36 protein-coding genes, 1 rRNA gene and 1 pseudogene (1 of these 38 cut by a window edge) are annotated in these 41,158 nt (G+C 36.7%); 16 read left to right on the top strand and 22 right to left on the bottom strand.

Going from position 1 to position 41,158, the window contains the following annotated elements; genetic code table 11:
- Positions 1–169, bottom strand: a 16S ribosomal RNA gene (locus tag HMPREF9456_RS03570); the annotation flags it as partial.
- A gap of 554 nt (positions 170–723) precedes the next feature.
- A pseudogene (locus tag HMPREF9456_RS17535) lies at positions 724–844 on the bottom strand (acyltransferase family protein); the annotation flags it as partial.
- 106 nt (positions 845–950) lie between these two features.
- On the opposite strand from HMPREF9456_RS17535, the gene HMPREF9456_RS03565 reads away from it, so the two are divergent.
- Entirely contained in the window at positions 951–3,008 is a 2,058-nt protein-coding gene (locus HMPREF9456_RS03565) for an acetate--CoA ligase family protein (protein WP_006842091.1), read from the top strand.
- Positions 3,009–3,254: 246 nt separating this feature from the next.
- The gene (locus HMPREF9456_RS03560; RefSeq protein ID WP_006842090.1) at positions 3,255–4,565 is read left to right on the top strand and encodes a solute carrier family 23 protein; all 1,311 of its coding nucleotides are present in this window, start codon (positions 3,255–3,257) and stop codon (positions 4,563–4,565) included.
- Between the two features lie 196 nt (positions 4,566–4,761).
- On the opposite strand, the gene HMPREF9456_RS03555 is transcribed toward HMPREF9456_RS03560, so the two are convergent.
- From HMPREF9456_RS03555 to fbp, 15 genes are all read right to left on the bottom strand, one after another.
- A complete protein-coding gene (locus HMPREF9456_RS03555; RefSeq protein ID WP_006842089.1) occupies positions 4,762–7,233 on the bottom strand; it encodes a bifunctional UDP-N-acetylmuramoyl-tripeptide:D-alanyl-D-alanine ligase/alanine racemase in 2,472 nt (823 codons plus the stop codon).
- Positions 7,234–7,245: 12 nt separating this feature from the next.
- Entirely contained in the window at positions 7,246–8,226 is a 981-nt protein-coding gene (locus tag HMPREF9456_RS03550; protein ID WP_006842088.1) for a GSCFA domain-containing protein, read from the bottom strand.
- Between the two features lie 191 nt (positions 8,227–8,417).
- On the bottom strand, positions 8,418–9,968 hold the full coding sequence (gene ahpF, locus HMPREF9456_RS03545) for an alkyl hydroperoxide reductase subunit F (RefSeq protein WP_006842087.1): 1,551 nt from the start codon (positions 9,966–9,968) through the stop codon (positions 8,418–8,420).
- Positions 9,969–10,034: 66 nt separating this feature from the next.
- A complete protein-coding gene (gene ahpC, locus HMPREF9456_RS03540) occupies positions 10,035–10,601 on the bottom strand; it encodes an alkyl hydroperoxide reductase subunit C (protein WP_006842086.1) in 567 nt (188 codons plus the stop codon).
- 352 nt (positions 10,602–10,953) lie between these two features.
- Positions 10,954–11,532 (bottom strand): hypothetical protein, encoded by a 579-nt coding sequence (locus tag HMPREF9456_RS03535; protein WP_006842085.1) that lies wholly within the window; start codon positions 11,530–11,532, stop codon positions 10,954–10,956.
- A 775-nt stretch (positions 11,533–12,307) separates the two neighbouring features.
- Positions 12,308–14,926, bottom strand: coding sequence for a DEAD/DEAH box helicase (locus tag HMPREF9456_RS03530; protein ID WP_006842084.1), 2,619 nt, complete (start codon positions 14,924–14,926; stop codon positions 12,308–12,310).
- 3 nt (positions 14,927–14,929) lie between these two features.
- Positions 14,930–15,586, bottom strand: a complete 657-nt coding sequence (locus HMPREF9456_RS03525) for a DUF4276 family protein (RefSeq protein ID WP_006842083.1) — start codon at positions 15,584–15,586, stop codon at positions 14,930–14,932.
- Position 15,587: 1 nt separating this feature from the next.
- Positions 15,588–16,694, bottom strand: coding sequence for an AAA family ATPase (locus HMPREF9456_RS03520; RefSeq protein ID WP_006842082.1), 1,107 nt, complete (start codon positions 16,692–16,694; stop codon positions 15,588–15,590).
- 11 nt (positions 16,695–16,705) lie between these two features.
- Positions 16,706–18,271, bottom strand: coding sequence for a site-specific DNA-methyltransferase (locus HMPREF9456_RS03515; protein ID WP_006842081.1), 1,566 nt, complete (start codon positions 18,269–18,271; stop codon positions 16,706–16,708).
- A gap of 451 nt (positions 18,272–18,722) precedes the next feature.
- Positions 18,723–20,003 (bottom strand): tyrosine-type recombinase/integrase, encoded by a 1,281-nt coding sequence (locus HMPREF9456_RS03510; RefSeq protein ID WP_006842080.1) that lies wholly within the window; start codon positions 20,001–20,003, stop codon positions 18,723–18,725.
- 445 nt (positions 20,004–20,448) lie between these two features.
- Positions 20,449–21,648 carry an acetate kinase gene (locus tag HMPREF9456_RS03505; protein ID WP_006842079.1) on the bottom strand — a complete coding sequence of 400 codons (1,200 nt, stop codon included), beginning with the start codon at positions 21,646–21,648 and terminating at the stop codon, positions 20,449–20,451.
- A gap of 4 nt (positions 21,649–21,652) precedes the next feature.
- Positions 21,653–22,618, bottom strand: a complete 966-nt coding sequence (locus tag HMPREF9456_RS03500) for a 3-hydroxyacyl-CoA dehydrogenase family protein (protein WP_006842078.1) — start codon at positions 22,616–22,618, stop codon at positions 21,653–21,655.
- A gap of 109 nt (positions 22,619–22,727) precedes the next feature.
- Positions 22,728–23,738, bottom strand: a complete 1,011-nt coding sequence (gene pta, locus HMPREF9456_RS03495; RefSeq protein ID WP_006842077.1) for a phosphate acetyltransferase — start codon at positions 23,736–23,738, stop codon at positions 22,728–22,730.
- Between the two features lie 144 nt (positions 23,739–23,882).
- The gene (locus HMPREF9456_RS03490) at positions 23,883–24,431 is read right to left on the bottom strand and encodes a YcxB family protein (protein WP_006842076.1); all 549 of its coding nucleotides are present in this window, start codon (positions 24,429–24,431) and stop codon (positions 23,883–23,885) included.
- Positions 24,432–24,495: 64 nt separating this feature from the next.
- Positions 24,496–25,527 (bottom strand): class 1 fructose-bisphosphatase, encoded by a 1,032-nt coding sequence (gene fbp / locus HMPREF9456_RS03485; protein WP_006842075.1) that lies wholly within the window; start codon positions 25,525–25,527, stop codon positions 24,496–24,498.
- 114 nt (positions 25,528–25,641) lie between these two features.
- Between fbp and HMPREF9456_RS03480 the strand changes: the two genes are divergently transcribed.
- From HMPREF9456_RS03480 to HMPREF9456_RS03470, 3 genes are all read left to right on the top strand, one after another.
- Positions 25,642–26,016 carry a DMT family protein gene (locus HMPREF9456_RS03480; protein ID WP_006842074.1) on the top strand — a complete coding sequence of 125 codons (375 nt, stop codon included), beginning with the start codon at positions 25,642–25,644 and terminating at the stop codon, positions 26,014–26,016.
- Between the two features lie 244 nt (positions 26,017–26,260).
- Positions 26,261–26,722: a nucleoside-diphosphate kinase gene (ndk, locus tag HMPREF9456_RS03475; RefSeq protein WP_006842073.1), complete on the top strand. Its 462-nt coding sequence runs from the start codon at positions 26,261–26,263 to the stop codon at positions 26,720–26,722.
- A gap of 9 nt (positions 26,723–26,731) precedes the next feature.
- A complete protein-coding gene (locus HMPREF9456_RS03470; RefSeq protein WP_006842072.1) occupies positions 26,732–27,760 on the top strand; it encodes a peptidoglycan DD-metalloendopeptidase family protein in 1,029 nt (342 codons plus the stop codon).
- Positions 27,761–27,850: 90 nt separating this feature from the next.
- On the opposite strand, the gene ung is transcribed toward HMPREF9456_RS03470, so the two are convergent.
- Positions 27,851–28,513: a uracil-DNA glycosylase gene (gene ung, locus HMPREF9456_RS03465; protein WP_006842071.1), complete on the bottom strand. Its 663-nt coding sequence runs from the start codon at positions 28,511–28,513 to the stop codon at positions 27,851–27,853.
- A 371-nt stretch (positions 28,514–28,884) separates the two neighbouring features.
- Here ung and HMPREF9456_RS03460 point away from each other — a divergent pair, with 371 nt between their 5' ends.
- Entirely contained in the window at positions 28,885–30,180 is a 1,296-nt protein-coding gene (locus tag HMPREF9456_RS03460) for an MATE family efflux transporter (protein ID WP_006842070.1), read from the top strand.
- A gap of 33 nt (positions 30,181–30,213) precedes the next feature.
- On the top strand, positions 30,214–30,708 hold the full coding sequence (locus HMPREF9456_RS03455) for a flavodoxin (protein ID WP_006842069.1): 495 nt from the start codon (positions 30,214–30,216) through the stop codon (positions 30,706–30,708).
- Between the two features lie 70 nt (positions 30,709–30,778).
- Here the strand turns inward: HMPREF9456_RS03455 and HMPREF9456_RS03450 are convergent, their stop codons facing one another.
- Entirely contained in the window at positions 30,779–31,477 is a 699-nt protein-coding gene (locus tag HMPREF9456_RS03450; protein ID WP_006842068.1) for a YjjG family noncanonical pyrimidine nucleotidase, read from the bottom strand.
- 99 nt (positions 31,478–31,576) lie between these two features.
- On the opposite strand from HMPREF9456_RS03450, the gene HMPREF9456_RS03445 reads away from it, so the two are divergent.
- From HMPREF9456_RS03445 to proS, 3 genes are all read left to right on the top strand, one after another.
- On the top strand, positions 31,577–32,149 hold the full coding sequence (locus HMPREF9456_RS03445) for a Crp/Fnr family transcriptional regulator (RefSeq protein ID WP_006842067.1): 573 nt from the start codon (positions 31,577–31,579) through the stop codon (positions 32,147–32,149).
- Between the two features lie 76 nt (positions 32,150–32,225).
- On the top strand, positions 32,226–32,615 hold the full coding sequence (locus HMPREF9456_RS03440; protein ID WP_006842066.1) for a pyridoxamine 5'-phosphate oxidase family protein: 390 nt from the start codon (positions 32,226–32,228) through the stop codon (positions 32,613–32,615).
- A gap of 78 nt (positions 32,616–32,693) precedes the next feature.
- Positions 32,694–34,175 carry a proline--tRNA ligase gene (proS, locus tag HMPREF9456_RS03435; protein WP_006842065.1) on the top strand — a complete coding sequence of 494 codons (1,482 nt, stop codon included), beginning with the start codon at positions 32,694–32,696 and terminating at the stop codon, positions 34,173–34,175.
- A 78-nt stretch (positions 34,176–34,253) separates the two neighbouring features.
- On the opposite strand, the gene HMPREF9456_RS03430 is transcribed toward proS, so the two are convergent.
- A complete protein-coding gene (locus HMPREF9456_RS03430; protein WP_006842064.1) occupies positions 34,254–34,742 on the bottom strand; it encodes a DinB family protein in 489 nt (162 codons plus the stop codon).
- 349 nt (positions 34,743–35,091) lie between these two features.
- Between HMPREF9456_RS03430 and HMPREF9456_RS03425 the strand changes: the two genes are divergently transcribed.
- Both HMPREF9456_RS03425 and HMPREF9456_RS03420 read left to right on the top strand, forming a co-directional pair.
- Complete coding sequence (locus HMPREF9456_RS03425; RefSeq protein WP_006842063.1) at positions 35,092–35,541, top strand: DUF3836 domain-containing protein; 450 nt, start codon at positions 35,092–35,094, stop codon at positions 35,539–35,541.
- Between the two features lie 113 nt (positions 35,542–35,654).
- Positions 35,655–36,497, top strand: coding sequence for a patatin-like phospholipase family protein (locus HMPREF9456_RS03420; RefSeq protein ID WP_006842062.1), 843 nt, complete (start codon positions 35,655–35,657; stop codon positions 36,495–36,497).
- On the opposite strand, the gene pepE is transcribed toward HMPREF9456_RS03420, so the two are convergent.
- Both pepE and HMPREF9456_RS03410 read right to left on the bottom strand, forming a co-directional pair.
- The gene (gene pepE, locus HMPREF9456_RS03415) at positions 36,498–37,208 is read right to left on the bottom strand and encodes a dipeptidase PepE (RefSeq protein WP_006842061.1); all 711 of its coding nucleotides are present in this window, start codon (positions 37,206–37,208) and stop codon (positions 36,498–36,500) included. It lies immediately after the preceding gene.
- A gap of 132 nt (positions 37,209–37,340) precedes the next feature.
- Positions 37,341–38,372: an N-acetylmuramoyl-L-alanine amidase family protein gene (locus HMPREF9456_RS03410; RefSeq protein ID WP_006842060.1), complete on the bottom strand. Its 1,032-nt coding sequence runs from the start codon at positions 38,370–38,372 to the stop codon at positions 37,341–37,343.
- Positions 38,373–38,741: 369 nt separating this feature from the next.
- Here HMPREF9456_RS03410 and HMPREF9456_RS03405 point away from each other — a divergent pair, with 369 nt between their 5' ends.
- The 4 genes from HMPREF9456_RS03405 to HMPREF9456_RS03390 form a co-directional block, all read left to right on the top strand.
- Positions 38,742–39,680, top strand: coding sequence for an SPFH domain-containing protein (locus HMPREF9456_RS03405; protein ID WP_006842059.1), 939 nt, complete (start codon positions 38,742–38,744; stop codon positions 39,678–39,680).
- Positions 39,681–39,926 carry a hypothetical protein gene (locus HMPREF9456_RS03400; protein ID WP_006842058.1) on the top strand — a complete coding sequence of 82 codons (246 nt, stop codon included), beginning with the start codon at positions 39,681–39,683 and terminating at the stop codon, positions 39,924–39,926.
- A gap of 74 nt (positions 39,927–40,000) precedes the next feature.
- The gene (locus HMPREF9456_RS03395) at positions 40,001–40,915 is read left to right on the top strand and encodes a BRcat domain-containing protein (RefSeq protein ID WP_006842057.1); all 915 of its coding nucleotides are present in this window, start codon (positions 40,001–40,003) and stop codon (positions 40,913–40,915) included.
- Positions 40,916–40,943: 28 nt separating this feature from the next.
- Positions 40,944–41,158, top strand: partial view of a DUF6620 family protein gene (locus HMPREF9456_RS03390; RefSeq protein ID WP_006842056.1) — the start only. 802 nt of this gene lie beyond the right edge of the window; 215 of the gene's 1,017 nt are visible here — the first part of the coding sequence; it begins with the start codon at positions 40,944–40,946; its stop codon lies off the right edge, out of view.

Here is a 41,158-nt window from a genome sequence, read left to right as displayed (position 1 = left end):
GTCCGAATTTCTCCGGGTTATTCCCCTGATGTAGGTAGGTTGCATACGTGTTACTCACCCGTAGCGCCGGTCGCCATCAAAGTATTGCTACTCTATGCTGCCCCTCGACTTGCATGTGTTAGGCCTATCGCTAGCGTTCATCCTGAGCCAGGATCAAACTCTTCTTTGTATATTCTTTTTTTCTAAGTCTTTCGTGATCCTGTCCTGCTCTTTTTACTTATTAAGTAAATTGACGGTATAATATTTCTTAGCACCAAAGTGCTATTGTACTACACTCATATGTTGTCATTATTTCAAAGATCGTTTTCTAATCGCTTTTCCCTTTTTCACCGTCCGAGTCCCTAGCTCTAAATCTTGTCTGTTGCCAAAACTCGCTCTCGAAAACCCGCCGGCTCTATCGGTAAAGCGGGTGCAAAAGTAATAACCTTTTCCTTACACTCCAAATCTTTTACCAATTAATTTTAAAATATTTTTTGGCAGAACTACAAAGTTAATACCTATATACCTTATTTGCAAACTGTTGTTAAACATATTTTTCCTTGATGATTTTTTGAAGAAAAAACATCAAATGAAAGAGGAGAACGATCTAAGCCCACAAATCAAACAAATAGGAAAAAAGCGAAACGATCGGAAAAGCACCCACTAAAGAAAATACCAAACTACAAAAATCCGACTTAGCCGATAGAAATAAAAGAATAAATAAAAGGATTAAATGTTACTTTTTTATTTTAGAAATCGATTCCCTAAATATTTTCGAACCGGCGTATCATAAAATTTCAAACAGATATATAAAAGGGTAATGAACCATATATAAGGGATAAGAAATATCTCCTAAGAACCGACATGCGCGGTCTACTATAATAAAACATGTTTTATATTATAAAAATAGATTCCTTAGCTATGATATTATTTCATTATTTTTGTGCAAAATAACACTCAAAACCAGTTTTATGTCTTATAACCAATTAATAAACCCCAAAAGCATTGTCATAGTCGGCGCTTCTGATAACATTTTGAAACCGGGAGGGAGTGTTTTGCATAATATTATAAATGGAACATTCGAAAAAGAGCTATATATTGTAAATTCGAAAGGAGGCATAATACAAGGCATTAAAGCCTATACCAAAGTTGAAGATATCCCTCAAGCTGATCTTGCTATTATATCTATACCTGCCAACCAATGCATAGAGACTGTAGACTATTTGGCAAATAAAAAAGGAGTGAAAGCTTTTATTGTATTTTCGGCCGGATTTAGTGAAGAGTCTGAAGAGGGTGCTATCAGAGAAAAACAACTTATAGAAATCGTAAACAAAGCCGGAGCTATCATGATCGGCCCTAATTGTTCAGGTTTCTTTAATACGAATCATCAAAGCATTTTCACTCGTCCTATACCGAGCCTCGATACGAATGGAGTAGATATAATCTCCAGTTCGGGAGGAACAATTACTTATATCATAGAATCTGCCATGCGTATTGGACTGAGATTTAACTCAGCATGGTCAATTGGGAATGCCGCTCAGATAGGAATTGAAGATATATTGGAATATTTGGATAAAGAATTTGATCCGGAAACCAGTCCTAAAATAAAACTTCTCTATTTAGAAAAAATTAGTAACCCCGATAGGTTTCTTCTTCATTCGTCTTCCCTCATCAATAAGGGGTGTAAAATAGCTGCTATAAAATCGGGTAGCTCCACATCGGGCAGTCGTGCAGCATCTTCTCATACGGGAGCAATAGCGAGTTCCGACTCTGCCGTTGAAGCCCTGTTCAGAAAAGCGGGAATTATACGCTGCTACTCGCGCGAAGAACTTGCGAATGTTGCAGCAGTATTGACATTAAAGAAAATAAACGGACGAAATCTGGCTATAATTACTCAAGCAGGTGGTCCTGCCGTAATATTAACAGACGCTCTATCAAAAGGGAATATCGATGTTCCTGAATTGGATAAAGACTTGGCTGCCGAACTAAAGAAGCATCTCCTTCCGGGAGCCGCAGTATCTAATCCTATAGATATTATAGGAACAGGAACGGGTGAACACATGGCTACATGCATCGATTTTTGCGAAACATACTTTAAAGAAATAAATGGGATAGCCGTTATATACGGAAACCCCGGTGTAAGCAATGTGGCTGAGGCCTACAACATGCTGGATAAAAAAATAAAAACCAGCAAACTACCTATATACCCGATATTGCCATCGGTGATAGCAGCATCGGAAGAAATGGAGACCTTTGTAAAGAAAGGGCATGTCAATTTTACAGATGAGTATGCCTTAGCAAATGCCCTCTCTAAAGTTGTCTCCTGGACACCCCCATCGGTGGGCAAAATAGAAGATATATCTGTTGATATACCCCGCATAAGAACTATTATCAGCAACTCTGCTGACGGATATATAGATAGTGAAACGGTTAAGCAATTATTTGACGCCGCAGGTATTCCACAAGTACAAGAAATAGTGACAGCCAACAGAGATGAAGCTATCGTTTTTGCCGACAAAATCGGATACCCGATTGTAGCAAAGTGCGTAGGTCCTATTCATAAATCGGATGTAGGAGGTGTTGTATTAAATATACATTCGGCAAACCATTTATCAATCGAATTTGACCGTTTGATGAAAATCACCGATACCACAGCCGTCATGGTACAACCGATGCTATCGGGACAAGAACTCTTTATCGGGGCAAAATATGAACCTACATACGGTCACATTGTTTTGTGTGGACTGGGTGGAATTTTTGTAGAAATACTGAAAGACGTAGCATCGGGTCTTGCACCTTTAAGTTTTGATGAAGCTTCTTCGATGGTACAATCACTAAAAGCATATAAAATAATAAAGGGCACACGTGGACAAAAAGGCTTAAACGAAAAGTTATTTGTAGAAATCATTGTACGCTTATCGATCATGCTTCGGTTTGCTCCTGAAATAAAAGAAATGGACATCAACCCACTTTTGGCTAACGAAGAAAGAGTTATAGCCGTGGATGCAAGGATCAGAATAGAAAAATAGCATTGATTATTTATAGTGAAGAAGCAGTATCGGCAAAAGTATATCTTGGCTGGTATTGCTTTTTTTTGAAAAATCTTTTTATGAAGTATTTCATTATTTTTCAGAAATATACTACCTTTATTGCCGACAAAATCTATAGGTATGAAAACGAAGAATTTTGAATAAATAGTAAATATAAAATATAAAGCCGGACATTTCGTTCTCGGCTTTTTTTATGTGCAACAGACAAATATCAAACGCTCAAAAATGAAAGAAGAAAAGAAAATTGTTTTAGGTATTTCAGAAAAGCCTAAACCCGCCCAATGGCTATTATTGAGTATCCAACATCTATTTGCCATGTTCGGAGCAACCGTGCTTGTTCCTGCTCTCACAGGCATGAGTCCTGCAGTGGCTCTTATCTCGAGTGGTATCGGCACATTGGTATTTATAGCCATCACAAAAGGCAAAGTCCCTTCTTATCTGGGATCATCATTTGCTTTTATCAATCCCATTATAGCTGTGAAAGCTCTGGAACTCGATCCTTCGTCGGGTGTAGGTATGGGTAGTTTCCTTGTGGGTAGTTTCCTTGTGGGGGTTACCTATTCGGTAGTTGCACTGATTATAAACAGAGCCGGTACACAGTGGCTGATGAAGTTGCTTCCTCCGGTAGTCGTAGGACCTGTAATTATGGTCATCGGACTTGGACTTGCGGCTACAGCCGTTAACATGGCCACCAATAATCCTGCAGGAGATTATGACCTTACATATGTCCTCATCGGTTTAGTAACTCTTACCATAACAATTCTTACTGCCATTTTCACACGCGGATTCCTTAGTGTTATTCCTGTACTGGTAGGTATAATTGGCGGGTATGTATTTTCTATTATCTTAGGAGTTGTAGATGTGCAACACGTAATTGAAGCAAACTGGATAGAAATGCCGTCTTTCGCTATTCCATTTGTTCATTATACACCTTCTTTCACATGGAGAGTATTCTTAATGATGGTTCCTGTTGCTATAGTTCCTATCGCTGAGCATATCGGGCATCAGCTTGTTTTGAGTAAAGTGGTTAGCAAAGACCTGATCAAAGACCCGGGACTAGATCGTTCTATGCTCGGTGACGGGGTTGCCACTATGATAGCAGCTACATTAGGAGGACCGCCGAACACTACTTATGGAGAAAATATCGGAGTATTAGCGATAACTCGCGCTTTCAGTATCTATTTGTTTGTAGGTGCAGCAATCTTTGCTATTATGTTTGGTTTCTGTGGTAAGATATCCGCTTTACTATCTACTATACCTACTCCGGTAATGGGTGGTGTTTCCATCCTCTTGTTTGGTATAATAGCCTCCAGCGGGCTACGCATGCTTGTGGAAAACAAAGTAGACTTTAGCCGTAAGCGCAACCTTATTATATCTTCCGTTATCCTTGTTATTGGTATCGGGGGAGCAGCAATACATATCGGCAAAGTATTTTCGTTGGAAGGAATGGCGCTGGCTTCTATAATTGGGGTTGTACTTAATCAAGTATTGCCGGGCAAGCAGGTTGTAGATTTTGATGAAATGTTTAAAGAGTAATAAACAATTACATATATATAATAATAAAGGCTGCAAAATGCAGCCTCTATTATTATAAGTTATAAAAAGGGATTGTTGTCACATTCGCTCTTATCTTTTTTTGTTAAACCACAGAGTAAAAAGAGTAATATGGAGTTTTTTACAATGGAACAAATACATCATTATTTTTCATCAATTGCTATATGCTTAACGAAACTTATTCCTTGTAATAAATGTGTTTCACCCTACTAGAGATAGACGTTAGTACTTCGTAAGGGATTGTATTTATTTCTTTAGCCAAATCTACTACGGATGGGTTTTCTCCAAAGATGACTACCGAGTCTCCTTCTTTCACCTCTATTCCGGTAACATCGATCATTGATAGATCCATACAAATATTTCCAACGATAGGAACCATGTGTCCATTCACCAACACCTTACCAACCCCGTTGCCAAACTGACGACTAAGTCCGTCGGCATATCCAATACGGATAGTAGCTATTGTAGCATCTTTATCGAAATGGCCTTTACGTCCATAACCAACAGTTTCTCCGGCCTTGATATCTTTGATTTGTAGAATGGTGGTCTTCAAGGTACAAACGTTACGAAGTCCGTTCAAACCACTTGCACTTACTCCATAAAGACTTATACCCAGCCTCACCATATCCATTTGCTCGTTAGGGAAACGCTCTATCCCAGCCGAATTAAGGATATGTTTCATTACCTGATAGTGGCAGTTCTTCTCTATTTCTTTCGTTATTTTCTTAAAGGTTTTGATCTGATCAACTGTAAAATTATCAAAGTTCCAACTTTCACTTGCCGCTAAATGAGAGAAAACAGATTGGATACGCACTCCTGTTTGTGACTTAATGCGCTCCATCAATTCCGGAATATCTTCTTCTGTAAATCCCAACCGATGCATCCCTGTATCTATTTTGATATGTATCGGATAATTTGTAATTCCCTGCAATTTGGCTTCCTTTATAAAAGCATCCAATATTCTGAAGTTATACACTTCGGGTTCGAGAGCATACATCGCCAATTCTTCAAATCCCCCTACTTCCGAATTGAGAACAATAATAGGAACTTTTATACCTTGTTTTCTCAGGAACACACCTTCTTCGGCTACAGCTACAGCCAGGTAATCACACTTATGATACTGCAATGTTTTTGCTACCTCTGTTGCTCCTGTACCATAACCATCAGCCTTAACCATACATACCATTTTGGTTTTAGGATTCAGCCTTGATCTATAAAAGTTATAATTATGAACGATTGCATCTAAATCTATATCGAGCACTGTTTCGTGCGTTTTCACTTCCAACAGTTTATTTATACTCTCAAATGAGAAACTACGTGCCCCTTTGAGTAAAATAAACATATCATGAAAATCGCTCCATATATTCGAATGGATAAAGTCATTGGTCGTGTTGAAGAAATGCATTTCGTCATTCTTAAACAAATCCTTATATGTAGAGATTTCTTTACCGATGCCGATAAGTACATCTATTTTTTTATTCAACACCAGATTAGATGCCAAATAATACAGTTCTTTAGGGATTAACCCCGACTGTGGAATATCGGATATGATAAGCACCTTTCGCTTTTGGCTATCCGTTGCTCTTTGAGCCAGAAAGTCAAGAGCAATTCCCAAAGAGTTTATATCAGAATTGTATGTATCATTTATCAGTATTGTATTATTTTTCCCCTGGCGTACATCAAGACGCATTGCAACCGGCTCGAGATCAGCCATACGTTGATTAATATCGGGTAAGGGTAAGTGCAAATAAATGGCAGTAGCCAATACCTGAATCGCATTTTCGATAGCGGCATTATCAGCAAAAGGAATCGTAAACTGAGAGGCCATTCCCAAAATAGAATAATGAATGGTTGTAGAATTTCCTAGTTTTTCAACTTTCATTATATGCAATGGGCTTTTATTAGACCCTTTACGAGACCATGTCAGACGTTTATGAGAAAGGCAAGCTATCTCCATGCATTCGTCGACAAGCTCATTCTCTTCTTCACAAATAATGACATCACAATTTATAAAAAGTTCCAGCTTTTCGAGACATTTTTGTTTCATAGACTTGAACCCTTCCTGATGGGCTTGTCCGATATTGGTAAATATACCAATAGTAGGATTTATAATCGCCTCGAGCTTTGCCATCTCCTCAGGTTGAGATACCCCTGCCTCGAATACGCCCAATTGTGTATGGCTATTCATCTGCCAAACAGAAAGAGGAACACCTATTTGAGAATTATAGCTTCGTGGAGAATGCGTAATATTAAAATCATGATGAAGCACTTGGTAAAGCCATTCCTTCACCACCGTTTTGCCGTTACTACCTGTAATACCAATAACAGGCACATTAAACTGATTGCGATGATATGCAGCTAGACGTTGAAGAGCAAATAGCGTATGTACCACTACAAGAAAGTTTGCATCTTCATATTCTTCCCACTCGGGTTGTAAATCAGATACTACAAAATTGCGAACGCCCAGCTCATAAAGCTCGGAGATATACCGATGTCCATCATTATTCTTAGTCTTAAGGGCAAAGAATAATGTTTCGTCGGGGAAAAAGACCTGACGGCTGTCAGTAAGTAAAATACTAATAGCAGTTTCGTTCAGATCGGTTGGCATAGCATCAATTATCTTAGCTACTTGATGTATAGAATATTTCATTCTTCTTTTTAATTAAGATCTGTTTTCCAAATCCACAATTTCTTGTTCGCAACAAATGTATGGATATTTCTTATTGAAGGCTTTCAACTTTAACAAAGTTTGCCTTAAAAAATGCTTATAATCATCACTTTGGTTATTTATAGGCCTATGATTTAGAGCCTGATATATTTTCTGCCATTCTTTTATTATCGGAGGAGCTTCTTCATCAAAATATGTCTCTGACAATCGTTGCCAGATATATTTAATGGCTATCTGATTCGGATGAGTCATGTCTTCATCATAGAATCGATAATCACGTAATTCATCCAAAACAATTTCATAAGAAGGGAAGTAGTACAAACCTTCTACCATGCTACATATTTTATCTACAGCCAAAAGCAGAGTAGATTTGCTCAACTGATTATCGTGAGCTCCATCTTTGAGGTGACGAACAGGACTCACCGTGAACACTATTCGCAACGATGGATTTATTTTTCTCAAATCCTTTACCAAACCTTCCCACTCTGCTACAATATCTGTAACAGAAAGACGAAAACGTTCGAATTCCGTAGCAGGCAGTTTATGGCAATTCCCGACTACCATATTCTCTTTCAAAGACTGAAAGACATACGCTGTTCCAAATGTAACAAAAAGGACATCGGCCTTGCGAATATCCTTTGATGCATTCCTCAAACTGAGGTTTATCCCTTGCAGGCATTTACCCTTATCTACATCAGAAAAAGATCCATGGTGCCAAAAACTTTGATAAAGTCCTTTGTATTCAAAAATATCTTTCTCAGTAAACTTCTTTTCATCGATAAGCAGCCTCAAAGCCTGACTAATAGATAAAGGGTTGTAGAGAATCCCGAAAGGATTGAGATTTACATTGAATTTATTTTCCACAAACAGTTTACCCATATTCTCGGCAAAACAAGAGCCAAATATCACAATATGACTCTTATGAGATATCTTAAAGTCTGGTGTTGGAATTTCTATTTTTGTTCTGAAGTCCATATTTTATAAACACTACTAAACACAAGTAAAGGTAAAAAGATTGCATGGAATTATTCGAAACTTGAAGATAAAGTTTTATCGTATTTTTTAATTCATACATTTACAGACAAAAAAAATTACAAGTAACATATACCTGTAATTTTTCCTTCTTCAATATCTCGTCATGCAGACGAAAATACGCTATTCTTATATCAAATAACTCCCCGCATACGGTCTTCAAATGCCGAAAGAGAAGCCTTTGCACCTTCGCCCATTGCTATTATAATTTGCTTAAAAGGCACAGTTGTGACATCTCCGGCTGCATAAACACCGGGTATACTCGTACGGCAATGAGTATCGATGGCTATTTCTCCAAAACGATTTACATCGACCAGATCTTTAAAAACAGAACTGTTAGGAGCCAATCCGATTTGTACAAAAATGCCGTTTAGATTGACGATACGCTCTTCACCGGTAGTACGGTCTTTCACTTTTATTCCGGTAACCTTCTCGTCACCGATCACCTCTGTTGTCTGGGTATTCAGTATGATCTCTACATTAGGGAGGCTTCTTGCTTTTTCTTGTAAAATCTTATCAGCCTTAAGTTCTTCTGCATATTCAAATAGAGTTACTTTAGTACAAATACCCGCAAGATCTATTGCAGCCTCTACTCCCGAATTTCCTCCGCCTACAACAGCCACGTCTTTACCTTTATAAAATGGCCCATCGCAGTGAGGACAAAAAGCGACTCCTTTTCCTATATAATCCGATTCGCCGGGTACATTGAGTTTTCTCCAACTGGCGCCTGTAGCTATTATCACAGCGGTAGTAATTATCTTTTCTCCGCCTACAACGGATATTGATTTTTTACCATCAATCAACTCTACTTTCTCTACCTTTCGATGCTCGAGTATATCGACAGGATAATCCTGTAAGTGTACTTTGAGGTTGTTCGACAGCTCTTCACCTGTTGTCTTGGTAACAGAAATCAGATTTTCTATTCCTACTGTTTCCTTTACTTGTCCTCCTATGCGTTCAGCCAACAAGGCCACCTTTAAACCTTTACGAGCCGAATAAATAGATGCGGCAACTCCTGCGGGACCTCCGCCTATTACAGCTACATCATACTCTCTGACTGTTGGATTATTATCTGCCACCTCTCTACTACCATACTGATCTTCCAATTTGGATAACAATTCACCAAATTCACCACGACCTACATGAATCAACTTACCATCAGCAAATATAGCGGGAACCCCTTGCAGTTTAAGAGCATCAACCTCTTCCTGATTTATCGCTCCATCTACCATCTCGTGATATATTTCAGCGTTGAGAGTAGTCATAACATTAAGCGCCTGAACAATATCAGGACAATTGGTACACGTCAGTGATACATAAGTAGTAAGATGTATAGGCCCTCTAAGAGCTTTAACTCTGCTTACAACAAATTCGTCAGGGATGTTCTTCCCCTTGCCGTCACTATTCAGTATAGCCAATAATAAAGAGGTAAACTCATGTCCGTTAGGTATTCCCCTGAATTTAATACGTGTATCTTCTCCATTTTTCAATAAAGAGAACTCGAACCCTTCACCTTTATTAATCTGACAGGAAATATTATCGGAACAAGAAGCCACATCATCGAGAAGATCTACAAGTTCACGATAGGATTCATGCTGGTCGGAAGCAGTAATATTTAATGTATACTGATTTTTCAGTTCAGAGAATATCGAGCGTAATTGTTCTTTAAAAGATGAGTCTAACATGCATTTTATTTTTAATGAGGTTGATTTAAAAACCGGCTTTGTTAAGCCGGTCTGCAAATTTGAATATTAAATCTTACCAACCAGATCTATACTTGGTTTCAATGTTTCTTCGCCTTTTTTCCATTTAGCAGGACAAACTTCACCGTCGTGTGTTGCTACAAACTGAGCAGCTTCCACCTTGCGAAGCAATTCGTCTGCATTACGCCCGATTCCATTGTCATGAATTTCGGCAATCTTAACTTGTCCCTCTGGATTTAGAAGGAAAGTTCCTCTATAAGCCATTCCTTCTTCCTCGATCATGACGCCAAATGCACGGCTGAGTACTCCTACGGTATCAGCTAACATCGGATATTTGATCTTGCGAATACTTTCGGATGCATCATGCCAAGCTTTATGCACAAAATGTGAGTCTGTACTTACAGAATACACCTCTACACCCATTGCTCGCAGTTGATCATATTTGTCAGCCACATCAACAAGTTCTGTCGGGCAAACAAATGTAAAATCGGCAGGATAGAAAAAGAAGATTGCCCACTTCCCTTTTACGTCTTCATGTGTCACTGTCTTAAAAGCTCCATTGTGATAAGCTTGTACTTTAAACTCCGGTAATTGTAAATTAATAATAGGTTTCATGATAAATTTTATTTATACCTAAATTATACTTATGTTTTTTATCTATACACCGCAAAGATATATAGTTTTTATTTATACGCAAATATATTTCAATAGAATTTATCTATAACCCTATTCCTGTGCTTCCACTGGTAGAATATTGGAATTGATTGCACGACTGTGAGTATGGATTGAAGTACTTATAGTCTTTGTGTGGGTAAAATTAGAGGGGAGGGAAGAAAGAATTACTCAGAGTGTAAAACAAAAAGTTACACTCATAAAATAAATATAATAAATCTAACGCATTAAGGAATATACTCTGCCCATAAGAGATTATCGATAAATCAATCCTAAATTAGTTCTTAAGAATCTCCTAATTGCAATGAAAGGATAAAGGTAATACTCTATTTAATTTATGTAAAGTATAAGAATCGACACCCTTAAAGAAAAAAGCCTTATTATATTCATATATATTTTCATACATAGTCCCTAAATGATAACTAATCCATTCTCCTCTTAAATTGGTTGCTCCCAGAAACTCTGTAATATAATCCCTATTGCTCCCTCCATAAAAGACAATCACTTCTTGATTATTTATCTCATCAAATCCTACATCAACGATATAATAGCGTAGCATTATCAATGTATCAACCTTTATATACTCAGATTCTATTGGAAATTTTATTTCTGATATCAAAGAATCACCTTTATACAGATTAATTATTTGTTTATGCATAGGGTATACGATAGTAGTATCTTCTAAATTAAACCCCTTTAGGTCGAGATTATAATAGTAGATTTTCACTTCCAATTTATAAGCTTCATTATATATATTCTGAGTATACTTTATCAAGCGTCCCTCATTCTGAAATAGGTTCAGCTCTTTCTTATTTGAGCAACAAGAAAGAAGAACCATCATGATACAAAGAAAATAAATTAGAGGGACCTTCATTATATTATTTCTTTGATAAACAACTTAAGGGGAAGACTTAATTAATTTTTCACACCTTACTCTTTTATCTCCATGTTATAAAATAAAAGTAATATATAATAATATAAGATGCATACGAAAAGATGTATAAAAAAGAAAAGGTTGTCGTCCCGACAGTCAACTTCTCTTTTATTTCTTATTGTATATCAACTAATTATATTTAGTCATTTTTGAGATATATACAAAAACATATACACAAAGGCGGTTAATACTAAATTCATTAGGCAAATCATATATAGAGCAAAAAAAAATCAAACAATCTATAATTCAATTGATTACAGAGTATCACAATATAAAGATTAAAATCTATACATGATCGTGTACAAAACTACAAAAATATTCAGATACATATATCAATTTATATCTTTTTATCCGTTTTATTATTGTGCTATCAAAAACATAGAAAAAGATAGTCTTCCTTTTAATACGTCAGACCTGTTGTAATACAAGAATAAGTCTATTAAAATATTTTTACCTTATCATACTACATCTAAAATAAGCTACTCACTATAAGAAAAATAAGAGGGTGGGTATACTCTTGTTTGCGTATTCCATATATATATATATATATATATATTATTTTTTTTTGGGCCTATTTTTACGAAGTCTCGTTTCTGGATATTATATATATAAGAGGAGGTAGAAAATACAAAAAAAGATAAACGTATACATCTAATAATAAACACAATAGTCTTCTTCTAAAATATCTTTTCTCACATTAAATATTTTAAAAGAATTACAACTCTTTCATTATTTCTAAAAATTCATCTCTGCGGTATGCTCCGTCTACATCCCTGTCTTTATATACAAGATAGTATTTGAATCCTTTTACCGCTTTAGCCTCCCATAGTCTACCCAGTTCTATTTTTTCGACTGCCTCAAGATGGTCGCCTTTAGTTTCCAAAATAACCACGTTTCCTTTCTTGGTTATAATAATAAAATCTGGATAGTGATTGATAAAACCATTTAGCTTAAAGCCTGAATGTTCTAAATTACGAGTCCAGAACAACACATTCGACATATTAGCTACCTCATTGATAACGTCCTTCTCAAACTCATTCATCTTGCCTTCTTTCTCATATAATGACTTAGGAAGATAGTCTATAGTGTTGAGTGGATTTATAGTTGCAGCAAAAAAATAAGTAGGCTTCAGTTCAATCTTATCTGTATCAAGCAGTTTTCTGAATTGTTTGCGAGCATACAGGTTCGCTTCCTCATTTATCTTTTTCTTTATCCGTTGTGAATGAGAATATAGATTGTCTATGAAGCTGAAATATTGGTCATTGTCGAATGTCTCGAAAATTCGTTTCAAGTAAGCATCTATCTTTTGGTCGGGAATAGGATACATTGTTCCCATATTCTTTTTTACCAACGACGACAAAGCGTTTATTTTACCTTTGGTAGTGGTTGTTGGTGCTGACAGATAAGTGCTTAAAATATCTCTGTCTTTACCGTCAATTTTTAAGTAAGTAGGTGTACTATCTTTCTTGGTAGTATCCAAATCTACTTTGTACATTTCGGAACTGACTGTCGAAAAATCAATATCAATGCTTGCTTTTTCCAAAGGGAAACCATCCAGAAGATTATTCCTGTCTACGGCTATATCTTCGCTTCCAAAAAGAGTGGATGTTTGTCCCATATAGAATTGAGGTATCCGAATCTTTTTCGCTTCCTCTTCAAATACGTCTTTTATGGTAATTGTTTTGACGAGATTAGATAAGTCACTTGGTACTGGTTGTTTGTTGTCTTTTGAAAAAGCAGATAAAGCGTCTTCCATATCCGCATTTTCTTTTCGTGCTGTTTCGGTAATTGTTTCAATCGTGGCATCTGTTCCTATTTCATCGACTTTGCCTGTAACCACGTCTGTAATTGCGTCAATATTCACATCGCCAAAATCGTCTGATTCTGTATCGGGTATATCGGTAGAACCGCTAAATAAACTTGATAATGGCTCAGGTGTTTGTGTCTGCTTCGAGGCTTCTCCTGTTATTTGTGCAGGGTCGGCAAGCTTATAGTCTTTTGAGCTAAATCCTGCTCTATTCAGTCCCTTAACTATGTTTTGAAGTGTATCTTGAAACTTGGATGAGGCTGTCAGCACATAGCTCATATTGAGCAATTCACTATTGTGCTTCATCACATAAGGCTGACGTAATATACGACCCAATATCTGTTCTACATCTACCGCACTTGTCTTGTCAGCAAGAGAGGCAAGAATGTAAGCAAAAGGACAATCCCATCCTTCTTTTAAGGCATTGATAGTAATTATATAACGCACCTCACAGTCTTTCGCCATAAGGTCTATACCCTTTATTTCGTTTATTGTAGCAGTCTTGATTTTTATCTGCCCTTCGGGTATACGGCTTTTAATAAGTATGTCCTTTATTTTCTCGAAAGTAGTATTGTCTTCTTTGCTTTTAGGTTGAGCTTGCAATAAGACAATAGGACGAATATATTTACCTCCTGCTTTTTCTTCTGCTTTAGCCTCTTGTTCCAGTTTTCGTTGCATCTTGATGGCTGAGGCTATGACTTCCGTTTTGTCGTGCTGATTGTAGACAATAACAGGCAGTTTAACCATATTTTCTTTCTTCAACTCGAAAGCGTCTACAAAGCTGATAATATTGCTATTGTTGCGTGGTGTGGCTGTCAGGTCGAGAATAAAGCTAGGGTTGAGGTTTTGAAGCATTTCCACACTCAAGTCTGTTTCGGCATTATGACTTTCGTCTACTACCACAACAGGATTGAGCGAACGGATAATGTTCATTAATGTTATTTCTTCCTCCGATGATAATTCGGACTCAAAAGACAGCAGATTCCCATTTTCTTGAAACACTTTGCGGTCTTCCTTCTTTCTTGCCCTCAAACTGTCGAAACTCAGCACAAAGATGCTCAGGTTTTCTTTTACGGTTGAGGCATTGAAGTTACTACCATTCAACAGAGCGTTTTTATCATATACCTCCACACGATTGCGGAAGTAAGTGTTTATCTTTTGACGATATGGATGATAAGGGTCTTGCAGATTTTTGAGAGTCTGCTCCAGTATGGTAATGGACGGAACAAGCCAAACAACAGCCCTTGCGTTTGTACTGTCGTAAGCATCGAAGATATTTTTCAGTGCATTACTTGCTATAAAAGTTTTTCCTCCTGCTGTAGGCACTTTTATACATACATGAGGCACACCCTTTACATTGTTCTTGTAAGGCTCTATAACCGTTGCCAATGTCGGTACTAACGGTGTACGAGGGTGGTTGTACCAAAATTGAGAAAATGCACTTTGTATATCTTTAGTTTCCTGTACTTTGTCGAGGTACAAAGTCAGGTCGTCAAGCACTTGTTGTTGATATGGTTTTAGTTCCATTTATTATATATTTTCTAATTGCTCTATCCAGTTATTAAAATGAGAACATTTCTGCCTAATCGTTATCAGCCCTATGTCATGAGCAAGCAAAGCTCCATATATAACTTTTTTATACCCTTTTATGCTATTCTCCAATCTTTTAGAAGGAGCAGTTGTTATTCCATTATTAATTAGCTCTGGATTAGGATTGTCATTAATAGTAGACACGAGATATTCATAATTCAAGAACTCTTCTTCTTCAAAATTTCTATCGAACACTCCGATATCACTAAAAAGGATGCTTTCAAACTCATGCAACTGTATATATGGGATAAACCTATTTCTAATATCTTCTCGTATATTATTTTTCATCCCTTCTTCAAGTATATACATGCGCTCGACTCTATTTGTTTCTCTTTCAGCCTCATCCCATTTTGGGTATTTATGATGGGCATACAAGCCATAGTAATCAATCAATGTGGTAACAAAAGCCGAAGTGTCTTGCTTCAAATATTTTTCTATTTGATATTTTAATGCTTCCCAACCAACAATACCTCCACCAGTCTTCTTAATAGTAGGAACTTCCAAATATATTTCAAGTTGACTGAAATATGGCATCAACACATCATTGCAAAATGACTGTTCAGTTGGTCCTTCGCATATAATAATAGCTCGTTTCATCTTATTTTTGAAAAGGTTGTGCTGCATTTATAATATTTCTTTCCCACAAGTCACCTAGAGTATAATCTTCTAACCAACTTGCCAATGTATCTGCATTTAGTCGGCTAAAAACTGTTTGATTTTCAGATTCGCTTTTGTCAATAACGATGACATCATTGGGAGAAAAATTGCTGATTAAACTCGGAGACTGTGTCGCAGCTATTATTTGTGCTTTATTGGATGCAATTTGCATCATTCCAGCCAGTTTGCCGATAGCAAAAGGGTGCAGTCCCAATTCGGGTTCGTCAATAATGATAACACTCGGAGGATTTGGTTGCATCAGCAATACAGCAAGGGCTATGAATCGGAGTGTACCATCGGATAACTGATATGCTGAAAAATTAGATTCGGGGTCTCCTTTATCTACCCAACGCAACTCTATTTCCCTACTGTTCAAAGCACTTGGTTCTAATATAAATTTTGAAATATAAGGGGCTATTGATTGTATTATCTTCTCTATTCTAGTGAACATTATAGGATGTACTTCTTTCAATAAATAAAGCATGGCTGGCAGGTTTCGCCCATCAGGTTTGAGGTACGAATTGTCTGCAATATCACATCCCTTACGCAAAAAGGAAGTGTTAGATGTATCATGAAAATGAAATACCCTAAAAGAAGCTAGATAATTATTTAAAATCCGATTCCTTTTATATTCAGTAGAACGAGCAAATTCACTTTCTTCCAAATTTCGATTATTGAAATAATTATAGCTATCATTGTCGTATTCAACCCTATATCCCGAACCTTCTACATCAATAAATAATCCACCTATATTATTCTGAATTAGATTAAAATAATAAGCATTATTATCTTCATCGCCTTCTGTAAAAACAACTTTTCCATATAGTTCTGATGTTGTTTTTCGCCCAAAATATAGTAACTTATCCACATCTTCTTCCAACAGAAAACGTTGTAGTCGTCTATTAGCTATAGCATTTAGCAGTTTGAAAAAAGAAATAAAGTTACTCTTCCCTGCGCCATTGCCTCCTATCAGTATATTAACCGGCTTTAGTTCTAATTCGACTTCTTTTATTGATTTGAAGCCTTGTATTTTTATATATTCAACCATGATTTTATTAATTAAAATCTTGTAATGTCTCGTGGAATTTTTTTAAAGATAATATTATTTTTCGCCATAAATTCTTTTGGCAGCACACAATTATCGGCATAGATGACATAAGTATCACTCTTCTGCTTGATTGTTTGCAAGAATTCATGGTTCAAAGTTGTCAAACTATCCTTATCGTAAAAAAAATAGTAAGACGAGTTATCGTTTACGCCCAACAGGTGCGGATGCTCTTTTGTAGATTCATCGAATGGGCAAGCTGTTTCGGTGTACCAAATATAGCGGTGTATTTCTTGTAGAGGCAATTCTTCGTTGAGGTAGTCGTTTTCGATAAACATCGGTTGCCCCAATTCGTAATACGAAAAATCGCCCCCTGTACCTTCTACACTTTTGCCCTCTCCATATCCGTCTATTACACGTTTTACACGCTCGGCGGTTATGTCATCAGCATAATCTTCCATCTCTACCAAAATAAACTTGCGGTTGCCTCCGTCTTGTTTGTTGAGGTTAAGAACTGCATGAGCCGTTGTGCCTGAGCCTGCAAAGGAATCAAGAACGATGGAGTCTTTGTCGGTAGCTTGTTCTATTAAAGTTTTTACTAACTCGAACGATTTAGGGAAATTAAATTTTGACTCAGGAACTATTTCTCTAAGAATTCTTGTCCCATTCATTGTATAACCTACATCTTCTGGTAGAATAGTAGAAAAACCAGTAAATTCACTAGCTAATTCATTCAAATATTTTTTTTCTCGTGGGCGACCATTCTTTTTCGTTGGAAAAAAAATTCTTTTTTCCTTAATTTTTTGCTCCATTGTTTCTCTTGAGTATCTCCATCCTGTATCAGGAGGACAATCGTATTCTATACCTGTATCAGGGTCTAAAATAGAATAATGTAAGTTTGGTCTTTGTTCCTTATTGGCTAGCCCAAGAATACTATTACTCATCCAAGCCCCTCTTTCGTCATTATCTGGATTTGAGTATTTAGATTTATCAGATATTCTTCCCTTTAGGCTAAAAGATTCAGATTTGCCATATGTCAATATATATTCATGGTCTTTCGAAATCATTGTTTGGTTTCTACTGTCCACAATCTGACGACTTTTCCATATAAAAACAGATTTAAAACCATTTGTTCCAAAAATTTCGTCACAAATCAACTTAAGATTCGCAAATTCATTATCGTCAATAGATATAAATATTGCTCCATCGTCAGCCAATAAGCGGTGTAACAACTTAAGACGTGGATACATCATACACAACCATTTGTCGTGGCGTGTAAGGTCTTCGCTCTCTTTGCCTACCACTTCGCCTAACCACTTTTTTATTTTGGGGTCGTTCACATTATCGTTGTACACCCATCCTTCGTTTCCTGTGTTGTATGGGGGGTCTATGTAGATACATTTGATGCGCCCTTCGTATTCGGGCAATAGGGATTTGAGAGCCTCTAGGTTATCGCCGTGAATGATTTTATTCTCGCTCCCTTCGGCATTGTGTGTATATTGCTTTTCGAGTATGCGGTAGGGTACATCCAAATGATGATTGATTACCTTGTCTTTTCCTATCCAATTGAGTGTTGGCATTATTCATTTTTTTTATTTACAAATATACTTAAGTTTTAAGTAGAGACAATATTTTTCGGACTTCATTGATTTACCAATGACTTATAAATAGTAAAGCATCTTATCCATATACTTAAAATATATAGACAAGATGCTTTATTTTTAATTTGACATAGTTTGGTCTTTTGAGGTGTAGCTGTAAAGTATTTTTTAAATACTTTACTTAACAACCCCCTCCCCATATTCTATACAAAGAATAAGAGTTAATTAGCAAGGCTTTCATACCCCCTTTGAAGTCGTACATAACCTTAGTACTCTGAAAGCGTGCTTCGAAAGGATCGAGATAGACATACTCAATGAACGGTTTAATCCATCTTTCTAATTCTATTCTTTTAATCTCTATGTCAAGAAGGTGAGATTGATTCCTTTCTATTAATTAAGAATAATCCTTTTTAAACAAAAAGTTTAAAAATTACAAAGCAGAAATCATTCTTCTTTGTATTTCACTTCTATCAGCCCTATAATAATGCTTCTCAATAATCTTAACACTATTCCCAGCCTGATCCGCTACTTCATAAGCATTGAGCCCCTCATTTATAGCTTTTGTTATATAAGTCCCTCTGGCATAATACCACGTTACTTTTTTAGCTATACCTAAATGAGACGATATTTTAGCTAAAGTCTTATTCACGCTTAAAGTTATTCTTTCTACCTTATCATGTTTTTGTATTTCTGTCTGCTGTTTTCCATTGAATATAGGCAGAACATAATTACCATAAGATTTTTCTTTGTATCGATCTATAATCTCAAGTATCTTAGGTAAAAATATAGGATTAGCTACTTTATCACATTTACGTCTCACATACTCAATATAATCATCTTTGATACAAGATTTATTTAAGTAGCATACATCTACATTTGCCATCCCTCCACTATAATAGCTAAATAAGAATAAATCGAGGTGAAAACATTCTTTCTTAGACAACTTCGACCTATCAAAATTTCGTATTCTAATAAAATCCGCATCTGACAAAACTCTGGGTGTTGTTTTAGATGCCTTCAGGTGTTCTTTCACTACATCAAATACACAAACATCAACATCTGACACCTTTTCTTTTTGAGCAAGATTAAATACAGCTTTCAGATTTTTGAGTTTATGCCTTAACCCTCCCTTATTTCCATTTTTCAAACCTTTCTCTTGAATATAAATACTGTAAGAGTGCATAAAACTCTCGCTTATATCTTTAAAGCAATAAGAGTTAAAATCTTTTTTGTACTTCACCTTTGTAAATTCGAAAAGTGAATTCTTTAACCATTGGTAGTTTTCCCAATTAGAGGAGCCTGTTGTTTTCTCTCCATTTTTAATCCTTTCTTTTGATTTGTAATAGTCTATTTGTCTATCAATAAAGACAACAACCTTATCAGCTTTAGTTTGCTGAGGTTTTTCAGATTTTCGATCTAGTATAGATACTAGTTGTTTAGGATACCAATCAATATTATTGATCTCCCATAAACAAATCTGATCATAGAGTTTCTTTTCTGTAGCATTCAGATAAAGATTAAGCACATCTGCTTGTGTACTCGAGCTCTTTAATCGTTCTTTATTCTTATCCCAATCTTTTAATTCAACAGAGTACCGGAGGGATTTTGGTTCTCTTTTATAACCAGTCTTGTAGATAACCAGTTTCAAGTTTGCAGTCGTTTTTGTAGCTTTTTTCGATGCTTCAGCTACGATTTTCACACTGTAACTCATCTTTAATTGGCTTTTGAAGCCTTTATGCAAAGGTAGTGCATTACATTCAAAAACGTATACAAAAACATGTACAAAAGTAGCTTTTTTGACACTTCTTCTTTTTTTTGATAGGTTTTAAACTTTCTGCATCAACTTACACTATTCTTTAGTTATCAATTATTTACAAAACATTTTCAAACCTATATAAAAAAGAAAAGGTTGTCGTCCCGACAACCAATCTTCATTGTTAACCTTAAATCTAATACTATGAAAAACACATTACAAAGGTAAATCCCCCTGAGGAATCTTCCAAATAATAGACTATGATTTTTCCCGTGTTTAATTTTGTTTAACTGTGAACTACAAATTGTTAATGAATTTGTTAAAGAATCTTGTGTATTATAAAGAAACGAAAAACGGCACAATATTGTGCCGTTTTTCACATATCTAAATATACTATAGAAGCTTATTTATTAACGATCTCCATTGTATCGGAGGCGATCATATATTCTTCATCAGTAGGAACAACCATAACGATCACTTTAGAGTCGGGAGCACTAACAACAGCCTCTTCTCCTTGTATCTTGGCATTCTTCTCTACGTCAAGTTTTATTCCCATATATTCCATATCCTTACATACTTGTTCGCGAACAGCAATAGCATTCTCGCCTATACCACCCGTAAACATAAGAATATCTACACCACCCAGAACGGCTGCATAAGCACCCACATATTTCTTTATACGGTGTACAAACATATCGAAAGCCAATATAGCTCTTTCGTTACCCTCATCCATTGCGGCACGCAACTCACGCATATCAGACGATACACCCGATACACCTAACAGCCCACTGTGCTTATTTACGAGAGTAGAAATAGCTTGTGTACCGATGTTCTCTTTCTCCATAATGAAAGATATAATACCGGCATCTACATCGCCCGAACGAGTACCCATCAACAGACCTTCAACAGGAGTCATACCCATTGATGTATCTACCGACTTGCCGCCATAGATAGCAGCCAAAGAGCCGCCATTACCTATATGAGCTGTGATAATACGTTGTTTTTCGTAGGGAACACCCAGCAAATCACATCCTTTGCGTGAAACATATCTGTGACTTGTTCCGTGAAAGCCATAACGTCTGATACCGTATTTCTCATATAATGAATATGGCAATCCATACATATATGATTTTGCGGGCATCGTCTGATGGTAAGCAGTATCAAAAACTCCCACCTGCGGGATATTTCCCATCAATTCTCTTACGGCATAGATACCTGCAAGATTAGGTGGATTATGAAGTGGAGCAAGCTCTATACATTCTTCCATTTTCTTTATCACCTCATCGGTAATAAATACACTACTATTAAACTCTTCACCACCGTGAACTACACGATGACCAACAGCGTCTATCTCGTCCAAAGAACCTAAAACGCCATATTTAGAGCTTGTCAAAACACCCAATATATATTCTATTCCGGCCTGATGCTCTAGGATTTCACCTTCAAGAACGACCTTATCACCATTAGGTAGCGGAAACTTAAGGAAAGAACCTTTCAAACCGATTTTTTCGACTCCTCCCTGTGCAACCACAGCCTTGCTTTCCATATCGAAAAGCTTATATTTTATAGAAGAACTTCCACAGTTCAATACTAATATCTTCATGTCTTTAAATTAAATCGTTTGGTCCTATTATTTTCCCTGCATCATCGTAAATATAAAAGCCTCGTTTGGTAGATACACCAAGTTGCTTTGATCTGAACAACTTCCACAGTACCGGACTAGCCTTATACTTTTTATCGCCATACTCGTCAAACATATCTTCCATTAGCATCACCAGCTTTTCGATACCTAAGATGTCTGCCAGTTGGAAAATACCAAACCGTTGTCCGAAGATGATTGTAAACTCTTTATCTATATCTTCTATAGAAGCTACATTCTCCATCCATATCTGACATGCTTCATTCAACATTGTTATCATCATACGAAAACTTACAAGCCCGCTACTTTCGTGCACCTGTATAGCTGTATGCTTGATCATGTGAGCAAAGTGATACACCTTGCGCACTGCCTCTTCGGATGTAAATGTTCCTCTTACAATCTCTAACAAACGAGCGTCTGTATGTGAGACAGGAAAATGCAGACTGATACAACGAGCTTTATACTTCAGATCTGCAGCCAATTCACTGATGATAACTGTAGTTGCATTTGTTGCGATAATAGCATCCGGCGATAAAACTTGTTCCAGATTGCGGAAAACTTCTTTCCTCAAATCAGTGCTACGTCCTCCATCCACATCGTAACGGATACATTCGATCACGAAATCGCAATCTTGAAGATCCTGATAATCAAGGGTTCCTTTGATACGTCCCATGGTAGAACGCTTTTCCCCTTGAGTCAATCCCCAGTTCTCTATTTTTGTATCCAGTCCGTGCTCTATATCTTTCAAAGCCAATTGTATCCTATCTTCCGACACTTCAACAAAAGTAACCTCGATACCCGATAGTGCTGTGAGGCTTACAATATGTCGTCCATCACGACCGCAGCCTACAACCCCGATCTTAGAGAAAAGAGACCTCTTCTTATTTTTTGAGCTTAACCCATACTCCTCAATAGGTTCTATGATTTCTGCCATAAATATTTTAATTATAAATTTAGAGTTATAAACTATGAGTAGATCTGGAAAACGAATCGAATGATTGTTCGTACCAACCTTTTATTTCTCAAAGCTATTTATAACTATTTTACTTTTTCTTTGCGGCAATAGCCTGGTTAGCGGCAATAGCCACCATATTATATATATCACTTACCGAGCAACCTCGCGACAAGTCATTTACCGGTGCAGCCATTCCTTGCAGGATAGGACCTACAGCCTCGGCATTGCCCAAACGTTGCACTAGTTTGTAAGCTATATTTCCTACCTCTAACGAAGGGAACACCAGTACATTTGCATGTCCGGCAACAGCACTCTCGGGAGCTTTTTGCTTACCTACTGCAGGTACAAGAGCCGCATCGGCTTGCAATTCGCCATCGATCTTCATTGTAGGGTCAATCTTTTGAGCCAGTTGTGTGGCTTCAATCACCTTATCTACTAACGGGCTTTTAGCACTTCCTTTTGTCGAGAAACTTAGAATTGCAACCTGTGGTTCTTCTCCAACCAAAGCACGAGCAGTTTGACCTGTAGCAACAGCTATTTCGGCGAGCTGAGATGCTGTAGGATCGGGAGTAACGGCACAGTCTGCAAAAAGCAACAGTCCGTCTTTGCCATATTGTTTCTGAGTAGTAAACATTAAAAAAGCACCTGATACCACACTGATTCCGGGTGCTGTTTTTATAATTTGCAATGCAGGGCGAAGCACATCTCCTGTTGTATTCTCGGCTCCGGCAATTTCGCCGTCGGCGTCTCCGTTTTTGATCATAAGGCAACCAATATATAGCGGATTTTCGGCAAGTTTTGCTGCCTGTTCGATAGTTAAACCTTTCGATTTCCTCAACTCAAAAAGAAGATTTGTATAAACCTCTTTCTTCTCATAATCTTTCGGATCAAGAATGGTCGCTTTATCTATATTTTTCAGATTAAGACCGGCTGCCAATTCTTTTACTTCCTTTACATTTCCTATAAGGATAATGTCGGCAACACCATCACCAAGCAACTGATCTGCTGCTTTTATAGTCCTTTCTTCTGTTCCTTCCGGCAATACGATACGTTGTTTGTTCGCTTTTGCTCTTTCTACTATCTCTTTAATTAAATCCATAATATATAATGATTGTTTTTATCCAATACGAAGTCAGGACGAACCCTTTTTATAAAATCGAGCAAATATAATAAAATTTGCAATCTCTACTTTACATTTCAAGCAAGAAACATCTCGCCTAATGTGAAATAAGCTAAAAAATATTTACTTCCATTCCCACTCCAATTCGTGTATAAGTGGAATACCCTTAGTATTCCTATATCCTTCGAAAATACCTGCCAGTTGTTCCTTGTCAACAATCTGATCTTTGGGAATAATGATATAAACATATTGATTCATCATCAGATAAAAATATCGCTCTATTTCGATGATCGATTTTATATCATGCACATTAAAAAAATTATGACCTCGTTTACTGTCGACTTCTATAACATCATTCCCCAGCAAAAGTTTTATTTCGTAGAGAGATTCTCCTTTCATACTCTCTATTACCTTCCGCTTACTCATACGCTTATACATCCACGCCGACCAGCGTTGATAAAACATAAAAAACAAAAGTGATGATGCGATAAAGACATAAGCCAGAATATCGTTCATCCCGTCAAACAACAGGATAGCACCAAACAAAAGAGATAACCCCGGCAACCGATAACGGTCCCATTTCCGCTGCTTTTTATAACCGCTGTTGTGAGACAAATTATAAAGTTGCAACTCTAAATAGTCATTTGTAGACAATGTATAACTAAGCTCCATATTCGAGAGACAAAGTTAGTCAAAAACAAAGGCTCTCATAGCGTTAACCATGAGAGCTTTTATTTTATTTATCTTTTTTTTCTTTTTCTTCAGCTCTTTCTATAAAGTCTTTTAGTTTTTTCACCATATTCAAGCTTCCACAATAAAACGGCACTCGCTGGTGTAACTCCTGCGGCTGAATCTCCAATATTCGATTATGCCCGTCTATAGCAGCTCCGCCGGCTTGCTCTGTAATAAACGCCATCGGATTGCATTCGTACAACAACCGTAGCTTGCCCTTAGGCGCTTTGTGTGTGGACGGATAGAAATAGATACCGCCAGTAATAAGATTGCGATGGCAATCCGACACCAAGCTACCTATATATCGGGCAGTATAAGGGCGATCTTCTTTTTCTTCCTGACAGTATTTTATATAATCTTTCACGCCTTGCGGAAAATGAACGTAGTTGCCTTCGTTTACAGAATATATATTCGCATTTTTGGGGCATCTCATATTGGAATGCGACAGATAAAAGCTTCCGATCGCAGGATTTAGCGTAAAACCATTCACTCCTCTACCCGTAGTATAAACAATCATGGTAGACGTACCATATATAATATACCCTGCTGCCACCTGATTAACTCCCGGCTGCAAAAAGTCTTCCATCGTAACAGGTGAACCTATCGGAGAAATGCGACGGTATATAGAGAAAATAGTTCCTACCGATACATTTACCTCAATATTAGACGAGCCGTCAAGCGGATCCATCAACACTACATATTTGTTGTTGTGCCCTTCATCAAGCCCTTCAATTGTAATAAAATTATCATTTTCTTCCGAAGCAATGCCACAGACTATTTCCCTGTTGATAAGTGTTTGTATAAAAACATTATTGGCATATACATCCAATTTCTTCTGATCCTCGCCTTGCACATTTGTAGTGCCTACTGCTCCCAAGATATCTACCAGGCCGGCTTTATTTACTTTGTAACTAACGACCCTGGCGGCGAGAAGAATTGAGTTTAACAGGCGAGAAAGCTCTCCTCTCGAATATTTGAAATCTTCCTGTCTCTCGATGATAAATTCATCTAGTGTTTTTCTTGCAATATTTTTCATAGTGCTAATTATTATTGTGTTGTTTTTTATGGATATTTCAAAGGTAAGAAATAATTCAGAACAAAAGTTCCAAAAAATATTTACTTTTGCTGCGAAATTTTTAATCTATAAAGAATGAACTTATCCGGTGTATATACAATAATATTATTGATATTTTCTAATATATTTATGACTTTTGCTTGGTATGGGCATCTAAAGATGAAAGAATATTCGTGGTTCGAAGCGCTTCCATTGTTTGGTGTTATACTTTTCAGCTGGGGAATCGCTTTTTTTGAATATTGCTTTCAGGTTCCGGCAAACAGAATCGGATTTCAGGGAAATGGAGGCCCTTTCACTCTGATGCAGCTAAAAATCATCCAAGAGGTTATCACCCTCACCGTTTTTGTATTGTTCAGTACACTGGCATTCAAGACTGAGACTTTCAGATGGAACCATTTATTAGCTTTTGTCTTTCTTATTGCTGCTGTATATCTGATATTTAAAAAATAGAGACAATACTCCTCTTTCGAGAAACACTTTACAAATTAGTTATATTTAGTTAAACGCACTACACCTCCCATAGGGCGTAACACCGCTTTTGTTTAGAGAGATTCCAAACAAAATATGTTCTTAAACATAGCGTAAATACTGTTAAAATCTACCTCTTCGCAGGTTACGGGGTTGTTACAAATTGAAATATGTTTTATATTTGGCCTCTATATCATATAAATTCTATTTATTTTTAGGTACACACATGGAAAAAACCCTCGTTATTCTAAAGCCTTCTTGTGTTCAAAGAGCACTGATAGGAGAGGTTATCTCTCGTTTCGAAAAGAAGGGTTTACGTCTAGCAGGAATGAAAATGGTACAGTTGACTGATGCTATCCTCAGTGAGCATTACTCACACTTAAAAGACAGACCATTTTTCCAACGTGTAAAAGACTCCATGCAGGTATGCCCGGTTATCCTTCAATGTTGGGAGGGGAGGAATGCAACGAAAGTTGTACGCTCTCTGATTGGAGTAACCAATGGCAGGGAAGCTGCTCCGGGAACTATTAGAGGAGATTTTTCGGTTAGTTCTCAGGAGAATATTGTGCATGCTTCAGATTCGTCCGAATCTGCTAAGACAGAACTAAAACGCTTTTTTAACGACAACGAGATTTTTGATTATAAACAATCCACACTAGCTAACTTATATGCAGGTGACGAGATTTAATTTATATTTATGACAGGAATAAGCAGTAACATTTTAACAAAAGGCTTCAAGCGAATCAGATTATTGCCACTAGTGGCAGTATTTTTCATCCCAATGACAGGCTTCGCCCAGAAGAAAATAACAGAAGAAGCCTCACCAGACAGAGTAGAACTAAAGTACAAGCAACGACACAGCAGACAGACCCCAAATTCCAATCTATATGCAGATGGAATTAAAATAAAAAGAGACCTTTCTATACTTAAAGAAATTCAAGAAGAACGCATCCTTGGAGAAAATGAAATCCCAGCAGAAGATCTTTACGGAGGTATATGGAATAATCGTTATGTGAACGCATACCGTTCTATAGAGAATATTCCAGATACATTCAAGGTGAGCCTGGCAAATTTCACAATGCCAACCATGGGATATGTTACCTCTAATTTCGGACCTCGCCGCCGCCGTATGCATTACGGAATAGACCTTAAAGTACAGGTAGGTGATACGATTTATGCAGCCTTCGACGGAAAAGTACGTGTAAAACAATACGAAAGACGAGGATATGGATATTACTTAGCCTTGCGCCATCCAAATGGATTGGAAACTGTTTACGGACACTTATCCAGATTCTTAGTAGAAGAAGACCAAGTTGTAAAATCGGGAGACCCGATCGCTTTAGGAGGAAACACAGGACGTTCGACAGGTTCTCACTTACATTTCGAAATCCGCTTTTTAGGCAATCCGATAAACCCTATATACATTGTTGATTTCGACAACAAGGTTTGCCACAAAGACACCTATACAGTAACACCAAACAGCTACAGAAAAAGCAGCAAAGGTGTAGACGTTAGAAATCTTGCTTCATCCTCTACTACAAGATCAAGCAACGATGTGAAAAATAAATACGCAACGGGTTCTGTGAAGTACCACCGAATAGCAAAAGGTGACACACTGGGTAAAATTGCAAGGATGCATGGTACAACAATCAGTAAACTCTGTAAGTTGAACAACATTACTTCAAGAGCTACACTAAGAGCCGGAAAATCATTAAGAGTTTCATAAGCAAATAAATCAAGCATATATAAAAAATGGCTTCAATAATATATTGCCGCCATTTTTATTTGATCTTTTTATATCAATATCTGTTATACTCTACCATTCGATTGGTGCAATGCCTTTCGATTGCAAATACTTATTCGCCATACTGAAATGACTATTGCCAAAAAATCCATTATAAGCCGAAAGAGGTGAAGGATGTACTGACCTTAGCACCAAGTGCTTGTTAGGGTCTATAAATGAGGCCTTCTTTTGAGCGTATGCTCCCCAAAGGATAAAGACCAAATTCTCTCTTTTTTCGGCTAAGCGATGTATGGCTGCATCGGTAAATGCTTCCCATCCTTTTTTCTGATGCGAGCCTGCCATATGTGCCTGAACAGTCAGTGTAGCGTTGAGCAGCAATACACCCTGATTTGCCCAACGGGTCAGATTTCCCGATCGGGGTACAGGAATACCCAAGTCTCGGTTTATCTCCTTAAATATATTCACAAGCGAAGGCGGAGCAGGTATTCCATCGGGTACGGAAAAAGACAACCCATGAGCTTGACCATCGTTATGGTATGGATCTTGTCCCAAAATAACAACTTTTACTTTATCAAACGGAGTATGCTCAAAAGCATTAAAGATAAGCCTCGCCGGAGGAAAGATTTGTTTGGTTTTATATTCTACTCTTACAAAGTCGGTAAGCTTTTCGAAATAATCTTTTTCAAACTCATCTTTCAACTGGTCTTTCCAACTTTGTTCTATTTTTACATCCATAGGTACTTAAAACGGTATTTATAATTATAAATATTCAAGATTGGAGATGCATAAAGATACAACATTTTGAAGATACAAGATGTATTTATTTAACATTTGTACGTTCTTTATAAGAGCAGTACCTTTGTACACCTTTTAAGTTCAATATGTTTTGCTCGCAGATTTATCTTATTATAGATGGTTTAGCAGGATTACGAAAAGACCATTGAATGCTGAAAAGCTAGAAAAAGTGACATGATAAAAACACATAAAGAAGTGTCACTTTTGTCACCTTTTGCATTCTCGAAAAGATTATACAATACTATATTACAGGCAGATACATAGAGAAACAATTAAATAAAAAAAGTGACAAATATATCAGGAAAGTGACAATGAATAGAAGCATATTACAATTAGCTATACCAAACATCATTTCCAATATCACTGTTCCCTTACTCGGATTGGTAGATATGTATATTGTGGGACATCTCGACTCGGAAGATTATATCGGAGCCATTGCTTTGGGCACAATGCTATTCAATTTTATTTATTGGAGCTTTTCATTTCTTCGCATGGGGACAAGCGGCTTCACAGCACAAGCCTATGGCGCAAAAGACTATAGAGAACAAGCCAATACTCTGCTGAGGTCTCTCTCGGTTGCGATGAGTGCAGGCATTGTAATCGTTCTACTACAATACTTTATTGCTCTTGCCGGATTCTTTCTACTCAATGCTGACCCTACCGTTAAGGTTTTTGCTCACCAATATTTCTATATATACATCTGGGCTGCACCCGCTGTGTTGGGCATGTACACATTCAACGGTTGGTTTATAGGCATGCAAGATGCCAAAACACCAATGTTTATAGCCATCACGGTAAACATTGTAAACATAGCTTTAAGCTTTGTCTTTGTATACGGATTGGGAATGAAGATAGAAGGCGTAGCCCTAGCCTCCGCATGTGCACAGTATACAGGATTCTTATCATTTATACTTGTCTGGAATATGAAATACGGTTGGCTGAAAAAACACATTGACTTCTCTGTTCTCAAAAACTTACACGCATACGTTCCCTTCTTTAAAGTGAATAGCGACATCTTCATTCGCACAATGGCACTGATTGCAGTAACAACATTCTTTATGTCTGCATCGTCCAAATCGGGAAAAGATATCCTTGCTGTTAATGCCTTGTTGATGCAAATGTTTATCCTCTTTTCGTATATGATGGATGGTTTTGCCTATGCAGCCGAGGCCTTAACGGGAAAGTATATCGGAGAAAACAATAGGCATTTACTAAAACGGCTCGTGAAGCGTCTCTTTGTATGGGGAACTGTTATCGCTATACTGTTTACGCTTATTTATGCCACCGGTATGGATTATATACTGGCATTGATCACTGATAAAAAAAATATATTAGAGTTAAGTAAAAGCTATCAGTCTTGGGTTTTGCTTATCCCTATTGCAGGATTCTCTGCTTTTCTTTGGGATGGGGTCTTTGTTGGGGCTACAGCATCGCACCAAATGAGGAATTCTATGCTGATAGCGGTGGGTGCTTTTTTCCTTATATATTTTATGTTTTCCGACGCTTCTGCGAACAATATCCTATGGTTGGCGTTTATAGTGTATCTGGGACTTAGGGGTATCATCCAAAGCTTAATGGCACCCTCTATTTTGAATGATTCCAGATAATTGATAATCAATTAATAAACATCTTAACTAGTTATGAGTAAAATTGCAATAGTTTATGGCTCGTCTACCGGAGCCACAGAAGCGGTAGCGGAAAAAATACAGGCAGCACTCGGCGATGCTACACTTTTTAATGCCGATGGTGTTAGTGTCGACGACTTGCAATCATATGATTTTTTTATTTTAGGTGCATCTACAACAGGTATTGGTGACTTACAGGATGACTGGGAAGCTTTTTTGCCGAAATTTGAGAAAATGGACTTTACAAATAAGAAAGTAGCCATCTTTGGATTAGGCGACAGCGCATCTTTCTCTACCAGCTTTGCCGGAGGTATGTATACGATGTACAAGGCTCTGAAAGGAAAAGTAGAAATCGTAGGCTTTGTTCCAACAGACGGATATACATTCGACGAGTCTGATGCTGTTGTAAACGGGCAATTCGTTGGTCTGGCTTTGGATGAAGATAATGAATACAATGAGACAGAGAAGCGTGTAGCAGACTGGCTTGAAGATTTAAAAAAGTATTTTTAATAAATATATCTTTATTTAGTGATGTATATAAAGAGTCGGTTGGTATCCCCCAACCGGCTCTTTACTTTTCCTAAAGGATATTCTTTATTGCTGACAACTTATCGACAACATAAGTGGGCTGAAAATCTCCGACAGGCTTACCTCCGGGGTTATACCAAATCTGATCGATACCACTATTGTATGCACCGCCGATATCGGTGAATAGATTATCCCCTATCATGATTGTAGAGTCTCTCTCTGCCCCTGCTTCTTTCAGAGCATAATCGAACAAATGCGGATGAGGTTTATTCACCCCTACAGCATCGGAGAGTATCACCTTATCGAAATAGCCTGTTAGTCCGGCATTATCCATTTTGATATATTGCATCTCGGTAAAGCCATTGGAAAGGATATGTATCTTGTATTTCGACTTCAGATAGTCCAGTAAATCGACAGCACCATCAATAAGGGTCTTTTTTTGCATTATCCGCTCTATATAATCATCATTAATAGCAAGTGCCTTTTCTTCCGATATATCCTCTACCAAAGAAAGAGGAGCAATAAAACGTTCTCTTTGCAAAGTGGCTTTAGATATTTTACCTTGCCCATACATCTCCCAAAGCTGGCTGACATTGGCATAATATATTGTATAAAAATCGTCGAAAGACGGAAAGTAGTTTCCAAAGTTATAATCATCATATAGCTCTACTAAAGTCTGTCGGGTATTCTCTACAGTATCTATAAGCGTATCATCCAAGTCGAGAAGAATATCTGTATATTTTGATTTCATAATTATCTTATATTAGTAGATGGCAAAGATACAAAATATAGATAAGGACAAACTCCGTCTTTTTTATATTACTTTAGAGTCTTTATTAAATAACAAGCGATGTATAGTAAACTAATCAGCCATATCCGCAATTATATTCATTTCGGCGACTCTGATATTGAAATATTAGCTCAATATATAACCCTCCTTGATCTAAAAAACAAACAATTTGTATTAGAAGAGGGACAAGTCTGCAAAGCTTATTACTTTGTTGAAACAGGCTGCATGCGGATGTTCTTCCACAACGACAAAGGAACGGAGCAAACAATTCAGTTTGCGCTAGAGGGTTGGTGGATGACGGATTATATGAGCCTTTCTAACCAAAAGCCATCCGAATATTATATACAAGCGATAGAAAATTCGAGCGTGTTTTCTATTGGTTTTCACGATTTTCAAAAAATGATTTTAGAGTTGCCCTCTTTAGAGCGATACTTCAGGTTAGTCACAGAAAGAGCACTTGCTGCTTCGCAATTTAGAATGAAGCTACTCTATGAACTTTCGAAAGAAGGTATATATAAACACTTTAAGACATCTTTCCCCGAGTTTGTTCAACGTGTTCCTCAATATATGCTGGCTTCGTTCTTAGGACTTACGCCGGAATATCTGAGTGAGATTAGGAAAAAGAACCCTTAAGTTATTTCTTAAACCAGCTTAAGATTTGCCTATCCGATGAGTTGTAATTTTACGCCTGAATAAAAAATAGAAAACAATGAATGCTTCAAAGAAACTTACAGAGAAATTTCATAAAGTAATCGAAAACGAAGGCGTAGTATCAATCGTATCGTGGGGAAAGGAAGAACCGCATATAGCTAATACATGGAATTCATATCTGGAAGTCACAGAGGATGAACGCATTCTCATCCCTGCCTATGGTTTGCGTAAAACACAAAGAAACGTAGAAGTAAACAACAAAGTAAAACTTACATTGGGCAGTAGAGATGTTTTAGGCTATAAAGACTATCAGGGAACAGGCTTCTATATAGAAGGAACGGCGAGATATATTACTTCGGGAGAGGAATATGACTATATGAAAGAAAAATACTCATTTCTGAGCAGGGTATTGGAAGTTACGGTGACTTCTATAAAACAAACCCTATAAGAAATACAAATCAAATATCATTTAATTAAGGGCTTTTACTAACTTTGTAGCAATTTTGGAAAAACAGAATTCAATAATATGGCAAAAGAACTTAAAGAACTGACATCTCGAAGTCAAGATTACAGTCAGTGGTATCTCGATTTGGTATTAAAAGCAGATTTGGCAGAAAACTCTGCTGTACGCGGATGTATGGTGATAAAGCCATACGGCTATGCGATTTGGGAAAAAATGCAACGTCAATTAGACGATATGTTCAAAGAAACAGGACACATGAATGCTTATTTCCCGCTTTTCATCCCCAAATCATTTTTGAGTAAAGAGGCTGATCATGTTGAAGGTTTTGCTAAAGAATGTGCTGTTGTAACTCACTACCGTCTAAAAAATGATCCTGACGGAAAAGGAGTAATAGTTGACCCTGATGCAAAATTGGAAGAAGAACTTATTGTTCGTCCAACTTCCGAAACGATTATCTGGAATACGTACCGTAATTGGATACAATCATATAGAGATCTGCCTATCTTGGTAAATCAATGGGCAAATGTTGTACGTTGGGAGATGCGTACACGTTTATTCCTGCGTACCGCAGAATTCTTGTGGCAAGAAGGGCATACTGCTCATGCCACAAAAGAAGAAGCTGTAGAAGAAGCAGAAAAAATGTTGAACGTGTATGCTCAGTTTGCTGAAGAGTATATGGCTGTGCCTGTAATTAAAGGTGTAAAATCAGCATCTGAACGATTTGCCGGAGCTGTAGATACATATACAATAGAAGCCATGATGCAGGATGGAAAAGCACTTCAATCGGGAACATCTCACTTCCTTGGACAGAATTTCGCAAAGGCATTTGATGTGAAATTTGCGGATAAAGAGGGTAAGATGGATTACGTATGGGCTACTTCATGGGGAGTATCTACCCGCCTTATCGGAGCTCTGATAATGGCACACTCGGATGACAATGGGCTTGTGCTTCCTCCAAAACTGGCTCCGTTCCAAGTTGTTATTGTTCCTATATATAAAGGAGCAGAGCAATTGGCCTTGATCAACGAGAAGGTAGATGGCATTGTAAAATCATTGAAAGCTCTTGGCATCAGTGTTAAATATGATAATGCAGACAACAGAAAACCGGGATGGAAATTCTCAGAATATGAATTGAAAGGTGTCCCTGTACGTTTGGCTATGGGTGCTCGCGATATGGAGAATAACACAGTAGAAGTTGCTCGCCGCGACACGCTGACTAAAGAGACTGTATCATGCGATGGACTGGATATGTATATCAAGAATCTATTGGATGATATTCAGGCTAACATCTACAAAAAAGCGTTCGATTTCAGAGCTAAGCAAACAATCACTGTAGAGACATACGAAGAGTTTAAAGAAAAGATAGAAGAAGGGGTATTTATTCTTGCTCATTGGGATGGCACCGCCGAAACTGAGGAGAAAGTGAAAGCTGAAACCAAAGCAACAATACGCTGTATACCTCTTGAAGGGGATAAAACTCCGGGCAAATGTATGGTTACAGGAAAACCATCTGCTCAACGAGTAATATTCGCCAGAGCTTATTAATTGAGGAAAGTAACAACTTATAATAGAATAGAGGATTTGGGGTTTCCAAATCCTCTATTTATTTTTGAAGAGTATGTCTTAAGCATTACTGGCATGCAGCTCATGAATCTCATTTATATGCAAATGTAAATGAGGCAGGTAATTTATAATCATCTCTTTTAGAGAGACTCTATCTCCAAGGGCTGTAATCCATTCATTAGTGAGCTTATCAGCATCTACATGTTTGATAATATGCATTATGTGGAGGTTTGAATATTTCCACAATTGAACCAAGTCCTCCCAATTCTCTGTCTGATAATCCTGGATAGCTATCCATCTGTCATTATTTCCCAGGTTAGCATAATCGGGGAAAATCAACGGACTGGGCTGGTTTTGCAAATGGATAATACGATGTATATTATTAGACGCTGAATCTACCAAGTGTCCAAGTATCTGTTTTATATTTCTGTTCTGCTTATTTACTTTCGTGGTTATCAGTTCTTCTGACAATGATAGTAGGAATTGCTCTTCGGTATTAATGACTTGCTTAATACCATCTATAACCTGATAAAAATCAATTTTTTCCATTTCTTTAATTCATTAAGGATAATAAATAAAATTCTATATTATCTGTAAGCAGAAAACGATGTAAAGATAAGTTCTTTCACCTTACTGAAAAGTATTTTATTAATTATATCATAAAAAATCTGGCTATAGAAGAACAAACGGCCAACCATTAACCTTAATTAACACCAGCAATAAACGACTAATTTACAAATACATATACACAAAACACACTTCTATGCATAACATAGTACTAAAAATAATCCAATATTTTTGTAACTATTCGATAGTTGACAACGTCATATATATAGAAAGCGCTTTTAAAAACAAAAATTCGATCTATTAACAAGGTAACAATTTAAAAGATACCGACATGAAAGCAATATTTTTAACAACAGTTTTGGCAACGCTATTTTCATTCTCTAATATATATGCAGGAAATTCAAAAAACAAAGTATATAGCAATATTGAAACCACTAAATACGGTTGCACAAAAGAATATACAACAGTAGACGGCACTTCATTAGAAGCTTTGAAAAAAGCTGTGTTTGTCTACGATACAAAAAACAATCTGAAGGAAAGAACATATTACAAATGGAGTTCACAAGGATGGATTGGAACTCAAAAATATGTATATGAATATAATTCGGATGGAAGCAAAGTGGCCAATCTTATTTTCACCAAGTGGGATAAAAATATGGCAACATGGTCTACCAAATCGCAGCATTTGATACACGTATATGATGATGCGAGCGGAAAGCTATTAACAGTTAAGCAAGTTCAAGTAAACAATAATTCCAGTGGTCTTATTGCTAATAAATAAGCCACATTTTTAGAATTACTACTTTTCGAGTTCTGTTCCTTGCGATAAAGAGCAGAACTTTTTTTATTGTAAAAATTGCTACCTTTAGCCCCCAATAAGTATAAAAAACGAAGATGATCAATACATCAGATATAGGCTTAGTACTCGAAGGAGGAGGTATGCGTGGTGTTTTCACCTGTGGAGTTTTGGATTATTTTATGAGTCGAAATATTGAGTTCCCTTATGCAATAGGTGTATCTGCCGGAGCTTGTAATGGGCTTTCTTTTATCTCTAAACAACAAGGAAGAGCTAAATATAGTAATATAGACCTTCTGGCTAAGTATAAATATATAGGGCTTAAACACTATATAAAAAAACGAAATATCATGGATTTCGATTTACTGTTCCATGAGTTTCCTGAAAATATCATACCCTACGATTATCAGACTTACTTCTCCTCTCCATCACGATTTGAGATGGTAACGTCCAATTGCCTTACAGGAGAAGCAGAATATTTGGAAGAAAAATCGAATAAAGAAAGGGTTATAGATATTGTAAAAGCATCCAGTAGCTTACCTATTATGTGTCCTATAGCGTATGTAGACGATATCCCGATGCTTGACGGAGGCATCTGCGACTCAATACCTGTAAACAGGGCAATAGATCAGGGTTATAAAAAAAACATAGTCATCCTTACACGCAACAAGGGATACAGAAAAGAAAGCAAGGATATAAAAATGCCATCTTTCATTTACCGGAAATATCCGGCTATGCGTGAGGCTTTAAGCAACAGGAATAGTCTCTATAACTCTCAATTGGATTTAATAGACAAGCTTGAGGAGGAAGGATCTGTATTTGTTATCAGACCTCAAAAACCGATCATTGTAGACCGTATAGAAAAAGATGTAAACAAACTCACAGCTCTCTACAAAGAGGGCTATGAGTGTGGTATGTCTATTGAGAAGATGAATCTTTAATCACTTCTTTAGTAGAAAGCTGAAATCATCACCTATTTTTAATTCTCTTGGCTCTTCGCCATATTTGAATATACGTGCAGTCTTTTTACCGATAAGCTTCAAGTCATCGCCTTCGAGATTCAGCATAGAGCCTTCTCGAAGTCCTACAACATATATATCCTGATTTTCTGTAATAAACTCCCTGATACGATCTTCACGTGTTTCGCCTCCATGATTTTCGGGATGTGTATCCAGATAATGCGGGTTTATTTGAAAAGGGACTAGGTTTGCCACATCAAAGCCTTTTGGGTCGATGATCGGCATATCGTTTGTTGTTCGCAATGTAGGGCAAGCCACATTTGAACCGGCACTCCATCCTATATATGGAACTCCTTGTTTTACTCTTTTACTGATAAGCTCTATAATCTTATTATCACGCAGCATGCGGACAAGCTTCCATGTATTACCGCCTCCTACTACAATAGCCTCTGCTTCTTCAACTGCCTTTACAGGATCGTCGTAGTGATGAATACTAACAACACTATGTCCTATTTCTTTGAAACGCTCATTGACTTTCTTCTCATACTCATCGTAGGAAAAAGTAACCGCAGCATAAGGAATAAATAGTGCTTCTATAGGTTTTTCTCCTAAAAACTCTTTAATGTTATACTTCGGATAGTCTAAATATGCCTCTCCCGGATTCGTTGAATTGCTGATAAGTAATAATCTCATAATGGACTTTTTTGTATTTATACAAATATATTAGTTTTTATGATAACCGACAATGGTGGCTTTCTTCATCTGTTGTATTGTAGCTCTGAATATTCAAGTGGATAAGCTAAAAAGCATTAAAATGTCTATTTTCTACTTTCCTTTCTTCGAGTTTTCATAATCTTTGATGAAACCTCTACACATCCAATTGGCTAAAGCTTGCCTGTTATCTGATTGTAAAAAGCGACGTTGATCAAAACTATTCTGGATATTACCAAGCTCAGCGTAAATACCCACAGGTAAAGTTTTATCAAGAACGTATAAGGTTCGTGTACTTACTGTGCCGGTAAAACCTCTATCCGGCTGATGCTTGTCATAATGATCGCTGAAGGTTTCACGCATTGTATTCGCTAGTTTTTTACCCACAGTACTATTCTTTGAGTAATAAAAGAATACATCTAATTGTTTTTTCTGACTTCTGCTATCCAAATGAATAAAAACAGATCTTTTATATTTTGCTTTCGAACGCTTATTCAAGCTGTTAATTTTATCTGTTCGTTGCTTCAATCGGGCAATCTGGTTCAAAGGAATAGTAGCACCCATACAAGTTTCACGCTTGCTGTTCGACAAATAACGATCATCCCTTATGCCATCCTCTGCATCTTGAATAATCATATAGACTGTAGCACCTTCTTCCATTAAGTTACGTGCCAGTCTGAGTGTTATATCATAAGCATACTCATCTTCGCAAAGCTCATACCCGTCTACCTCTGCCATAGCTCCGGGATCAGGACCTCCATGTCCGCTGGATAAGAAGAAACAAGCACCTTTTAGCTTATCTGATTTAATAGTATACTCCGCATATTTTTCTCCAAAAAGCTTATTCTCCGTTTTTTTACCCTTTTGATTAGAATCAAAAACTTCGTCCTTTGCTTTTTTCGTATCATCTTTATCTGTGTCAGGTAATATATACGAAACATCCTTCAACAAGGAATCTCCTTTACCAAACTTTCCTTTATTCAATTCCAAAAACATATTAAGATTCTCTGCTCCTGTACGTTTATTTCTTCTCAGGAAAGCGAGGATACCTTCACCATTACGAGGTGTATCTTTTTCACTTTGAGAATAAACAGAGATACTGGATATTATAAATATCGAAAAGATTATAAGTCGAATATATTTCATATGTCACTAAACTTAGCCGGAACGGCAGTGAGAAATTTTGCAGATGGTAAAGATACTAAGATTTCACCAAAGATTGGGTCGAATGAGGATTTTGTTATAACTTTGGAGTGTAACTCATATTGAAGCAAAACTCAAATGTACAAAACAAATAAAACTAACAAATCTTGTTCATTGCTATCTACTAAAAAATGAACAATAATAAATTTACTCACTAAAAGCTACATTAAGAAATAAGAGTGAGTAGTTTAAAATAGATCTCAAAGGAGAAGACAAATAGCAAACCTATAAAATAAGGTTTCGTATTGACATATTCCTTAAATTATTTAATCTACTATTATTCCCTTTGGTTTACTAAAAAAGCTATAAAAGATGAAGATCCCTTATATTGAAATTATCGAATCCCTTACTCCTGACCCAAACTTATTAATGTGGAAGTTTCAAGACGCAGGACAAGAAATAAAAAACGGTGCGGCTCTTACAGTACGAGAAAGTCAACATGTAATGATTCTCAATGAAGGTCAGCTAGGTGATATTTTCTCACCTGGAATGTATAATCTTACCACAGAAAACATACCCATAATCACTAGTCTAAAAAGCTGGAAGTATGGATTTAACAGTCCATTCAAAGTTGATATATACTTTTTCAATATGCATCAGTTTATCAATTTAAAATGGGGGACTCCAATGCCTATTATAATGCCCGATTCTCAATTTGGACAAGTCAGAGTCAGAGCTTTCGGAACATATAATATCCAGATATCAGATGTAGCAAAGTTTTTCCGTCAATACGCCGGAACTTATCATCAGCTAACTGTATTTGAACTGGAGCGGCAATTACGAGACTTCATTGCTCCTGCATTCGGAGAAATACTAGTCAAGAATGGATACAGCATTATGGATGTTGCAGGAAATATTACAGAATTAAGCAATAAAATACGACCTCTAATACAACCTCTATTTGATGAATTAGGATTAGCACTTACTAAATTTCAAGTATCTAGTGTCACTCTGCCGGATGATGTACTTAAGCATTATGATATTGTTACTAATATGAATATGATTGGAGATATAGATCGTTTTCAGAAATTCAATACCGCTTCTGCTATAATACAACAAGACACTGCAGTAAATGAAGGGACTAAAACAGCAGCAATGTTAGGTGCAATAATGGGACAAATGAACCAAAATACTCAAGAAAACAACAATATTGCAGCTAAATTAAAGAAATTGAAAGATCTTTTTGATGCGGAATTAATCGATGAAGATGAATTTAAAGCAAAAAAAGCAGAACTATTGAATCAACTGTAAATGAAAGACGAAAATAAAGCCAATTCGTTTATTCAAAGAATAAAACAAAAGGTACTTGAGCAAAAGCCATACGGAAATGAGACACAACATTTCGAGGCTGAAGTAAGCACAACATTATGTCCTAATTGCGGGGCCGGAAGGGCCAAAACTGATGGACTTACAAAATGTGTATATTGTGGATTTGAATTTATTTCTTTAGAATTAACTGATGGTATAAACTTAAAAAAAACAGATAATTCAAAATAGAATTTAAGTTATGTATCTAATGTTAGATATATTTTCACTACCAACCTATAAACAAGACTAACACATCTTAGAATATGGCAAAAAGCTACGACTTAAACAATTCCGCTGATGAAATAGAGCTACGCTGGAGGAATTTCATTCTGAAATTAGAAGATCGATTAGTAGAACTATATGAGGTATCCATTCCAGAACTTGCAGAAACATATAAGATGGATAAAGATATCAACAAAATGGCTTACCATCGAATGGTTTCAGGGGTACTTGGACAAGTATTGCATATTATTCATAAAGCAGACAGCGTATTTGCTGAAAAAGTAAGAAATGAGTTTGATGAAATGGAAGTAAATAACCCTGCAGAAGAATCATCTAAAGTAATATATGACAAGAAGGAAATCTGTGCTACACTATTGAGAGAATTTACAGACAGGGCATATATTTGGTATAATAAAATAAAAGCAGCAGAATATATTAATTTGGAAGAAAAATATGAAGCTATTTTACATGAATTTGAACTTACAAAAAACAAATTTAAATGTACACAGTGCGGAAACTACATTATACTGGAAAAAATATTCTTTAATGCAACACATATAGAATGTCTCTCTTGTAAAACTCAAAACACCTATAGACCAAGCAGCAAAATATCTCAATTAGAACATTTGAGTAGAACATTAGCAGAACAACGCACCAAACACTTGTTACAAAATTATGAAAGAGAAGTAAAAAAGGAACGTGATCTTTATCATCAAATACATAATCTTAAATTGAGTATTATTTTAGAAAAGAACATGCAAAAAAAGATAGAGGTTGAAAAACAAATAAACATGTTGGAAATCCAAAGAAAACAATCAATAGAAGAAGCTCCAAAACTTTACATAAAATATATGAGAGCCATGTTCGACGAGTGGAATAAGATAATTCCCGATTTAAAAGAATACAATGAAAAAGTTTATCAAAGCTGGATAAAAGACTACATAGCAAACCAATAATAGAGTAATTACTAAAAAATGAACAAAAATGTTGAAAAAATTTTTAAATCTATTTGATTCAGAGAAGGAAAGCGATAAGCAAAAGGAAGAAACAAATAAAAACTCTTCACAAGAAGAACTAATTGTTGCTGACATAGAGGTTGAGACCGAAGAAGAAAGTGATAATGAATGGGCTGACTCTGAAAGAGGACAAAAGGCCGCAGTAGAACTAGATCCTAACACACTTCATGGAACAAATTATAC

Source organism: Dysgonomonas mossii DSM 22836 (genome assembly GCF_000213575.1).
GTDB lineage: Bacteria > Bacteroidota > Bacteroidia > Bacteroidales > Dysgonomonadaceae > Dysgonomonas > Dysgonomonas mossii.
The sequence above is the reverse complement of the archived record's forward strand: the minus strand, read 5'-3'. Positions and strand labels throughout refer to the sequence as shown.

Excerpts from the sequence above, each read along its gene's own strand:
- HMPREF9456_RS03460 (WP_006842070.1), top strand. The coding sequence starts at position 28,885 with ATGAATAGAAGCATATTACAATTAGCTATACCAAACATCATTTCCAAT.
- ahpF (WP_006842087.1), bottom strand. The coding sequence starts at position 9,968 with ATGTTAGACTCATCTTTTAAAGAACAATTACGCTCGATATTCTCTGAA.
- HMPREF9456_RS03500 (WP_006842078.1), bottom strand. The coding sequence starts at position 22,618 with ATGGCAGAAATCATAGAACCTATTGAGGAGTATGGGTTAAGCTCAAAA.
- fbp (WP_006842075.1), bottom strand. The coding sequence starts at position 25,527 with ATGAAAAATATTGCAAGAAAAACACTAGATGAATTTATCATCGAGAGA.
- HMPREF9456_RS03520 (WP_006842082.1), bottom strand. The coding sequence starts at position 16,694 with ATGGTTGAATATATAAAAATACAAGGCTTCAAATCAATAAAAGAAGTC.
- ung (WP_006842071.1), bottom strand. The coding sequence starts at position 28,513 with ATGGATGTAAAAATAGAACAAAGTTGGAAAGACCAGTTGAAAGATGAG.
- HMPREF9456_RS03425 (WP_006842063.1), top strand. The coding sequence starts at position 35,092 with ATGAAAGCAATATTTTTAACAACAGTTTTGGCAACGCTATTTTCATTC.
- proS (WP_006842065.1), top strand. The coding sequence starts at position 32,694 with ATGGCAAAAGAACTTAAAGAACTGACATCTCGAAGTCAAGATTACAGT.
- HMPREF9456_RS03525 (WP_006842083.1), bottom strand. The coding sequence starts at position 15,586 with ATGAAACGAGCTATTATTATATGCGAAGGACCAACTGAACAGTCATTT.
- HMPREF9456_RS03515 (WP_006842081.1), bottom strand. The coding sequence starts at position 18,271 with ATGCCAACACTCAATTGGATAGGAAAAGACAAGGTAATCAATCATCAT.
- ahpC (WP_006842086.1), bottom strand. The coding sequence starts at position 10,601 with ATGAAACCTATTATTAATTTACAATTACCGGAGTTTAAAGTACAAGCT.
- HMPREF9456_RS03550 (WP_006842088.1), bottom strand. The coding sequence starts at position 8,226 with ATGGACTTCAGAACAAAAATAGAAATTCCAACACCAGACTTTAAGATA.
- HMPREF9456_RS03530 (WP_006842084.1), bottom strand. The coding sequence starts at position 14,926 with ATGGAACTAAAACCATATCAACAACAAGTGCTTGACGACCTGACTTTG.
- HMPREF9456_RS03565 (WP_006842091.1), top strand. The coding sequence starts at position 951 with ATGTCTTATAACCAATTAATAAACCCCAAAAGCATTGTCATAGTCGGC.
- HMPREF9456_RS03490 (WP_006842076.1), bottom strand. The coding sequence starts at position 24,431 with ATGGAGCTTAGTTATACATTGTCTACAAATGACTATTTAGAGTTGCAA.
- HMPREF9456_RS03405 (WP_006842059.1), top strand. The coding sequence starts at position 38,742 with ATGAAGATCCCTTATATTGAAATTATCGAATCCCTTACTCCTGACCCA.
- ndk (WP_006842073.1), top strand. The coding sequence starts at position 26,261 with ATGGAAAAAACCCTCGTTATTCTAAAGCCTTCTTGTGTTCAAAGAGCA.
- HMPREF9456_RS03455 (WP_006842069.1), top strand. The coding sequence starts at position 30,214 with ATGAGTAAAATTGCAATAGTTTATGGCTCGTCTACCGGAGCCACAGAA.
- HMPREF9456_RS03470 (WP_006842072.1), top strand. The coding sequence starts at position 26,732 with ATGACAGGAATAAGCAGTAACATTTTAACAAAAGGCTTCAAGCGAATC.
- HMPREF9456_RS03560 (WP_006842090.1), top strand. The coding sequence starts at position 3,255 with ATGAAAGAAGAAAAGAAAATTGTTTTAGGTATTTCAGAAAAGCCTAAA.
- pepE (WP_006842061.1), bottom strand. The coding sequence starts at position 37,208 with ATGAGATTATTACTTATCAGCAATTCAACGAATCCGGGAGAGGCATAT.
- HMPREF9456_RS03555 (WP_006842089.1), bottom strand. The coding sequence starts at position 7,233 with ATGAAATATTCTATACATCAAGTAGCTAAGATAATTGATGCTATGCCA.
- pta (WP_006842077.1), bottom strand. The coding sequence starts at position 23,738 with ATGGATTTAATTAAAGAGATAGTAGAAAGAGCAAAAGCGAACAAACAA.
- HMPREF9456_RS03395 (WP_006842057.1), top strand. The coding sequence starts at position 40,001 with ATGGCAAAAAGCTACGACTTAAACAATTCCGCTGATGAAATAGAGCTA.
- HMPREF9456_RS03440 (WP_006842066.1), top strand. The coding sequence starts at position 32,226 with ATGAATGCTTCAAAGAAACTTACAGAGAAATTTCATAAAGTAATCGAA.
- HMPREF9456_RS03450 (WP_006842068.1), bottom strand. The coding sequence starts at position 31,477 with ATGAAATCAAAATATACAGATATTCTTCTCGACTTGGATGATACGCTT.
- HMPREF9456_RS03420 (WP_006842062.1), top strand. The coding sequence starts at position 35,655 with ATGATCAATACATCAGATATAGGCTTAGTACTCGAAGGAGGAGGTATG.
- HMPREF9456_RS03430 (WP_006842064.1), bottom strand. The coding sequence starts at position 34,742 with ATGGAAAAAATTGATTTTTATCAGGTTATAGATGGTATTAAGCAAGTC.
- HMPREF9456_RS03505 (WP_006842079.1), bottom strand. The coding sequence starts at position 21,648 with ATGAAGATATTAGTATTGAACTGTGGAAGTTCTTCTATAAAATATAAG.
- HMPREF9456_RS03410 (WP_006842060.1), bottom strand. The coding sequence starts at position 38,372 with ATGAAATATATTCGACTTATAATCTTTTCGATATTTATAATATCCAGT.
- HMPREF9456_RS03510 (WP_006842080.1), bottom strand. The coding sequence starts at position 20,003 with ATGAGTTACAGTGTGAAAATCGTAGCTGAAGCATCGAAAAAAGCTACA.
- HMPREF9456_RS03480 (WP_006842074.1), top strand. The coding sequence starts at position 25,642 with ATGAACTTATCCGGTGTATATACAATAATATTATTGATATTTTCTAAT.
- HMPREF9456_RS03400 (WP_006842058.1), top strand. The coding sequence starts at position 39,681 with ATGAAAGACGAAAATAAAGCCAATTCGTTTATTCAAAGAATAAAACAA.
- HMPREF9456_RS03445 (WP_006842067.1), top strand. The coding sequence starts at position 31,577 with ATGTATAGTAAACTAATCAGCCATATCCGCAATTATATTCATTTCGGC.
- HMPREF9456_RS03535 (WP_006842085.1), bottom strand. The coding sequence starts at position 11,532 with ATGAAGGTCCCTCTAATTTATTTTCTTTGTATCATGATGGTTCTTCTT.